This window comes from Chryseobacterium sp. JV274, assembly GCF_903969135.1.
Taxonomy (GTDB): domain Bacteria; phylum Bacteroidota; class Bacteroidia; order Flavobacteriales; family Weeksellaceae; genus Chryseobacterium.
The window spans coordinates 4,815,884-4,873,554 of sequence record NZ_LR824569.1 but is presented as its reverse complement, the minus strand read 5'-3'; the positions used below and the strand labels follow the sequence as shown (position 1 = coordinate 4,873,554).

The 57,671-nt window shown below is 36.5% G+C and carries 47 protein-coding genes (2 of these 47 running past the window's edge); 16 read left to right on the top strand and 31 right to left on the bottom strand.

Features of this window, described 5'->3' with window-relative positions; all coding sequences use genetic code 11:
* On the top strand, window positions 1-834 hold the final stretch of the coding sequence (locus CHRYMOREF3P_RS22455; protein ID WP_077414946.1) for a TonB-dependent receptor domain-containing protein. The gene continues 1,776 nt to the left of window position 1, outside the view; only the last 834 of its 2,610 coding nucleotides appear in the window; its start codon lies beyond the left edge, outside the window; it ends in the stop codon at window positions 832-834.
* Between the two features lie 46 nt (window positions 835-880).
* On the opposite strand, the gene CHRYMOREF3P_RS22450 is transcribed toward CHRYMOREF3P_RS22455, so the two are convergent.
* The 4 genes from CHRYMOREF3P_RS22450 to CHRYMOREF3P_RS22435 form a co-directional block, all read right to left on the bottom strand.
* Window positions 881-1,333, bottom strand: a complete 453-nt coding sequence (locus tag CHRYMOREF3P_RS22450) for an adenylyltransferase/cytidyltransferase family protein (protein WP_077414948.1) — start codon at window positions 1,331-1,333, stop codon at window positions 881-883.
* Window positions 1,334-1,485: 152 nt separating this feature from the next.
* Window positions 1,486-2,508: a UDP-glucose 4-epimerase GalE gene (gene galE, locus CHRYMOREF3P_RS22445; RefSeq protein WP_077414950.1), complete on the bottom strand. Its 1,023-nt coding sequence runs from the start codon at window positions 2,506-2,508 to the stop codon at window positions 1,486-1,488.
* 8 nt (window positions 2,509-2,516) lie between these two features.
* Window positions 2,517-2,750 carry a hypothetical protein gene (locus tag CHRYMOREF3P_RS22440; protein ID WP_139348485.1) on the bottom strand — a complete coding sequence of 78 codons (234 nt, stop codon included), beginning with the start codon at window positions 2,748-2,750 and terminating at the stop codon, window positions 2,517-2,519.
* Between the two features lie 227 nt (window positions 2,751-2,977).
* Window positions 2,978-4,102: a DegT/DnrJ/EryC1/StrS family aminotransferase gene (locus CHRYMOREF3P_RS22435; protein ID WP_077414954.1), complete on the bottom strand. Its 1,125-nt coding sequence runs from the start codon at window positions 4,100-4,102 to the stop codon at window positions 2,978-2,980.
* Between the two features lie 88 nt (window positions 4,103-4,190).
* On the opposite strand from CHRYMOREF3P_RS22435, the gene CHRYMOREF3P_RS22430 reads away from it, so the two are divergent.
* A complete protein-coding gene (locus CHRYMOREF3P_RS22430; protein ID WP_180565556.1) occupies window positions 4,191-5,792 on the top strand; it encodes a S8/S53 family peptidase in 1,602 nt (533 codons plus the stop codon).
* A 201-nt stretch (window positions 5,793-5,993) separates the two neighbouring features.
* Here the strand turns inward: CHRYMOREF3P_RS22430 and CHRYMOREF3P_RS22425 are convergent, their stop codons facing one another.
* Window positions 5,994-8,528 (bottom strand): phosphoenolpyruvate carboxylase, encoded by a 2,535-nt coding sequence (locus tag CHRYMOREF3P_RS22425; RefSeq protein ID WP_077414958.1) that lies wholly within the window; start codon window positions 8,526-8,528, stop codon window positions 5,994-5,996.
* A 130-nt stretch (window positions 8,529-8,658) separates the two neighbouring features.
* Between CHRYMOREF3P_RS22425 and CHRYMOREF3P_RS22420 the strand changes: the two genes are divergently transcribed.
* The 7 genes from CHRYMOREF3P_RS22420 to CHRYMOREF3P_RS22390 all read left to right on the top strand — a co-directional run bounded on the left by CHRYMOREF3P_RS22420 (window position 8,659) and on the right by CHRYMOREF3P_RS22390 (window position 14,333).
* Window positions 8,659-9,378, top strand: coding sequence for a hypothetical protein (locus CHRYMOREF3P_RS22420; protein ID WP_077414960.1), 720 nt, complete (start codon window positions 8,659-8,661; stop codon window positions 9,376-9,378).
* Window positions 9,379-9,450: 72 nt separating this feature from the next.
* Window positions 9,451-9,855, top strand: coding sequence for a hypothetical protein (locus tag CHRYMOREF3P_RS22415; RefSeq protein WP_077414962.1), 405 nt, complete (start codon window positions 9,451-9,453; stop codon window positions 9,853-9,855).
* Window positions 9,856-9,889: 34 nt separating this feature from the next.
* Window positions 9,890-10,495, top strand: a complete 606-nt coding sequence (locus CHRYMOREF3P_RS22410; protein WP_077414964.1) for a hypothetical protein — start codon at window positions 9,890-9,892, stop codon at window positions 10,493-10,495.
* Window positions 10,496-10,701: 206 nt separating this feature from the next.
* Complete coding sequence (locus CHRYMOREF3P_RS22405; RefSeq protein ID WP_180565555.1) at window positions 10,702-11,865, top strand: iron-containing alcohol dehydrogenase; 1,164 nt, start codon at window positions 10,702-10,704, stop codon at window positions 11,863-11,865.
* Window positions 11,866-12,170: 305 nt separating this feature from the next.
* A complete protein-coding gene (locus CHRYMOREF3P_RS22400) occupies window positions 12,171-12,635 on the top strand; it encodes a lipocalin family protein (RefSeq protein WP_047383521.1) in 465 nt (154 codons plus the stop codon).
* 65 nt (window positions 12,636-12,700) lie between these two features.
* Window positions 12,701-13,357: a GDSL-type esterase/lipase family protein gene (locus CHRYMOREF3P_RS22395; RefSeq protein ID WP_077414968.1), complete on the top strand. Its 657-nt coding sequence runs from the start codon at window positions 12,701-12,703 to the stop codon at window positions 13,355-13,357.
* 10 nt (window positions 13,358-13,367) lie between these two features.
* Complete coding sequence (locus CHRYMOREF3P_RS22390) at window positions 13,368-14,333, top strand: tetratricopeptide repeat protein (RefSeq protein ID WP_077414970.1); 966 nt, start codon at window positions 13,368-13,370, stop codon at window positions 14,331-14,333.
* A 39-nt stretch (window positions 14,334-14,372) separates the two neighbouring features.
* Here the strand turns inward: CHRYMOREF3P_RS22390 and CHRYMOREF3P_RS22385 are convergent, their stop codons facing one another.
* The 3 genes from CHRYMOREF3P_RS22385 to CHRYMOREF3P_RS22375 all read right to left on the bottom strand — a co-directional run bounded on the left by CHRYMOREF3P_RS22385 (window position 14,373) and on the right by CHRYMOREF3P_RS22375 (window position 18,146).
* Window positions 14,373-15,725, bottom strand: coding sequence for a DEAD/DEAH box helicase (locus CHRYMOREF3P_RS22385; RefSeq protein WP_077414972.1), 1,353 nt, complete (start codon window positions 15,723-15,725; stop codon window positions 14,373-14,375).
* Between the two features lie 172 nt (window positions 15,726-15,897).
* Window positions 15,898-16,407 (bottom strand): hypothetical protein, encoded by a 510-nt coding sequence (locus CHRYMOREF3P_RS22380; protein WP_228408707.1) that lies wholly within the window; start codon window positions 16,405-16,407, stop codon window positions 15,898-15,900.
* Window positions 16,408-16,499: 92 nt separating this feature from the next.
* The gene (locus CHRYMOREF3P_RS22375; RefSeq protein WP_077414976.1) at window positions 16,500-18,146 is read right to left on the bottom strand and encodes an ABC1 kinase family protein; all 1,647 of its coding nucleotides are present in this window, start codon (window positions 18,144-18,146) and stop codon (window positions 16,500-16,502) included.
* 210 nt (window positions 18,147-18,356) lie between these two features.
* On the opposite strand from CHRYMOREF3P_RS22375, the gene CHRYMOREF3P_RS22370 reads away from it, so the two are divergent.
* On the top strand, window positions 18,357-18,521 hold the full coding sequence (locus tag CHRYMOREF3P_RS22370) for a hypothetical protein (RefSeq protein ID WP_167510741.1): 165 nt from the start codon (window positions 18,357-18,359) through the stop codon (window positions 18,519-18,521).
* 62 nt (window positions 18,522-18,583) lie between these two features.
* Here the strand turns inward: CHRYMOREF3P_RS22370 and CHRYMOREF3P_RS22365 are convergent, their stop codons facing one another.
* Entirely contained in the window at window positions 18,584-20,092 is a 1,509-nt protein-coding gene (locus CHRYMOREF3P_RS22365) for a carbon-nitrogen hydrolase family protein (RefSeq protein WP_077414978.1), read from the bottom strand.
* A gap of 85 nt (window positions 20,093-20,177) precedes the next feature.
* Between CHRYMOREF3P_RS22365 and CHRYMOREF3P_RS22360 the strand changes: the two genes are divergently transcribed.
* Window positions 20,178-20,390, top strand: coding sequence for a hypothetical protein (locus tag CHRYMOREF3P_RS22360; protein ID WP_077414980.1), 213 nt, complete (start codon window positions 20,178-20,180; stop codon window positions 20,388-20,390).
* 56 nt (window positions 20,391-20,446) lie between these two features.
* On the opposite strand, the gene guaA is transcribed toward CHRYMOREF3P_RS22360, so the two are convergent.
* From guaA to purM, 5 genes are all read right to left on the bottom strand, one after another.
* Window positions 20,447-21,976 (bottom strand): glutamine-hydrolyzing GMP synthase, encoded by a 1,530-nt coding sequence (gene guaA / locus CHRYMOREF3P_RS22355; RefSeq protein ID WP_077414982.1) that lies wholly within the window; start codon window positions 21,974-21,976, stop codon window positions 20,447-20,449.
* 340 nt (window positions 21,977-22,316) lie between these two features.
* Window positions 22,317-23,555 (bottom strand): phosphoribosylamine--glycine ligase, encoded by a 1,239-nt coding sequence (purD, locus tag CHRYMOREF3P_RS22350; RefSeq protein WP_047383501.1) that lies wholly within the window; start codon window positions 23,553-23,555, stop codon window positions 22,317-22,319.
* Between the two features lie 88 nt (window positions 23,556-23,643).
* Window positions 23,644-25,161 (bottom strand): bifunctional phosphoribosylaminoimidazolecarboxamide formyltransferase/IMP cyclohydrolase, encoded by a 1,518-nt coding sequence (gene purH, locus CHRYMOREF3P_RS22345; RefSeq protein WP_077414984.1) that lies wholly within the window; start codon window positions 25,159-25,161, stop codon window positions 23,644-23,646.
* A 134-nt stretch (window positions 25,162-25,295) separates the two neighbouring features.
* Window positions 25,296-25,859 carry a phosphoribosylglycinamide formyltransferase gene (gene purN / locus CHRYMOREF3P_RS22340; protein ID WP_077414986.1) on the bottom strand — a complete coding sequence of 188 codons (564 nt, stop codon included), beginning with the start codon at window positions 25,857-25,859 and terminating at the stop codon, window positions 25,296-25,298.
* 153 nt (window positions 25,860-26,012) lie between these two features.
* A complete protein-coding gene (purM, locus tag CHRYMOREF3P_RS22335) occupies window positions 26,013-27,005 on the bottom strand; it encodes a phosphoribosylformylglycinamidine cyclo-ligase (protein ID WP_077414988.1) in 993 nt (330 codons plus the stop codon).
* A 590-nt stretch (window positions 27,006-27,595) separates the two neighbouring features.
* Between purM and CHRYMOREF3P_RS22330 the strand changes: the two genes are divergently transcribed.
* Window positions 27,596-29,461 (top strand): hypothetical protein, encoded by a 1,866-nt coding sequence (locus CHRYMOREF3P_RS22330; RefSeq protein WP_180565554.1) that lies wholly within the window; start codon window positions 27,596-27,598, stop codon window positions 29,459-29,461.
* Window positions 29,462-29,541: 80 nt separating this feature from the next.
* Here CHRYMOREF3P_RS22330 and CHRYMOREF3P_RS22325 read toward each other — a convergent pair whose 3' ends face one another.
* The 5 genes from CHRYMOREF3P_RS22325 to CHRYMOREF3P_RS22305 all read right to left on the bottom strand — a co-directional run bounded on the left by CHRYMOREF3P_RS22325 (window position 29,542) and on the right by CHRYMOREF3P_RS22305 (window position 35,076).
* Entirely contained in the window at window positions 29,542-30,093 is a 552-nt protein-coding gene (locus CHRYMOREF3P_RS22325) for an NADPH-dependent FMN reductase (RefSeq protein WP_149387949.1), read from the bottom strand.
* Between the two features lie 38 nt (window positions 30,094-30,131).
* A complete protein-coding gene (locus tag CHRYMOREF3P_RS22320; protein ID WP_077414992.1) occupies window positions 30,132-30,860 on the bottom strand; it encodes a pirin family protein in 729 nt (242 codons plus the stop codon).
* A gap of 410 nt (window positions 30,861-31,270) precedes the next feature.
* Window positions 31,271-32,689, bottom strand: coding sequence for an MFS transporter (locus CHRYMOREF3P_RS22315; protein ID WP_180565553.1), 1,419 nt, complete (start codon window positions 32,687-32,689; stop codon window positions 31,271-31,273).
* Window positions 32,689-33,207: a nuclear transport factor 2 family protein gene (locus CHRYMOREF3P_RS22310; RefSeq protein WP_077414996.1), complete on the bottom strand. Its 519-nt coding sequence runs from the start codon at window positions 33,205-33,207 to the stop codon at window positions 32,689-32,691. The genes CHRYMOREF3P_RS22315 and CHRYMOREF3P_RS22310 overlap by 1 nt, the downstream gene beginning before the upstream one ends.
* A 9-nt stretch (window positions 33,208-33,216) precedes the next feature.
* On the bottom strand, window positions 33,217-35,076 hold the full coding sequence (locus CHRYMOREF3P_RS22305) for a glycoside hydrolase family 13 protein (RefSeq protein ID WP_180565552.1): 1,860 nt from the start codon (window positions 35,074-35,076) through the stop codon (window positions 33,217-33,219).
* Between the two features lie 202 nt (window positions 35,077-35,278).
* Between CHRYMOREF3P_RS22305 and CHRYMOREF3P_RS22300 the strand changes: the two genes are divergently transcribed.
* The gene (locus tag CHRYMOREF3P_RS22300; protein ID WP_077415000.1) at window positions 35,279-36,262 is read left to right on the top strand and encodes a sterol desaturase family protein; all 984 of its coding nucleotides are present in this window, start codon (window positions 35,279-35,281) and stop codon (window positions 36,260-36,262) included.
* Between the two features lie 60 nt (window positions 36,263-36,322).
* Here CHRYMOREF3P_RS22300 and CHRYMOREF3P_RS22295 read toward each other — a convergent pair whose 3' ends face one another.
* The 4 genes from CHRYMOREF3P_RS22295 to CHRYMOREF3P_RS22280 form a co-directional block, all read right to left on the bottom strand.
* Entirely contained in the window at window positions 36,323-38,479 is a 2,157-nt protein-coding gene (locus CHRYMOREF3P_RS22295; RefSeq protein WP_077415002.1) for a glycoside hydrolase family 97 protein, read from the bottom strand.
* Between the two features lie 74 nt (window positions 38,480-38,553).
* Window positions 38,554-39,672 carry a SusE domain-containing protein gene (locus tag CHRYMOREF3P_RS22290; protein WP_077415004.1) on the bottom strand — a complete coding sequence of 373 codons (1,119 nt, stop codon included), beginning with the start codon at window positions 39,670-39,672 and terminating at the stop codon, window positions 38,554-38,556.
* A gap of 18 nt (window positions 39,673-39,690) precedes the next feature.
* On the bottom strand, window positions 39,691-41,292 hold the full coding sequence (locus CHRYMOREF3P_RS22285; protein WP_077415006.1) for a RagB/SusD family nutrient uptake outer membrane protein: 1,602 nt from the start codon (window positions 41,290-41,292) through the stop codon (window positions 39,691-39,693).
* Window positions 41,293-41,303: 11 nt separating this feature from the next.
* Window positions 41,304-44,063: a SusC/RagA family TonB-linked outer membrane protein gene (locus CHRYMOREF3P_RS22280; protein WP_077415866.1), complete on the bottom strand. Its 2,760-nt coding sequence runs from the start codon at window positions 44,061-44,063 to the stop codon at window positions 41,304-41,306.
* 336 nt (window positions 44,064-44,399) lie between these two features.
* On the opposite strand from CHRYMOREF3P_RS22280, the gene metG reads away from it, so the two are divergent.
* Window positions 44,400-46,436 (top strand): methionine--tRNA ligase, encoded by a 2,037-nt coding sequence (metG, locus tag CHRYMOREF3P_RS22275; RefSeq protein ID WP_180565551.1) that lies wholly within the window; start codon window positions 44,400-44,402, stop codon window positions 46,434-46,436.
* Window positions 46,437-46,668: 232 nt separating this feature from the next.
* A complete protein-coding gene (locus tag CHRYMOREF3P_RS22270) occupies window positions 46,669-47,169 on the top strand; it encodes a hypothetical protein (protein WP_180565550.1) in 501 nt (166 codons plus the stop codon).
* A 194-nt stretch (window positions 47,170-47,363) separates the two neighbouring features.
* Here CHRYMOREF3P_RS22270 and CHRYMOREF3P_RS22265 read toward each other — a convergent pair whose 3' ends face one another.
* The 7 genes from CHRYMOREF3P_RS22265 to CHRYMOREF3P_RS22235 form a co-directional block, all read right to left on the bottom strand.
* Window positions 47,364-48,068, bottom strand: a complete 705-nt coding sequence (locus CHRYMOREF3P_RS22265; protein WP_180565549.1) for a class I SAM-dependent methyltransferase — start codon at window positions 48,066-48,068, stop codon at window positions 47,364-47,366.
* Window positions 48,069-48,240: 172 nt separating this feature from the next.
* Complete coding sequence (locus CHRYMOREF3P_RS22260; RefSeq protein WP_180565548.1) at window positions 48,241-49,071, bottom strand: siderophore-interacting protein; 831 nt, start codon at window positions 49,069-49,071, stop codon at window positions 48,241-48,243.
* A gap of 106 nt (window positions 49,072-49,177) precedes the next feature.
* Window positions 49,178-51,388 (bottom strand): TonB-dependent receptor, encoded by a 2,211-nt coding sequence (locus tag CHRYMOREF3P_RS22255; protein ID WP_180565547.1) that lies wholly within the window; start codon window positions 51,386-51,388, stop codon window positions 49,178-49,180.
* 351 nt (window positions 51,389-51,739) lie between these two features.
* A complete protein-coding gene (locus tag CHRYMOREF3P_RS22250) occupies window positions 51,740-53,332 on the bottom strand; it encodes an MFS transporter (protein WP_180565546.1) in 1,593 nt (530 codons plus the stop codon).
* A gap of 103 nt (window positions 53,333-53,435) precedes the next feature.
* On the bottom strand, window positions 53,436-54,554 hold the full coding sequence (locus CHRYMOREF3P_RS22245) for an HlyD family secretion protein (RefSeq protein WP_077415022.1): 1,119 nt from the start codon (window positions 54,552-54,554) through the stop codon (window positions 53,436-53,438).
* Between the two features lie 24 nt (window positions 54,555-54,578).
* Complete coding sequence (locus CHRYMOREF3P_RS22240; RefSeq protein ID WP_077415024.1) at window positions 54,579-55,889, bottom strand: TolC family protein; 1,311 nt, start codon at window positions 55,887-55,889, stop codon at window positions 54,579-54,581.
* An 89-nt stretch (window positions 55,890-55,978) separates the two neighbouring features.
* Complete coding sequence (locus tag CHRYMOREF3P_RS22235; protein WP_180565545.1) at window positions 55,979-56,824, bottom strand: helix-turn-helix domain-containing protein; 846 nt, start codon at window positions 56,822-56,824, stop codon at window positions 55,979-55,981.
* A 74-nt stretch (window positions 56,825-56,898) separates the two neighbouring features.
* Here CHRYMOREF3P_RS22235 and CHRYMOREF3P_RS22230 point away from each other — a divergent pair, with 74 nt between their 5' ends.
* The gene (locus CHRYMOREF3P_RS22230) at window positions 56,899-57,372 is read left to right on the top strand and encodes a DUF962 domain-containing protein (RefSeq protein WP_077415028.1); all 474 of its coding nucleotides are present in this window, start codon (window positions 56,899-56,901) and stop codon (window positions 57,370-57,372) included.
* Here the strand turns inward: CHRYMOREF3P_RS22230 and CHRYMOREF3P_RS22225 are convergent.
* Window positions 57,369-57,671, bottom strand: partial view of a DUF2891 domain-containing protein gene (locus CHRYMOREF3P_RS22225; RefSeq protein ID WP_180565544.1) — the 3' portion only. It continues 765 nt past the right edge of the window; the window shows 303 of its 1,068 coding nt (coding positions 766-1,068); the start codon falls outside the window, past its right edge; its stop codon occupies window positions 57,369-57,371. The two genes, CHRYMOREF3P_RS22230 and CHRYMOREF3P_RS22225, sit on opposite strands and share 4 nt — an antisense overlap.

The window sequence follows — 57,671 nt, the reverse complement described above, 5'->3', positions numbered from 1 at the left end:
GTTAATTATTCCCGTAGAATAGACAGGCCAAGATCTTTCTTCATGGTTCCTTTCCCGAATTACAGCAACAGTCAGAATATTTTTGAAGGAAACATAGATCTTAACCCATCATATGTAGATTCATTTGAAGTAGGGTATAATATTACAAGAAAAAAGTTTACTATTAATCCTACCCTATACTACAGACACGCCACTGATGATACTAAAATGTTAGTGTACAGACCTGATGAAAGTCTGGGAGTATTCTATACAAAACCTATCAACCTTGGAAATGATGAACGTTATGGTTTGGATCTTAACTTTACCTATGATCCTTTTGCGTGGCTAAAAATAATGGGTAGCTTAGACATGTTCGGCTATAAAACCACCGGAATTGCTTATTATGATGCTCTTGATAAAAATAAGTTGCAGCAAACCCGAAATATGGATTTTACAGGAAATGGTTTTTCTACCAGAGCACGTCTTAATACAACCTTTAAACTTGATAAAACATTAAGTGTACAGTTACAGGGATTCTATAGAGGAGCACAGAAATCTGCCAACCAGAATACTCAGGATATGTACGCGCTGAACCTTGGTGCTTCCAAAACGATCTGGAAAGGAGACGGAACCATTTCCTTCAATATTCAGGATATTTTCAATACGAGAAGCAGAGAAGTACTTAGTTTCAATGAGGATTACACAAGAAGAAACTATATGCAGTGGCAGCCAAGACAGTTTTCTATTTCTCTAACCTACAGATTTAAGCAGGGTGAAAAAGTAGATCAGCCTAAAAAGAAAAAAGATATCAATTCCAATGCAGCCGGAGACGACCAGCAAGGCGGTCCGATGTAATACAACAAAAATCCCGAAAATTACTTTTCGGGATTTTTTATTATTGTTATTTTACAGGTTCAGCTTTGGAATCTTTTTCTTTTTCAGCTTCATAGATCCTTCTTCTCAGATCACTGGTGGAAAACCTATGGTCTCTTTTGTTGTAAAAGATCTCAATTCCTTTTTCTTCACAGTATTTCTTACCTGTAAAGTCTCTGTCCATATAATCATCCCCGATGATTCTTACATCAATCACAAATGACTTTAAAATATCCAGCAGATCTTCTTCTGTATAATAAGGAATGATCTCATCCACAGCATTTACTGCTTTCAGCTGAATATACCTTTCAACGATAGTCTGGCTTGGCTTATTTTTGTTGGGGCGATCGTGGGAAGGGTCGATCTGAAGTCCAACGATTAAATAGTCACATACCGTTTTAGCTTCTTCAAGCATTTTGATATGCCCGGCATGTAATAAGTCAAATGAGGAAAATGTAATCCCTATTCTCTGTGTCTTCATATTAATTTTGAATTAAAACTTCACTGAAATAAATGTTCTTTTTAAAAAGATAAAAACAAAAGATTCAGGGAAGACGTTTTGTAATTTGTTTATATAATTCGTTTTAAATTGTTCTTTTCTATAGTCAGTAAATCTTCATAACCATAGAAATACTATACATTCCTTGTATTCAAATACTTCTGCCATTCCCAAACCGTTCTTAAAGCTTCTTCCAGAGAAGTTTCAGACTTCCAGTTGAGTTCTTTCTCAGCTTTTTCAGCATTGGCATACGCGATCGTAATATCTCCTTCTCTTCTGGCACAGATCTGATACGGCACTTCTACATTATTGGCCTTTTCAAATGCTTTCACCACTTCCAGCACGGATGAACCTTTTCCTGTTCCCAGGTTGTAGGTATCAATCACAGCTTCAGATGAAGAGTCTTCCATCAGTTTTTTTAATGCTGCAACGTGTGCTTTCGCCAGGTCAACAACATAAATATAATCACGAACGGCTGTCCCGTCCTCTGTAGCATAATCATCTCCCCAAATACTCAGTTTCTCACGTACTCCTGAAGCCGTCTGCATCACATAAGGTACCAGGTTATTAGGAATTCCTATCGGCAGTTCTCCAAGTTTTGCAGAAGGATGGGCTCCGATCGGGTTAAAATATCTTAATAACGAAATTTTACGGTGATAGGCATTTGCAAAATCAATCAGGATCTGTTCTCCCATTTGTTTTGTTTTCCCATACACACTCTCAGGTACTTTTAAAGGAGTATTTTCATCAATCGGCATTACATCTGCCTGCCCGTATACTGTACAGGATGAACTGAAAATAAAGTTGGAAACTTCTCTTTCTTTAAATTCCTGAAGAATATTAATCAGTGAGAACAAATTATTCTCATAATAGTCCACAGGTTTTATCTGGCTCTCTCCTACTGCTTTAGAAGCTGCAAAGTTGATACATCCATCAATCTGATAGGCATCAAAAACCTGAGTAAGAAGTTCTCTTCTTTTTAGATCAAAAGGATAAAAAGCCACCTTTTTACCTGTAATTTCTTCTATATTTTTTAAAATAAACCTTTCCGTATTGGATAAATCATCTACGATAACTACTTCAAAGCCGCTATTGATAAGTTCCACTACTGTGTGAGAACCAATATATCCAAGTCCTCCCGTAACAAGTATTGCCATTTTATTTTTTAATCTTCGTGTTTGCCTATATTTTCTATTTCGTTTTTCTTTACCTCTTTATCCATATTGTTCAGATAAAGAAGATAAAAAATAATAAAACCTATAACTATTGTATTAAAAGCAATTACAAAGTTGTAATATGAATTATTGGTATAAGTTTTAATGAGGGTATATTCTGCATAACAAACTAAAATAAAGATCATTACTGCAATAAAATTGAGAATACTCTTTGTATACTTCATTTTAAAATAAATAATCCCCCCTGAAATTAAATTTACAATAATGTAAAAAGAGTATTTCAAAATATTTTCAAAAATACTCTCTTTATAGTATTCTGAGTAAGATGAGGAATTATAGGAATTCAATGTATTTATTACATAGATTGAATATAATCCTACGATAAAAAGATGAAACCCTAAAAAGAATTTATATTTCCTTCCTTTTAAAAAAAATTCCGTCATAGTTATTTTTATCCCATAAACTCAAGAACAGCATCCGTAATATACTTCAGTTGTTCTTCGTCTAATTCTGTATGCATTGGTAAAGAAATTACCTGATCCAGCAGCTTATCTGTATTCACAAAGTCTGCATCATTGCTCTCCTGGAAGTAAGCTTTCTGCTTTCTTAGGGCCACCGGATAATAGATCATTGCAGGGATTTCTTTTTCCGTTAAAAACTTTTGAAGTTCATTACGTTTTCCATTCAGAATTCTTAAAGTATACTGGTGGAATACGTGAGTAGAGTTCTCAGCTCTTTTTGGAGTCAGAATATTCGGGTTTCCTTCAAATGCTTCATCATAAAAATCTGCTGCTCTTTTTCTTGCTTCATTGTAAGAATCAAGGTGAGGAAGTTTTTTTCTTAATACCGCAGCCTGAATACTGTCCAGACGGGAGTTTACTCCTACCTCATCATGATAATATCTTTCGTACATTCCGTGGTTTACAATTCCTCTCAAACGGTGTGCTAATTCATCGTTGTTGGTAAAAATAGCTCCACCATCTCCGTAGCATCCAAGATTTTTTGAAGGGAAGAAAGAAGTTGTTCCTACAGTAGACATTGTTCCTGCCTGCTTTACACTTCCGTCAGAGAATGTATATTCTGAACCGATTGCCTGAGCGTTGTCTTCAATAACATATAGGTTGTGCTCTTCAGCAATTTTCAAAATTTCTTCCATATTCGCACACTGTCCGAAAATGTGTACCGGAATGATCGCTTTTGTTCTTGGCGTAATCGCTTTTTTTATCTGCTCTGTAGAAATAGTGAATGTATCATAATCTACATCTACCAATACAGATTTTAGCTTAAGCAGGTGAATTACTTCTACCGTTGCAGCAAAAGTAAAATCAGCGGTGATGATCTCATCGCCTTCTTTCAGGTCCAGGGCCATTAAGGCAATCTGTAATGCATCTGTACCATTGGCACACGGAATCACATGTTTTACTTCTAAATAAGACTCCAATTCATTCTGGAAAGACTTTACTTCAGGTCCGTTAATAAACGCTGCAGAGTCCATTACATTCAAAACAGCATTGTCTACATCATTCTTTATTTTGTAATACTGACTTTGCAAGTCAACCATCTGAATTTTTTTCATATAATAAATATTTCTGTAAAAATAAGGAATTTAATATCCTATCAAAAATTTTATTGATTTTGTTTTTATCTTTATACAAAATAATCTTATGAAAAAACTTTTACTCTTTTGTTTCCTAACGGGTTACCTTAATGTATCTGCCCAAACAGAACTTGTGTTTGTTTTCTTTACTGATAAGCCCAACAAAGCTGCATTTTATGCAAATCCGCTTTCTGAACTCAGTCAGAAATCACTCAACAGGCGTACAACGCTGGGAATTCCTCTCAACGATCAGGATGCCCCTATTGAACAGTCTTATCTTCAGAATCTTCAAAATTTAGGATTTACCGTTACAGATTATTCAAAATGGCTTAACGGAGCGGCAGTGAATGCTACTCCTGCCCAAAAAACACTGCTGCAGGCTCAATCTTTTGTCTTGTCTGTTGAAAGTTTTGCCAGAAACAGTTCAACCACTGTAAAAACAGCACCTGTAAAATGGCAAGATGATGCAAGTCTCAATAAAATACTTACCACCTTTAATTATGGTTCCGGTGCCGGCCAAATCGATCAGGTCAATATACGGCCACTTCACCTGGCAGGTTATACCGGAACAGGGATTTCTATAGCCGTCATTGATGCCGGATTTCCAACTGTGAATACAGGAACTGCTTTTTCAAGATTATGGAACGGTAATCATATAAAAGCGGCCTATGATTTTGTCACCAAAACCGGAAACATTTATAATACAACGCTCAGTCCTCATGGTTCTGTTGTTTTAGGAGCTATCGGCGGATATCTGGAAAACATATTTGTTGGCGCTGCTCCTGATGCTGATTTCTATCTCTACCGAAGTGAAAATGCTACTGTAGAGGTTCCTGAAGAAGAGCTATACTGGATTGAAGCAGCTGAGGAAGCAGACAGAAAAGGCGTAGAAATCATCACCTCATCACTGGGATACAATATTTTTGATGAGAGCCGTTACAATTATACTTATGCCAATATGAACGGAAGTACTTCTTTCATTGCCCGGGGAGCAGGTATTGCTGCTGAAAAAGGAATTTTTGTTCTGGCTGCTGCCGGAAATTCCGGGCTGCAGCCATGGCATTATCTGATGACACCATCTGACAATGCTAAAGTATTCTCCATCGGTTCTGTAGATTCGGCAGGGAATGCATCCGGATTTTCTTCTTTTGGGCCGAACTCTCTTGGAGTGGTAAAACCTGACGGAAGTACTCAAGGAACTGCTACCACCACAGTGTATGATAATGCGACTACAGTTGTGAATGGAACATCCATTTCTACTCCTATTGCTGCAGGAGGTGTGGCATGTCTTATTCAGGCATTTCCAACGATGGACAGGGAGCAGATGAGAACAAAGCTAAGACAAACAGCTTCGCTTTATCCTGCCCATTCAGATCAGATAGGATTTGGCATTCTCAACTTCGGAAGTCTGTACAATATCGTTCTGAATACTTCCGAAACGGTAAAAAAGGAAAAGTTTTCTATATTCCCGAATCCTGCTAAAAACATTCTGAATATAGCATCAGAGCAGGAAGTCCTGTCTTTGGAAATCTATGATAATCTGGGAAGACTGATCAGAAAAAGCAGCCAGCAGAAATCTATAAAAGTGGAGGATTTTGCCAAAGGAACTTATTATCTGAAAATTCAGATGAAGGATAAGGTTTACTATGAGAAATTCTTAAAAGAATAATTTTTTGTCTCTCGCGGATTAAACAGATTGAGCAGATTTTGATATGGTGTTTAATTTTGTTGAATGTGCGAGAGATATTCTTCTACAACAGCTATATTTCGGCTAAAGCGGATGGATTGATTAATAAAAAAAGAATGGGCTAAGCCCATTCCTGTTGATATATTATTGTACACTATGTACAAAACGTTTGTTTAAAACAACTTAAGCAGAGTTTCTGCTCGCGTTAATATTTCCAAACAGTGATCTTGTCACCAATTTTTCATAGGCTTCTTTATTGCCCTCTCCTTTCTGTATTTTCATCAAGGCATATTGTTGAATGCTCAATAATGGAAGCACAATCTTTTCGCGGATCTTCACCGATTTTCTGGACAGTGGATCTTCTTCCTGAAGCATTTTGAAACCTGTCAGCTCCAGCATTATTTCTCTTGAAAGCTCGTATTCATCAAAAAGAACATTCCAGAATGCACCAAACTTTGGGTTGCTTTTAATATAATAAGTCAGCGGGAAATAAGATTTATTCATACTCATCATCGAGTTCAGCACTAACGTTTTAAAGAAATCCGAACCTTTATACAATTCTCTTACTTCTTCAAATCTTCCCTGTTCTTTCATCTTTTGCATAGCATATCCAAAGCCAAAAAATCCGGGAACGTTCTGTTTCAGTTGTGACCATGAGCCCACAAACGGAATAGCCCTCAGATCTTCAAATTTCAGTTCGCTTCCGTTTCCTCTTTTTGAAGGACGGCTTCCGATATTTGTTTTTCCATAATATTCAAGAGTACTCATCTCCTGAAGGTATGGAACAAACATAGGATGAGCCTTTAAATCTGAATATTTTCCATAGCTGATATCCGCCAATTCAATGATTAAAGCTCTTTCTTTTTCCGTAAGCTCTTTTTTTGCATTTTTGAATACATCATTTTCTACACCAGCTGTCAGAAGCTGTTCAAAATTATATTTTGCCTGTTCCTTATTTCCAAAAATACTGGTAATGGTTTGCCCCTGGATCGTAAGTTCAATTTTATTATTGGCAATAGTTTTTCCCTGAGAAGCATAGAAATCGTGGGTCTTTCCTCCTCCTCTGGCTGGTGGCCCTCCTCTGCCATCAAAGAATACAACTTTGATATTGCTCTGCTCGGAAAGCTTGGTCAATACTTCTTTTGCTTTATAAATTTCCCAATTGGCTTTTAAATATCCACCATCTTTGGTTCCATCAGAAAACCCAAGCATAATGGTCTGCTGATTCCCTCTTTTTTCCAGATGTTTTTTGTAGACCGGATTATGATACAGCTCCTTCATCACATTTTCAGCGTTGGCAAGACCTTCCATCGTTTCAAAAAGCGGAACGATATCCATATTGATATCTTCGTCTTTATACCCGCAAATCTTAAAGAATGCATACACATTCATCACATCTTTTACCGCATCAGAATTGGAAATAATATAGCGGTTCATTCCCCTTAATCCATTCAGATTCTGAATGTCTGTAACCTGTGAAACTGTTAACAATGTATCTTTCACAATATCTTCAAAATCTTCAGCATTTACCGTTTCTGAAACCTGAATCAGCTTATTGAATTTTTGTTCGTAATCAGCCTCTTCATTTCCAGATACTTTTGCAAAAACATCATCAATCACTTTCTGATGGATTCTGCTGTCCTGACGGATATCCAACGTTGCAAAGTGAGTTCCGAAGATCATTACACGATCTCTGAAATTGGCCAGAAGATCTAAAAACAAAGAGTTGTGTTCATTAACTAATATTTTTTCCGCTTCTGCAGCTTTCTTTAAAATATCTTCAGCTGTAATACTTTTTCCATCAAAAATGGCAGCATACAGTTCTTCACTTAATTGGGTTAAAACTTCAGAAACGCCTCTGAAACTTAATCTTCTTCTGATAAATTTCAAATGGCTGTAATAGGACTTCAGAATTGCCGAACGAAGTTCTTCTGCTACCCTTTTTGTTACATCTGCTGTTACAAACGGATTTCCATCCCTGTCTCCTCCAGGCCAGAATCCAAGCTGGATAATATCTTCATGAAGATGAAAATGCCCGTTTCCGAAAGTCTTTTTGATCTTCGTAAACAATTCGCCAATGGTATCGTAATATACGTATCTCAGGTATGAAATGATACTCAAAGCTTCATCTATAGGAGTAGGTTTTTCTTTGTTGACAAAAGGGGTCTTCCCCAGCTGCTGCAGAAGCGTATCAATCTGAGTAACGGAATCACTGGTAATAGCTCCTCTTAAGTCCTGAATGATCCTTTGTACTGAACTTGGGTAAAACTGTGTAGGGTGCGCTGTAAACACGACCTTTACACTAAAATCTTTTAATTTTTCACGTACTTTTTCAATTTTATGATCCTGAAAAGAGCGTTCAAAAAGATTGGTTACGGTACCACTGTCACTTTCGGAGTGAAGATTAGGAAAAGCAGCATCTTCAATACTGTCAAACAAAACTACCTGTCTTTCTATATACTGAATGATCTTGAAAAGCAGTTCGAGTTTCTGTTCCTCAGTCTGAAGATCAGTATGGTTTTTAAAAAATTCTTCGACGATGTTTTCGGGGGTTTTTCCTGCTTCATAGCCGGTTCTGCTTTCCTCATAAAGAAACGGAAGCAGCATTCCGATATTCGTCATTTTATCATAAGGCAGGCTCATAAATAATGAATTGTAGATCTGGAACTTATTTTCCACGATCTGCCTGAATTTTTCTGCGCGTTGGTCGTGTATCATAATAACAAATGTAAGTGATTTTGGAATGAGTTGGGTTGACAAATGACAAAAAAATAAAGGATTAAAAGCAAAAAAACATATTAATTTTTATTCAAGAATTCCTTAGTTTTGAAAGCTATTTAAACGAACCATGATTAAATTCAATTTTAACGCCAATGTGAATATTAAAAACAATGGAACCCAGCTTGACAAAAAGGGACTGAAAACTATTTTAATCATATTTGGAGTGTTTATGCTGGTCTTTGCTTTTTCAGCAATAGCTTTTAGCTCTTTTGCTTTTGGCAGTATGGAATCAATGCAGGAAAGAGTTGATGAGTACAATAAGCAGGTAGATGTCATCCACTCATTACCCGTTCTTAAATGCACCGTTTATACAGACCAAACGATCTCAGCTCCTCTATCAGGAAAAGATGCGGCATTCTATCTGCTGCGTGTGGGTACCGTCAAACAAAACAAACGATATAAAGAAATTTACGAAAAATTCGATTACGCCATGGCAGCAGGCTATCCCAAAGGAGCTCAACTTTTAATCAATGGGCAATTATATCCTATTGATTTTAATAGGTGTATCATAAAAAATCCAGATCAAAGAAATATGCCTTTTGTCTACGAAACTTATACTACAAGCGATAGAACACCCTACTATCTGCAAGATTATAAACCCAGAGGAACTCAAAAAATTTCCTTATTAAAAAATCTGCATCCCTGGATTCAGTCTTTTTTTGAACCTAGCGGGTTAAACAATCTTCTTGTCAATGAATACATTTTCAAGAATGGCGATTCTGTTTATATCAAAGGAAAAATTGAGAATAACAGGATTGTTCCTTTTGTAGAGCATATGGTCAACTAATTCTTTGAGATATATGTAAGAGTCCGTTTAATATAATTTTCATTAATTTTACTCTTACAACATCCATAATCCATGAAAAAAATATTTACTTTTCTACTCATAACAATTCTGTTTATCTCTTGTGAAAAAGATTGTTACAATGCACCTCTACCCATCATTTTTGAGTTCGTAAACTCCAACAATGAGAATCTTATTGCCAATGGAACATTGACCACGTATTCAGTTCAGGATGAAAACAATGTTAATATACAATTAACCAAAACCTCCGACAACAAGGTTATTGTAGAAAATGTAGGCGCCTATAACGGAACAAAAAATTATAAATTTTATTCTAATATTAAAAACCTTGATTTTGCAATACAGTCATCAGAATTTAAAGGAGCTTGTGATGGTTATCAAATCAATAAACTGACTTTTACAGGAATAGATATTGATGTAACTGATGAAAAAGGATATTATAAAATTGTATTGGAATAATTCTCTTTAAATTTGCACTGAAAACACTTTCTCTATGAAACTCATCATCGCTTTTTTCCTGATCCTTTCCAATCTGTTTTTTGGCCAGATCAAGGTTTCCGATGATTACAAGAAAATTCCTGATATCCTTGATACGGTAGATTATCTCTATCCTTTCATTGTTCCTGATAAAGACTATGCCTACTGGCGGGTGCTCAGCAATGATACTGATTATGAAAAAGCAGTGGTCTATGAAAGCCAGGCTCCCGATTTTATGACCATCAATGAGCCTGTTCCGGAAAGAGGTTTTTTCCAGAAATGTATAGGCAACAACTGCTTTTCATACATTCTTGCATGCAAAAATGAAAGATCAGTTTATTTTTCCAATGAACAGCAGTTAAGAGACTTTATCGGAACTGTAGACAATCTTCCTGAAGCTATTTTGCTCGCAAAAACGTATGGTTATTCGGTAGATACAAGCAACCGTTTTACCGGAGCTTATAAAATTGAGGACCGTCATATCTCTATGTATCTTATGCAGTCTAAGGGCTGTCCGGCTGTAAAAGAGTCTTTTTTGGTGAAGATCAACAGAAAAACCGGAAAGTTGGAAGCGAAAAGCAATGGAATCTATGCAAAGGATGAAAACTGCAGTCCATTATAACTTAGTTGGAAAATGCTAAGCCACAAGGATTCTTTATCCTTAATCTGGAAAAACGACTGAATGATATAAAAAGGAATAATATCAATAGTTCAAAAACCATTAACTGCAATAGCTTTCATAAAATATAATAATAGCAATTTTAAAATTTCGTTAACTCAATTTTCTTTTTTCATTCCGTAAATTTGGGTTAAAATAAATTTAGAACAATGCTTAATTTCGAGTTTAAAAATCCAACAAAAATACTTTTCGGGAAAGGTGAAATTGCTAAAATTTCAAAAGAAATCCCTAAAGATGCAAGAATATTAATGATTTACGGAGGTGGAAGCATCAAAAACAATGGTGTTTACGACCAGGTAAAAGAGGCCTTGAAGGATCATGAAGTATATGAATTTGGTGGGGTTCCTGCCAATCCTGAATATGAAGTCTTAATCAATGCCTTAAGCTTTATTAAAGAAAAAAATATCACTTATCTTCTTGCTGTTGGTGGCGGATCTGTGATTGACGGAACGAAATTTATCTCCGCAGCAGCTAATTATGCTGGCGAACCGTGGGACATTCTGAGAAATTCAGTAAGAACTTTTGAAGGAGAAGGAATGCCATTTGGAAGTATTTTAACGCTGCCTGCAACCGGTTCAGAAATGAATTCAGGGTATGTAATCTCAAGAAGAGAAACTAATGAAAAATTGTCTTCCGGAGGACCGGGACTTTTCCCACAGTTTTCTGTATTGGATCCGGAGGTGATCAGATCTATTCCAAAAAACCAAATTGTGAATGGAATTACAGATGCCTACACCCACGTTTTGGAACAATACATGACTGCGCCTTCTTCTGCTGATCTTCAGGAAAGAATTGCAGAAAGCATTCTGATCAGTCTTCAGGAAACGGCTCCAAAAGTATTGGCTGATGATTTCAACTATGATGCTGCCGGAAACTTTATGTGGTGCTGTACAATGGCGCTGAACGGACTGATCCAGAAAGGAGTCATTACAGACTGGGCAGTACACGCAATGGGACACGAGCTGACTGCTTATTTCGGTATTGATCATGCAAGAACGCTGGCAATTATCGCTCCATCCCACTATCGTTACAATTTTGATGATAAAAAAGGAAAGCTGGCACAATATGCCGAGAGAGTCTGGGGAATCAAAGACGGAAGTGTAGAAGAAAAAGCAGAACAGGGAATCAAAAAAATGGAAGAATTCTTCCACAGCCTTCATATCAAAACCAAACTTTCTGAGTATACAGAAGACTTTAAAGGAACAGCTGAAAAGGTTGAAAAAGCCTTTACAGACAGAAAATGGTTAGGCCTTGGAGAGTATAAAAAACTAACTCCGCAGGATGCTTATAAGATTGTAGAGATGAGCTACTAGAAATTCAAAATTTAAGGTTTAAGGTTTAAAATTATACTGAGCCTTTAATTTTTGACTGGAAGAGTGGCAATTAATTCATATTGAAGCGGGATTTAGCCCGCTTCTTTTGATTTTATATGATCTTGACTAATTAGTTGTATATTCTTTAAATCAATTTCTTATGTTTTAGCGGCTTTTAGACGCCTGAAAATACTGATTATCCTCTCAAAATTATTCAATTTACAAACATTCGTTTAAAAAATCATTATTTCATTATAGATATTTCAAATTTATTTATATTTTAGCATATTCTTAAATTTGTGAAAATGAAAAAACAGCTACTTTTATTTGCCTTTTCTGCCCTGGCACTTACTTCTTGTAAAGATGACAATCTTGAAGCTTACGATATGGATATCATGAAGGGAGATTGGAAGGAAGTTAAAAGGGAAGTAATTTCCGGAAAAGATAATAAAACAGTGCTTTATACTGAGACATTAACTGGATGTGCAGCCAAAAACACTCTTTTCTTAAGAACAGACTATTATGTGAGCTATACAGCCTATACAGGAGAAGGTGCTGACTGTACTCCATCTCCAAAAACTGAAGGAAGATATACTTATGATGCAGATTCAAAAGTTATAGGAATTAAGTTTGGTGAGGAAGAATCACCTATCACCTACAGAGTTGATGTTTTGACGGGTAAAGATTTTAAACTTGCTCAGCAATCCGGAATTTTTGATATGGATGGAGATAAAATTCCTGATATCCCCTATGTTACTTACAAAAGATAAATCATAAAACTCCCGCTAATCGGGAGTTTTTTATTATTTTTATATCTAATTTAAAACTGAATATAATGAAGAAGATTCTATCAGCATTCCTATTGCTGTGTTTTGTTATTGCCTTTTCTCAGGAAAAAAAACCAATGTTCTGGCAGGACATTCAGGAATTCAAAAAGCAAGATCAGCAAAACCCGCCACCAAAGGATGCCATTCTATTTCTGGGAAGCTCGTCATTCACAAAATGGACTGATATAGCAGATTATTTCCCTAATCAAAAAATTATCAACAGAGGGTTCGGAGGGTCCAGACTTACAGACCTTAATGATTTTGCGAATGATCTTTTAGCTCCCTATCAGCCAAAGCAGATCATTATTTACTGTGGCGAAAATGATTTTGCAGACAACCATCAGCTAAAAGCAAAAGTAGTGGTTGACAGATATAAAGCTTTTTATAAAAAAATACGTGAAAAATTTCCCAATATTGAAGTTGATTATATCTCTATCAAGTACTCTCCAAGTAGAGAAGTGATCTGGCCGCAGATGAAAATTACCAACAAGAAGATCGCTGCATTTATGAAAAAAGAACCCAATGCTGAGTATATTGATGTTACTAAAGCGATGGAAGATGCTAATGGAAATGTAAGAAAAGATATTTTTGTGGAAGATATGCTTCATTTTAAGCCGGAGGGATATAAAATCTGGACCAAAGTGATCACTCCTTACCTGAAATAAACTATAACCCATGATAAAAAAAACAATAACCATTTTATTTTTCGTTTTATTCTACTCTCTTTCATTTTCTCAGGAGAAACCCAATGAAAAAACAGTTCTTCAGGAGCTCTCAGAAAATGCCTGTAAATGTGCTGATTCTATTCATTTGGCAAACAGGAAGAAGGAAGATATCATAAAAGATGTTCATGAATGTATTGACAAATACACGGGAGCGCTTCAGATCTCAACACTTTTGAAAGGAGCAGAAAAAGAATCTGAAAAAGCACCTAAAGTAAACGGGAAAAAGCAGATTAACCTGACTTTTAATACGAATAAGAATTCACAGCAATACAAGGACAGCTATAATGAGCTTGAACGTTATCTGATGCAAAACTGCGAGAGCGTGCAAAGAGCTACCAAAACTACTGAAACCAGTTATGACAAGTTCTCAAAAAATGATACGGCCGTTGATTTCTATGAAAAAGGCGTTGATGCAGGAAAAGCGGAAAACTGGAAAGAAGCTATTCAAAATTATGAACAAGCAGTAAAAATTGATCCAAAATTTATTTACGCATGGGATAATCTGGGAATTTCCTATAGAAGAATAGGGGAATATGATAAAGCTCTTAACGCTTATAAACAGTCATTGGCTGCTGATCCAAAAGGTAAAATGCCATTACAGAATATAGCAATAACGTATGTTTATAAAAAGGAATATCAGAAAGCTATTGATGCGTATAACGATTTTGATAAAGTATATCCCGGTGATCCGGAAGTTTATTATGGAATGGGACAGGTCTACTTTACTCATCTGAAGAATAATGAAAAAGGTCTTGATAATATTTGTAAAGCATACAGGATTTATTCTGAACAAAAATCGCCTTACCGATCGGATGCTGAAAAAATGATAGGATATATTTATAAGAGTATGAAAGAAGAAGGTAAAACAGATAAGTTTAAAGAAATTTTAAAAAGCAACAATATTCAATTCGATTAAAAATAAAAAACGATTCCTGATATGGGAATCGTTTTTATTTTATTTCTTTCTTTTCGATTTTGATATTGCTTTCTGTTGGGACCTGTTAGCTCCAAACTTCTTAGGTGCTTTTCTTTTGGAAGGACCACCCCAGTTTTCTTTAGTATTTTTAGCTTTCTTATCATGGAATGCTCCTCCTCCATCATTCAGTTTTACCTGTGCAGGATTTTTCATAACAATCTGATCTTCTTCATCAGCGATCTTTTTAGGATTGATCTTAACTCCTTCCGGGAATTCATTAAATTTCAGATCTTTATCCATCAATAGCTCAATATCAAGAATCAAAGGTTCTTCTTTTTTAGTTACAAAAGTAACCGCTTTCCCTTCTTTGTCTGCTCTACCCGTTCTACCGATTCTGTGAATGTACTGTTCAGGAATATCCGGTGTCTCAAAGTTGATAACATGCGTAACATTGGAAATATCAAGACCTCTTGCCATTACATCTGTAGTAATCAAACCTCTCACTTCTTCATTCTCAAAGCTTTTCATAGCCTTAAGTCTGTAGTTCTGAGACTTATTAGAGTGAATCACGTCAAACTGTCCAGGGAAAAGCTCATCAATTTTAGTAAAGAGCATGTCGGCATGTCTTTTATTATTATTAAAAATCAAGACCTTGGACATATCTGTATCGCTCTTCAGTAAATGTTCAAGTAAGTTGATCTTAGTATTAAAGTTTTCTACTTTATAAGCAGTCTGTTCAATTTTCTCAAGCGGCGTTCCTGATTTTGCCAATGAAATTTCAATTGGGCTTGCAAAGTATACATCCAGCATTTCATCTACTGCTTCCGTCATGGTTGCAGAGAAAAGGATGTTCTGTCTCTTTGCTTTCATCATTTCAAAAATATGAGTAAGCTGCGGTCTGAAACCTAAGTTAAGCATCTCATCAAATTCATCAATGACCAATTTCTGAACTTCTTTAAGAGAAATAGCATTGTCTATGGAAAGGTCCATCACTCTTCCGGGTGTTCCTACCAAAATATCACAACCATCGTTGAACAATAGTTTTTGAGTATTGATATTTTTTCCTCCGTATATTCCGATTACTCTTGCAGTAATATTTTCTGTCAGTTTCTCAATAATTTCAGTTACCTGTACCACCAATTCTCTTGTAGGAACAAGCACCAAAACAGTTGGATTTCCTGTTTTGCTGTATTTCCATGTTTTCAGAACGGGCAAAAGGTAAGCTAATGTTTTTCCGGTTCCGGTCTGCGCAATTCCCATCACATCTCTTCCTGAAAGAATAGGCTTTAAGCTCTTCTCCTGAATGGGTGTAGGTTCAAATAATTCCAAATCTGCTAAAACATCAAGAATTTTAACCGGCAGGTCAAAATCTGCAAAAGTGAGTTTTTCCATTTTGCAAAGATAGGTATTTAATTAGAAGTTAAAAATTAGAGGTAAGGAATTGGTCAATAGTGAATTTTGCGTCTCAAGTGAATTGCCAATTTTCTCGAAGAGAAAAAACAAAAAAACTTGAGTTATCCGGAAAAACAACTGATTAACTAGCAACTAGCAACTACTTAACTCTTTAATTTACTTTCACACTTTTACTGATAGTTTTAATATCGTCGTCTTCCCATTTGCTGGAGGTAACGATAACGTATCCTTTCTTTTTCGGATCTTTTTTGATGGGGAATTTATCTTCTTCCCATTGATTACAGTGAGTTGAAATAGAGGGCAATAACGGTTGCCATCCAGTTTTACTTAAAGTATAAACATAAAACGGATGCCAGCAGCTGGTACACCAGTTGGGATAAAAACCAATCTCCTCTTTTCCATCTCCATTAAGGTCTCCCAGATTATACAGGCTTCCTTGATTGGCTGGTGAAATTGTTATAGGCTTTATATTTTTATCACTGAAGTAAATAGTTGTTTCACACTTTCCTTCACATTCGTCACCACAGTCACTGACTTTTGTATAGACATATTCTTTGGTTCCGTTTCCGTCAAAATCTCCCTGAATATTCTCTGCACTGGCTTCCTGAGCCATACAAAATGAACTGAATAAGGTGATTGCTGTTATAATAATTGTTTTCATGGTAGGTTTTGGTTTTTAGTTGCGAGATCCTTGATTCGGGTTTTATGGTGCGGAATAGAAGAATTGTAATTCTTTCATTTTTAGTTTGTGTATCACTTCCTTGTCACTCTCAGTAAAAGTATTAAGACCAGAATAATTGAAAATACAAAACCTAAGACTGCCACTAAAGATAATTCTCCTATTCTCGGACCGGATTCTGAGCTAAAAACGATGGCTGTTGCAATTATATTTGCGCCTAAGACCATAGCCAGAATCAAATTGACAACACTGGATTTAATCAGCTGGTTGGTTTTGTCTATATTCTTGATCTCACTGGATACCGTAAATTTGTTTTCATCCAGTTTTTGAAGAACAGAACGGAGCTCTTTTGGGATTTCATCTACATTATCTGTAAAATTCATCATCCGGTCCATTCCTGTTTTTAAAAGATTCTTAGGATTTATTTTTTTTGTGAAAATCTTTTTTGTGTAAGGATGAAGACTTTTAACGATATCCAGATCTGGGTTTATGCTTCTTCCAACACCTTCTATTAAGCTGATACCTTTGAATAAAAGATAGAAATAATCCGGCATATAGAGCCTGTTATCCTTTAAAATATCCTTCATCTTGTTGATGATCACCTGTACATTGATATCCTGCAGTGATGAGCTGTGAACAAAATTCAAAATATCTTCTACATCATTTTCAAACCTCCTTTCATCCGGTATTTCATAGCTTATGGCCATTTTTTTGAGTGACCGTACTATTTTATGAGAGTTTTTGGCAACAAAACTTACGATAAGATTTTCAAGAATTTCTTTATCATTAGGCTGAATTTTTCCCACTGCCCCAAAATCTATGAAAACTATTTTACCGTCTTTTTTCACCAAAATATTGCCGGCATGAGGATCAGCATGGAAGAATCCATAGTCTAAGATCTGCGATACAAACAGCCTTAATCCTGCTTCGGAAACTTTTACAGGACTAATATCATTAGCCAGAAGTACCGATTTGTCTGTTACCTTTATCCCGTCGATGAATTCCATGCAAAGAATATTGTTGTTGGAAAATTCTTCGTAGACTTTGGGAACATATGTTTCTTTATTGTTCTTAAAATTCAGACGGAACTGCAGTATATTATTCCTTTCATTAGTCAAAGAAACCTCTTCAAGCAATGATCTTTCAAAGGTAGAAATGGCCTGTTTCAGATTAAGTTTTTCTCCTATTTCGGAATAGGCAGAGATCAGCTTTTCAATGTCTTTGATCAAAAGTAGATCATCTTCAATAACTGACTGCACATCAGGCTTTCTCAATTTTAAAATCACCGGACTGCCATCCAGCAAAATTGCTTTATACACCTGTGCTATAGAAGCTGTAGCCAGAGGTTGTTTCTGGATTTCACGGAAACAGTCTTTCACGGAAATATTGAATTCACTTTCCAGCGCTTCTTCTACGTCCATATCTACTGTTTCCACTTTGTCCTGAAGTTTCTGCAGCTCCTGAATCAATTCCGGTGGTAATAAATCTTCTCTGTTACTGAATGTCTGACCCAATTTTACAAAAGTAGGGCCAAGCTCTTCAAGAGCCAGTCTTATTCTTTCGTAAACGGTTCCTTTTGAAATAATCTCGTCTGAACCGGAAGTTTCTTCCGGCTTATTTCCTCCATTCATCCTTGCCAGCATATCTTTGAAACCATATTTACTCAATACGGAAATCAGTCTTGCGGATCTTTTCAGTTTTCTTTGCTGTTTGTCAAACATAGTCTATCAATAGTAGGTGCAATTTACTCCAAAAATTGTTCCTTTATGAAAAGAATTATTACAACAACATCAACATGGAAAGTTAAAAACAACAACACGTAATCAACCTTTTAAAGAATAAAATACATCAATAACAACAAAAACCATCATATATCATAAAAATTAATATATTTACAGCGTACAAATAAAACAAACCAAAAGTATTACAACATGAAAAATTTACGTAACAACAAACTTTCAAGAGAGCAATTAAAAGGGATTGCAGGAAGCGGAATCATTATCGGAAACTGCTCCAACCAATGCTGCCCTACAGACGGAAGACCAAGATGTCCAAAATTGATCTGCCCTGCTGTAGTATGTCCTCAGTACATGTAATCAACCCACTCAAAGAAAATTTTAGGTAAAATAAAAACAGAATGCTAATGCATTCTGTTTTATTATTTAAGATAAGTCTCATACAGGTCTTTCCTACGGTCTTTCATCACCTGAACCGAGCCGTTATGATGAAGATCCTTCAATAAGTTCAGGTCTACATCAACAATCAGGGTCATTTCTGTATTGGGAGTAGCCTCACCTTTTACACCATTAGAAGGGAAAGCAAAATCTGAAGGGGTAAATACAGCAGCCTGTCCGAACTGAATATCCATATTGTTTACTCCCGGTAAGTTACCTACACAACCCGCAATAGCTACATAACATTCATTTTCAATCGCTCTCGCAGCAGCACAGTGACGCACTCTGATATAAGCATTCTGGGTATCTGTAAGGTAAGGAACAAAAAGAATCTTCATCCCCTGATCAGCCAGAATTCTTGGTAACTCCGGAAATTCTACATCATAGCAAATTACAAGTCCTATTTTCCCACAATCGGTATCAAAAACCCGGATTTCGTTTCCTCCTTTCATTCCATAATACTTTTTTTCATTTGGAGTGATATGGATTTTTCGGTATTCATCAATACGTCCATCACGATGCAACAGATAGCTGACATTATATAAATCATTATTATCATGATCAAAAACAGGCATGCTTCCGGAAATAATATTGACATTGTAACTGATCGCCAGTTCAGAGATTTTATTTTTTATTTCCTCACTTAATTTAGCCAGCTCGATCATACTGTCTCTTTCTGAAAGCTTATTGAAGGGTGCTAAAAGCGGAGTATTAAAAAGTTCGGGGAAAAGAACAAAGTCTGACTTATAGTCTCCCATTACATTAACAAAGAATTCTACCTGCTCATAAAAAGCATCGATATTTTTAAAATGCCTCATCTGCCATTGTACTAATCCTAAGCGGATGATACTATCCTGCATTGTATTGGGCTTTTTGCTGTAATAGATATTGTTCCACTGCAGCAAAACAGCGTTTTCCAGTGATGATTCATCTTCAGGAAGATATTTTTTCAGAATCTTTATGGGAAGGAAGTTATTGGAAAGCTGGAAAGACAATACCGGATCATAAATTTCCTTATCTCTTACTCTTCGGATATACTCTCTTGGAGAAATCTCATCACTATATTTATGATAGTTCGGAATTCTTCCACCCAGAATAATTGATTTTAGATTGAGCAGCTCACACAATTCTTTTCTGGCATCATACAATCTTCTTCCCAGGCGCAGTTCCCGAAATTCAGGATCAACAAAAACTTCTATCCCATACAATACATTTCCTGTTGACAAATGGGTATTGAATGTATAATTTCCTGTAATATCAACATAGGTATGGTCGTCCCCAAATTCATCATAATTCACAATAATGGACAGTGCTACGGCAGCCAATTTCCCGTCTACAGTGATACAAATCTGACCTTTAGGAAATATTCTCGTAAGTTTATCTATACTTTTTTTAGACCAGATAGATTCAGACATCTGAGGATACGCCCTTTTCATTGTCACTACCAATTCATCATAATCCTGAACAGTCAGGGGTCTCGTTTCTATTTGCATTTGATATAATTTTACTTAAATTTAGTGAAAATTTGTTTTAATAGGCTATTACTAAGCAAAACATTAACCAAAATATCAATTAGAAATGGCAATAATTTTTCTGAATCAAAGTAAATGCCCTGTTTGCAAAAAAACTTTAGATGAAGGACAGGATATTGTCCTATTTCCACCTTTTACCTCCGATAAGAATCATAAATTTTACTTATTCAATGATGAAGGAGTTCATCGTTCTTGTTTGCAAAAGACAGAATATGGAATAGCCGCATTGAAGTTTTTAGAAACAGAATTTCCATTATAAACAAAAAAATCCCACCCAAAGCGGGCAGGATTTATATTTTAAATTCAAGTCAAAGATTATTCCCACTCAATAGTTGCAGGTGGTTTGCTTGAAATATCGTACGCTACTCTGTTGATTCCTCTTACTTCGTTGATGATTCTGCTTGAAACAGTATCTAAGAACTCATAAGGAAGTCTGCTCCACGTTGCCGTCATAAAGTCGATGGTATTGGCAGAACGAACTACAGCAGTATATTCATACGTTCTTTCATCTCCCATTACTCCTACAGATTTTACCGGAAGAAGAACTACAAATGCCTGAGATACTTTTTCGTAAAGGTCATTTTTGTATAATTCTTCGATGAAGATATCATCAGCTTCCTGAAGGATTCTTACTTTTTCAGCATCTACAGCGCCCAATATTCTGATTCCTAATCCAGGACCTGGGAAAGGGTGTCTGTATACCATGTGGTGAGGAATACCTAATTCTTCTCCTACTCTTCTTACTTCGTCCTTGAAAAGCTCTCTTAGCGGCTCTAACAATTCGAAGTCCATATCTTCAGGAAGTCCACCAACGTTGTGGTGAGACTTGATTACTGCTGATGGTCCGTTGACAGACTGGCTCTCAATAACGTCAGGGTAAATAGTACCCTGTGCAAGGAATTTAGCGCCTTCAATTTTGTGTGATTCTTCATCAAAAACATGGATAAATTCGTTTCCGATGATTTTTCTTTTTGCTTCAGGATCATCAACACCAGCTAATTTTGTAAGGAATCTTTCCTGAGCATCCACCATTTTAATGTTCATATGGAAATGCTCTCCATACTGATCCATTACTTTTTTGCCCTCATCCTTTCTCAATAATCCCGTATCTACAAAGATACAAGTCAACTGATCACCGATTGCTTTGTGGATCAAAACTGCCGCTACAGAAGAGTCAACACCACCTGAAAGACCAAGGATTACTTTGTTGTCTCCTACTTTCTCACGGATTTCCTCAACTGTTTTTTCAATATAGTTAGTCAGTTTCCAGTTTTTCTCTGAGTTACAGATTCCAAAAACGAAATTTTCAAGCATTTTTCCTCCTTCTTCAGTATGAGATACTTCCGGGTGGAACTGAACACAGTAGATTTTACTTTCTTCGTTAGAGATAGAAGCAATTACTCCTGATTTTGCGTTCAATTCAAAACCTGCAGGCAATTCTCCTACTTCGTCAAAATGGCTCATCCAAACTACAGAGTTCTGAGTCACTCCTTTCAATAAAGAGCTTTCTTTTACGATCTCAAGGTTTGCTTTACCATACTCTCCCTTTTCTCCTTTATTTACTTTTCCTCCTAAAAGGTGAGCTGTCATCTGCATTCCGTAGCAGATTCCCAATACAGGAACTCCTTGTTCGTATAATTCTTTTTCAACCAGGTGAGCGTTTTCTGCATTCACAGAGCTTGGTCCACCGGAAAGAATAATTCCTTTTGGCTGTTTTGCTAAAATATCTTGTAATGGTGTATTGTAAGGTAAGATTTCAGAGTATACACCCATCTCACGGATTCTTCTTCCGATAAGCTGGTTGTACTGGGATCCGAAATCTAAAATAATAATACCGTTGTTCATTTTGAATTATGATTTATAAATTATAAATAATGAGGATTCTTTTGATTGTTTAATTGTATTAGAGTTTCACGATACTTTTGAGATTCCTACGGAATGACAAAGCCTGTATCATATCTGTTAATCAAAATATTCACTCAAAAACTGTTTCAGCAATTTATTTAGGTTTGGACTAAAGCCATTTCTATCGCTATTTTTTTATAATCAATCGGGCTAAAGCTCGATTCTATTGATAGAATATAAAACTTAGAAAATCTACGGCTTATTGCTAAAGCCTACTGCTTATTCAACCGTTTTACAAAAAAAGACTTGGAATTGCTCCAAATCTTTTTTCGTGATTTTATTAAAACTTTCCGATGTCGTCTCTGTAGAAGCCGTAATCGAAATGTACATGACTTGCGTCTTCGTAAACCTTTTTGCGGGCATCTTCGAAAGTAGCACCTGTAGCTACAATGTTCAGAACTCTACCCCCGTTGGAAACCACTTTGTCTCCTTTGCTGATAGCTCCTGCATATAAAAGTTTACTATGTTTCAGCTTATCTTCCCCTGTAATTTCGAAACCTGTTTCGATGTTTCTTGGATAACCTCCTGAACACATTACAAGGCAAATTGCTTTTTCGTCTTTAAATTTAAGCTCAATGTCTTTTCCTTCCATACAATCCTGGATCACATCCAAAAGATTGTTTTCCATAAGCGCCATCAATACCTGAGTTTCAGGATCTCCAAATCTCATGTTGTATTCAAGAAGGTAAGCTCCGTTTTTCGTAACCATCAATCCGAAGAAGATGATTCCTTTAAATCCGAAACCTTCAGCTTTAAGACCTTTAATAGTTGGTTCTAAAATATTTTTCTCAAAATCTGCATAATGCTCCTGAGTAAATTCCGGGCTTGGTGCTATTGAACCCATACCTCCTGTATTAGGTCCTGTATCTCCGTTTCCAGCTTTTTTATAGTCTTTTGCTGCTACACATGGGAACAATTTTTCCCCGTTAGAGAAAGCAATGATAGACGCTTCAAAACCTTGTAAATATTCTTCAATAACTAAACGGATTCCTGCATCTCCATAGATTCTTCTGATCATGAAGTCGTGGATAGTAGCTTCAGCTTCTTCAAGATTGTCACAAATAACAACACCTTTTCCACCTGCTAAACCACTAGCTTTGATCACCAAAGGATATTGCTGTGTCTGCACATATTCTTTAGCATCGTTGTATGAATCAAATACTACCGCTTTAGCAGTTTTGATATCATAGGTCTGCATAAATTTCTTAGAGAAAGCTTTACTCCCTTCAAGGCTTGCTACTTTCTGAGTAGGACCGAAAACTTTAAGATCGTGTTTTTTAAATTCGTCCTTGATACCCGCTACAAGAGGAGCTTCGGGACCTACGATCGTAAGATCAATCTTTTCTTTAATTGCGAAATCTCTAAGTTCTTTAATTTCCGATAAATGAACATTTTTCCCTATTACATCGGTAGTAGCATTCCCGTTAGCAAAAAACATTTTAGAAATTCTTGAGTCATTCTGAAGCTTTGCCGCTAAAGCAGATTCTCTACCGCCTTCACCTATGATTAATATTCTCATACTTTTTTATTATCTAGTCTTATTTTACAAATATATAATTTTGAATGCTAAAAATACAATCCCTAATTATTTTTTAATTCTATTTTAATTAGTGGAAAAAGTGTCTAACACCTGTAAACATCATTGGGATACCGTGCTCATTTGCAGCTTCCACACTATCCTGATCTTTTACACTTCCACCTGGCTGAATAATCGCCTTGATACCTTCCTGAGCGCAGAAATCTACCACATCACGGAAAGGGAAAAATGCATCTGAAGCCAATACCAAATCTCCGGAGAATTTTTCTTTTGCTCTTTCGATAGCCTGCTGAGTCGCCCAGATTCTGTTTACCTGTCCGCCGCCGATACCGAATGCCTGAATTCCGTTGGAAACTACAATAGCATTTGACTTCACATATTTTACAACTCTCTGAGAGAAAAGTAAAGCTTTTTTCTGCTCTTCTGTAGGCTGTACTTCTGTAACGACTTTGATATCGTCAGAGAAGTGAGTATCATTATCCTGAACCAGAATACCACCATCTACTTTCACCCAAGTCTGTTTGTCAGAAACAGGGTTTACGATTTTGATAATTCTTAAGTTTTTCTTTTTTCTTAAAACTTCAAGAGCTTCTTCATCAAATTCAGGAGCCATTACAATCTCAAGGAATGTTTTGTTCAGTTCTTCCGCTGTCGCTGCATCAATTTTATAGTTCATTGCAACAATTCCGCCAAAGATAGAAACCGGATCACATTCGAATGTTTTCTGGTAAGTCTCCAATGCTGAAGTTCCGATTGCAACTCCACAAGGGGTAGAGTGTTTTACCGCACAACAAGCCATTTCTTCTTTGAACTCAGTCACTACTTTCCAGCAAAGGTCCATATCACGAAGATTGTTGAAAGAAAGTTCTTTCCCCCCAAGCTGTTCAAAGTCTTTCATTGCTCCATTCTCGAAAGTAGAAACATAGTAAGCTGCTGTCTGGTGAGGATTTTCTCCGTATCTTAAGTCAGCAACTTTTTTATAAGAAGCATTTAAATACGTAGGATATTCTTCGTCTAAAAGCATTCTTGAAATAGCTGCATCATATGCAGAGGTAAGGTTGAATACTTTTCCTGCAAGCTTTTTACGGGTCTCAATGTACGTATCACCGTTTTGTTCCATTTCCAGTTTTACAGTTGTGTAATCTTCCACATCTGTAATTACGGTAACAGAATCAAAGTTTTTCGCTGCAGAACGAAGCATTGAAGGACCTCCGATATCAATAAATTCTACCTTTTCGTGTAAAGAAATGTTTTTGTTCACATTTTCAAAGAAAGGGTAAAGGTTTACGATCACCATGTCAATCAGACCAATTCCGTGTTCCTGAACGGTTTTCATGTGCTCTTCATTATTACGAACAGCCAGCAATCCACCGTGAACTTTCGGGTGTAAAGTTTTCACTCTTCCATCCAACATTTCAGGGAAATTGGTTACCTCATCAATCTGAATAGGATTTAAACCAGCGTCTTTCAAATGTTTGAACGTTCCTCCTGTAGAGATCAACTCATAATTCTGAGCTTCCAAAAACTGCGCGAATTCTATTAATCCACTTTTGTCAGAAACACTGATTAAAACTCTCTTTTTACTCATTTTACTTTCAATTTTTTACTTTTTACAGCTATTTCAAACTGTATCCGGGTCTTTCACCTCCGAATTTACTTTATTTACTTAGATTTCTTTTTTATTAAATGTAACGATTAAATGATCGCCAAATTGTTACATTATCAGTTTCCCAGGACCTTATTGATCGCTATTGGAAATATTTCATATTCAATCTTGTGAACTTTCTGAGCCAATGTTTCCGGAGTATCGTCAGCGGTTACTTCAAAAGATTTCTGAAGAATAGCTTCTCCTTCATCAATGCCCGGCGTTACAAAATGTACAGTGGCCCCACTCTCTACTTCTTTAGCTTCAATGACTGCATTGTGAACGTTCATTCCCCACATTCCTTTTCCTCCGAATTTCGGAAGCAAAGCAGGATGAATATTGATTATTTTACCGTTCCAGTTTTCACAGAATTCAGATTTTAAGATGGATAAAAATCCTGCCAATACAATAAGATCTGTATTTTCAGGGATTACTTTAGCCAGTTCACTGCTGAAATTCTTTCCTCTTGGAATGAGTATGCTTTCTATATTGTGATTCTTTGCTCTTTCCAGTCCGAAACACTCTCTGTCTGCCACTACCAAAGATACTTTTGCATTCTGGATTTCTCCAGCGTCAATGGTATCAATGATTCTCTGCAGATTGGTTCCTGAACCGGATACAAGTACAACGATGTTCTTCATATTTTTTTGGCAGCCTTGTCAAGGTCTAGAACCTTGACAAGGCCTTGAATATTGTTAACTAGCCCCGATTGCAGCGACATCCTTTTTTCGTTGCGGCCGCAGCGAAGCGGAGGCCGTGACGAAAAAGATACAGCGGAAAGCGGGATTAAGCTCCTAAAATTTTAAATCTATCTTTTCGCTTCCTTCTGTGATTTCTCCGATTTCATAAGCATCATCTAAAAGGTGTAAGATTTTTTCAGCATGATCCGCATTCACTACAATGATCATCCCTACCCCCATATTGAATGTTCCGTACATTTCCTCACGGGCTACTTCACCTCTCTTTTCCAATTCAAGCATTACACTAGGAATTCTGATTTTCGATTCGTCAATAGAAGCACAAAGTCCTTCTGGAATGATTCTTGGAACGTTTTCGTAAAGACCACCTCCTGTGATGTGAGCAATTCCTTCTACTTTCACTTCTTCCAATACTTTATGAATATCTTTATAGTATAGTCTTGTAGGAACTAAAAGTGTTTCATATAAAGGTTTTCCTTCAAATTCTTCTTCAAAATTTGGGAATACCTTTCTTACTAAAGAGAATCCGTTTGAGTGGAATCCAGAGCTTGGCAATGCAATAATTTTATTACCTGCCTGAATCTTAGAACCATCAATAATCTGATCTTTTTCTACGATTCCTACGCAGAATCCTGCAACATCATAATCTCCAGGCTGATACATTCCCGGCATTTCAGCAGTCTCTCCACCAATCAATGCACAGTTGTTATCTTTACAAGCTGCTACCATTCCTAAAACAATTTCTGCCGCAATTTCTGAATCAAGCTTTCCGCAAGCCAGATAATCAAGGAAAAATAAAGGTTTTGCTCCGTGGCAAAGAATATCATTGGCACACATTGCGAAACAATCTACACCAATAGAATCATATTTTTTAGTATCTAAAGCTACTTTCAGCTTTGTTCCTACTCCATCTGTTCCTGATACAAGAACAGGATTTTTGTATCCACCGATCTCATAGAAAGCACCAAAACTTCCCAAGTGGTTCAGTACATTGGAATTGTGGGTTTCACCGACCGCTTTTTTGATCTTGTCAACCGTTTTGTATCCTTCTTCTTTGTCTACTCCTGCTGATTTGTAAGTGTTGCTCATGTCTGCTTAGATTTTTAGATATCGGATTCAGATTTCAGATGATTACTTGTCTTGCATCTGATGTCTTATGTCTTTTTATCTTTTAATATTTCAATTACTTTTATACTTGATTTTAGAAAACAAAAAAGCCGACAATCTTTTCAGATTATCGGCCGTTATTTTATCTCAGAATTTCAGAGCCCACAATTTTCCCTTTATGAGAAAAACATTGTTTATAGGAGGTCTGAATTTTCATCTCTTTTCTTTTTGCAAAAATAGTAATTTTAAATGAATATTCAAATTCTATTTTTCAAGGATGGTTTCAATAGCCGCAATCTTGTTTATTTTTTCTTTTAAATCATTGACTTTCTATTCATTAGGAATTTTTTAAGTTCCTTTGTCAAAATTATCATTAAAGAAAATTAAATATATAAGATGAAAAATTAAGATTAAGTTCAACCGTAAAATCATTATTAGAAAAAAATTTTAAATACCTGATAACAATACAACTGCCCTATTCTAGTTAATCTACCAAGAAATAAATATTAAAAATTGCTTATTATATAGGCTAAATCTTATTTTTGAATAACTTAAATTATCAAAATATGTATATGTTAAAAACAGTTGACAATATTTCCGAATTAAGAAATACTAATGGGCAAACTGAAGGTGAATCTATTTTATTACTAGGCTACTATATTCCAGGCGATAAAGGACATTTGATATATAAATGGACATTTAGTACAGCAATTGATGATGGTGGGAGTATTATTAATGGTACGAGCGGAAGTTGGATTGCTATTTTTGAAAATCAACAATTCAATTCAAAAGATTTTTCTTTGTTTCCAATCTCAACAACTCCAAACTATAATAATTTTAATTCACAACAGGCTTTATTTGACAAGGTAAGAAATTATGCTATAGATCATAATTTAGATCTAGTTTTTGACAATGGTAACTATTCAGTTAATATCTTCAGAACCGGATACGCTGTTAATAAAATGAAAATCAACATCATAGGCAGAGGAACAGTTAGTTTTTATCTTAAAAAGAATAGTACTCCTACAATGGTTCAGTTCTGGGATGATGCTTACGTTGAGAATATCAACTTTTATTCTTTAGAAACAGAACTAGATTCTCAACGTGCCACTACAGAATCCAGAAATCGTATTTATCTAAGAAAGTGCGGTTTCTTTAATTTTAAGAATCAAACAAATGGTAATTCATGGGGATTGTATGCAAAAAACACAAATGATCTGACAGTTGACAATTGCTTTTTCGGTAATAATGGTCAATCCGATTTTTCCATAGTAGATAACTGTAATAATATCAAAATTGTTAATCCTGTAAATATAATTGATAATGGCATGTATTTGAATATTGAACCCAATTCGATAGAAATAAATCAAAATATTCAATTACAAGGTGGTGTCTATCGAAGAATTAATTTATTAGTAAATACATTATCTGCAAATCCCGTCCAAAATATGACTATTATTGGCTGCCAAATAGATTGGCTGATGTACGATGGGGCAGACTGTGAAATAATTGGATCACAGATAAAGAAAATATCCAATCAGGAAGTAGTCAATATACCTATGGGAAATTTAGACCTTAATCTGAGATTTGGGCCTAATTTAATTCCTGACCCTTATTTGATAGATTTTGATTACTCCCAGTCGGTAAGATCATGGGTTTTCGGTACTGCAACTTCACTTGTGATAGATAGAGTTAATAAAGATTACACAAGAATAGGTAACAGGAATATTGCTAATCATTCTACTACTATAAAATCTAAATTAATACCTGTAAATGCCACCTCTAAATACCTGTTTATGCTTAACGGCAATGCTAATTACTTTGGTACAATAAGCAACATTGCCAGATGTTTCCGAATAGAACTATATGATTCTAACCAACAATTAATTACGATAACCAAGCCAGTAGCAGGTGTAGACACTCAGTTTCAAAACATAGTAGGCAGTGCATTTCGTTTTCCTTTGTCTATTGAAGGTTCAACAGGTTTCACAAATCAAATTGCAATTTTAGAGTTTGAACAATACGCACCTCAGACAAAATATATAAAAATTGAATTAGGTAAATATAATGTAAATCAAAATGAATTTGACTTTAAATTTATATCATTAAACGAAATATTAAGTTTTGAAAAAGGCGAGAGTATTTCAAGTTATATATCAAGGAATCTTCCTAACGGCAGATATAAAATAACAACCACACCTCCAGAAAACCCTATAGAAAATAGAACAACGGGAGCAATGACAGGTGATATTTTATATTCTGAAACCGGAGAAAGTTGGATTGCCACAGATGGCAGTCTTCGTCCAATTAAAGTAGATAAGATCAATAAAAAAATGAAAAACCAAGCGGATTCAATAGCCCTAGATACAACAACTTTAGTGTCGAATTTTAATGATCTTTTAAAAAAATTAAGAGATGCGGGACTAATGGACAATTAATATATTCGAATTAAATAGCTAATAAATAAAAAACCACTCAAAATATGAGTGGTTTTTTATCTAAAAACTAATTCAAAATTCTATTTTTCAAGGATTGTTTCAATAGCCGCAATCTTTTTGATTTTTTCTTTTAACTCACTGACTTTATCTTCATTAGAAATTTTCTGAGCTCCTTTATCAAAGTTATCGTTAAAGAAAGGAAGTGAAAAAGTTTCCACTACATTTCCTCCGTGGAAAGGAAAACGCTTCGATGCAGCTTCCAAAACTCCTGCTCCCCCTCTACCTCCCGGAGATGTAGACATCAATAGCATTGGTACTTCATTCCAAACCGTTCTGTCTTTGATTCTTGATACCCAGTCGAACACATTTTTGAATGCTGTAGAATAGGTTCCGTTGTGTTCTGCCAAAGCCACCAACAATACATTGGCACCGTCAATTTTGGCAGCAAAGTCATGAGCTTCCTGAGGAACACCAGCAGCCAATTCTCTTTCATGCTTATAGATTGGCATTTCAAAAGGATTCAGATCTACTACTTCTACTTCTGCATTTTCAAATAATGTTGATGCATAGGCAACCAACTGCTTGTTCATTGAAACTTCCGAGTTGCTTCCTGCTATTGCTAAAATTTTCATAGGTGAGATTTATTTTTTAAGATTACAAATTTAGTTTTTTATTTAAGATATGACGGCAGTTCCATTGGTACTTCCATTAATAATACTTCAGTGTCTTCCACCGCTTCGATGTTAAAGCTCTGAGTATCCCAGATTCCCAATCCGTCTCTTTCATTCAGAACACGGTCTCCTATTTTTGCACTTCCTTTCAACACAAACGCATAAACTCCGTTTCCTTTTTTGTTAAGCATATAATTTTTGCCGTTTCCTTTTGTAAAATTGGCTAAATTAAACCACGCATCCTGATGAATCCAAACTCCTTCATCATTTTTATTAGGAGATAAAATCTGTTGGAATCCGTTAATCTTTTCACCTTCCTTGATACTTTTTTGATCATATCTCGGTTCAACATCCAGTTCTTTTGGGAAAACCCAGATCTGTAGAAACTTTACCTCTTCATCTTTATTTTTATTATATTCACTGTGCTTAACACCTGTTCCGGCACTCATCACCTGGATTTCTCCTTTTTTGATCACAGCTGTAGTTCCCATTGAATCTTTATGTTCCAAATCTCCTTCCAGAGGAATGGATATAATTTCCATATCCCTGTGCGGGTGCGTTCCGAATCCCATTCCCTGAGAAACGGTGTCATCGTTTAATACTCTTAAAACACCAAAATTCGTTCTGTCTCTGTTTTGATAGTTGGCAAAACTGAATGTATGGTAAGAATTTAACCATCCGTGATTGGCATGGCCTCTTGAATCTGCTTTATGATATACTGTTTTCATTTCTGTGATTATTTATGGTACAAATGTAAGACATGCAGGCATTTTAAAAGTTGATGTAGGGTAAGAAAGGAAGTTTATGGGGTAAAAGAGTTGAGAAAGTAAAAATGGTGGATGGGTTGGAAACGCTAAGGCGCAAAGATTTTTATATTCCATATGTTTTAGGGCGCAAGGATTTTATCTGCGATAAAATTTCAAACTGTATACTATTTACTTCATAATTGAATGGACTAAATAGATTATATAAGTAAACGCAAACCTCTGTGTCATTTGTGAAATCTGTGGGAGACTATTACATTCTGTTATTTATTATAAATATGTGTTTCGGCTAAAGCCAATTAATAAATACCTTAAAAGAAAAGCGGGCTAAAGCCCGCTCCTATTGATATTTTGAATTTAAATTTATTCAATTTTTAAAAATGTACCTGTTTGATTTCTTCTTCAATTTCCTTAGGGGTTTCATCTTCTGATTTAACAAAAATCATGGTCACTACAGCTCCTATCAGCATGCAAACACCACCTACAACTACATAATCCATCGCTTGTTTTCCGAAAACACCACTTACAACCGGACCTCCAAATAATCCATTGATTATTTGTGGAATCACAATAAAGAAATTGAATATTCCCATATAGACCCCCATTTTTCTTTGTGGAATGACTTCAATAAGCATAGCATAAGGCATTGCCAGAATACTTGCCCAGGCAAATCCTAAACCGATCATAGAGATCCATAGGTTGTTGACATCTTTAATGAAATACATTGAAACAAGTCCAACACCTCCACACAATAAAGCTAAGGCATGAGTCTGCTTTTTACCGATCAGTTTCGCTATAGGTGTCAATAGAAATGCAAACGGAATTGCCCACAGATTGTACATTCCGAAAAGCTTCCCTGTTAAATCCCCTGCATCATTAAATGCTTTGGAGTGGGTATCTTCCGGAGAAAGTCCAAAATGATGGGTTGCCAGTGCACTGGTCGTAAATACCCACATGGTAAATAATGCAAACCATGAAAAGAACTGAACAATTCCCAGTTTTTTCATCTGTATAGGAATTGCTGCAAAGTCTTTGAAGATATCTGAAAACTTAGACTCCTGTTGTTCTACCTCTTTTCCATCTTCAAAATCAGCGAATTCCTGTGGAGAATACTCTCTGGTTGTCATGATGGTGTACAAAATTGAGATGATAAGCAATCCTGCCCCTATATAAAAGGAGTAAATAACGTTATCTGCCACAAATCCCGCCGGGGCTTCGTTGGAGATTCCCATTTTCGTTAACCAGTCCGGCAGATAAGAGCCCAATACAGCTCCGATTCCAATCAGAATGGTCTGCACCGAAAATCCTATTGTCCCCTGATGTTTCGGAAGCATATCTCCTACCAAAGCACGGAAAGGCTCCATTGCAATATTTACGGAAGCATCCATCATGGCGAGGAATATTACAGCTAACAAAAGCGCATTGGCGGCAAACATTTGAGTAACGGAAGCTGCATTAGGAAGTAAAACCAATCCTATTGCACACAAAACAGCTCCAATCAGGAAATAAGGTTTTCTTCTTCCCAACGGACTCCAGGTATTGTCTCCCATATGCCCGATGATAGGCTGAACAATCAAACCTGTAACGGGAGCAACGAGCCAGAACCAGGATAACTCATGAACATCGGCTCCTAAATTACCAAGAATACGGCTTGCATTTCCATTTTGTAATCCGAACGCCATTTGAATTCCAAGGAATCCCATACTCATGTTAATAATCTGGAGCATGGATAAGTTTGGTTTTTTTCTTTTTCCAAATGGCCCCGAATTATATATCCCTACCCTTTCTGCCATTATGACTTAAGTTTTTGAATTAATGCATCTTCGATAGGTGTTTTTTCAACCACCACTTTATCTACCACCTCATTAGGAACAGTCACAGAAAGAACGTATTGTTTTACCTTCCAGCTTCCGTTGATTTTTTCTACCACTCCGGAACCTCTGCATATTTTCATCTGGGTATCCAATAGTTCATCGAACCATGCCAGTTTTCCATCTTTGCTGAAGTAAATATTTCTTTTAAGGGCTTTAAAATTCCAGGTTTTCTTTTTGTCGAAATAAGGTTTTGCCCATACCATGAATTCTTTTTTATTCCATATTTCGGTAGCGTCTGTTCCAATGAAGGTAGATTCATCCGCAAAGAAATTAAAATATGCATTGTAATCTGCTTTTGCCGCAGCTACGTTGAATGCATCCAGCATAGTACTGATTTCTGATTTTTCTTTTTCAAATACGGTCTTCGACTGAGCATTCAATAAAGAAAATCCCAGTACAAAAAGGATTAATGTATAAGCAGTCGTTAGTTTTTTCATATGTATTAATTATTTTTCAAGTTCAATGATGAATGGAGTTTTTGCAGAAACATTTATAGTATTTTGCAACATAAATTCTTTTCCTGAAATAACTTCTTTTCCTTTTGTAAATCCATTAAGCGATTCGGCAAATCTTTTCAAGTCTAACGTCTGATCTTTTTCATTATTGTTGATGACCACCATTACACTTTCTTTTTCATTGTATCTGAAGTATACAAAAACTCCATCCTGAGGAACGAAATTTTTAGTTTTCCCATTATGGATTACGTCTTTGCCTTTTCTCCAGTTTAATAATTTTTGTGTAAACTGGAAAAATTCTTTTTGCTCCTTAGTCTGAGCAGATGGATTGAAGGCATTCTGAGAATCAGATTTCCAGCCTCCCGGAAAATCTCTCCGGATATCCGCATCACCTCCTTTCGTCTTATCTCCTCTCATTCCTATTTCTGATCCGTAATAGATCTGTGGAGTTCCTCTTACTGTTGAGATCAGAGTAAGTCCTATTTTGTAAGCGTCAGGACTTGCATTAAAGATTTCATTCCATCTTTCTGTGTCATGATTTTCAAAGAAAACCAGGAGATTATTGATATCCGGATAAAGGAAATCACTGGTAAAGGAATCGTAAATCCGGATCATGCCTTTATCCCAACCTTCTTTTTCTTTAAGAGCTTTAGGCATATTTTCAAACAGCATAAAATCCATTACCGAGGGCAAATTTGAATTGTATCCTTCTATTTCTCCTATTTTCGAATTTTTCTGCCATGCTGCAATTTGTGCTGCCGTATAAAGCCAGGTTTCTCCAACGATATTGAATTTCGGATATTCATCGGTAATGGCCTTAGCCCATTTTGACATGGCATCTTTATCGTTATAAGGATAGGTATCCACACGGAACCCTCCCAATTCTGCATATTCTATCCACCAGATTGCATTTTGAATGAGATATTTCAGAACCAGTGGATTTTTTTGATTAATATCCGGCATGGTGGTGTCAAACCATCCGTCCAGCGCATATTTTTTATCAATACCTGAAGCATTGGTATCGAATTGCGTTGTCGTTTTATAATTGGAACGTTTAAATCCTTTCTCGCCTTCATCAAACCAATGTATCCAGTCTTTTGAAGGAAGGTCTTTGATCATCCAGTGTGAGCCACCCCAATGATTAGTCACATAATCCATCACCAGCATCATATTTCGTTTATTCAGCTCTTTGGATAAAGTTTTATAATCCTCATTCGTTCCGTATCGGCCATCAATTTTATACAAATCTGTCTGGGCATATCCGTGATAAGAATACACTTTTTCATTGTCTTCATTTACCGGAGTCAGCCAGACTGCTGTAGCTCCCAGATTCTGAATATAGTCAAGATGATTGATGATACCGCTGAGATCTCCGCCATGTCTTCCATTAGGCAGAGTGCGATCTGCTTTTTCTATAAGTTCCGGTCTTGAATCATTTTTTTCATTGCCATTGGCAAAGCGATCCGGCATGATAAGATACATAACATCTTTTGAGGTAAACGATTCGCGGTTGGCAGATCCGGGATTCCTTTGCTTCAGTTCATAGGCATAGGAACTTAGATTTTTGCTGCCATTTTTAATCGTAATAGTAAACTTGGGAACATTTATTTCGTTGGTGTTTACAGTAATAAAAACATAATTCGGATTATCAACTTTCCGGATGTCTTTGATCTGTATTCCATCTGAAAGTGCAATCTCGTTATGGGCAACGTTTTTTCCATACACAAGAATCTGAAGTTCGGGATTTTTCATTCCTTTCCACCAGAAAGCCGGCTCTATTTTTTCCAACACTTTTTGGGAAAAGGCTGCAGAAGCTATTGAAAGGGCTAATGCTGCAAATATTGTCTTCATATTAGTGTTCAATTTAGCATTTAATTTTCATATAAACATTCAAAATATAGTAGAATGTCCCTTTTTTTCATCCTGACAACTGCAATTTTTCAAAATTTGGCATTCATTTTTTAACTTTTAGAGAAAAAACTTAAATTTTTCATAAAAAATTCATCCTAAAAGTTAATTTATCCCCCTTTTTATTTTTAGTTTTACAGAAAAAATGTTTGATTTCAGTAGTATGTTCCAAGCTGAGGGGCCAGATGTTGTTTACACATGGACCATCCCTGTGTTTGCTGTGATTATTTTTGTAGAAATGGCTTACAGCCACTTTAATAAAGAGAAAATTTACGAAACTAAAGATGTAGCAACCAATGTTCTTTTTGCTTTGCTCAACTATGGGTTAGACATCATCATGAAAGGGTTCTCTTTGTTTGTCATGATGTTTTTTTATCATCACCGTATTTTCGACTGGCAAGAGGGAATCTGGTATTGGATTGCTGTATTTCTCGCTCAGGATTTCGCTTATTATGTTCATCATTATGTAGATCATCACTCGCGTGTCTTCTGGGCTGTACATATTACCCATCACAATTCTGATTATTTTAACATCAGTACGGGATTCAGAAGTCCTGTTTTTCAACCTTTGTACAGGTATTTATTTTTCTCTCCATTAGCATTTATGGGCTTTCATCCATGGCATATTCTGGTTGCGTATTCTGCTATACAGATTTATGGCACTTTTGTTCATACACAATCTATTAAAAGCATGGGATTTTTAGAATATATCCTGGTTACTCCTTCTCATCATAGAGTACATCATGCTTGTAATATCAAATATCTGGACCGTAATATGGGAATGGGACTCATTATCTGGGATAAGATTTTTGGAACATTCGAAAAGGAGGATCCTGAGGTTCCTGTGAAATATGGCATTTATCCTAAGATGGAGTCTAAAGATCCGGCAACAACTCTATTCTATGAATGGCGAAGAATAGGAAAAGATATCAGACAGCCGGGACTTTCCTTCAAAGACCGTGTTAAGTATCTTTTTAACTCCCCGGGATGGAGGCATGACGGTACAGGTAAAACAGTAAAGCAGTTTCAAAAGGAATATCTTGAGAAAATAAAAAATAAGACTTCTGCGGTAAAAAAAGAGCCAGTTCCAGAAACAGAATATGAATATACTGAAGCATTGGATAAGTAAAAAAGATAACCCCGGATCCTGAAAATTCAATGATCCGGGGCACCTTAGTGTATCTTCAAATTATTTTACAGGCTTAATAGAAATTGCGAAACCGCCGCTTCTTACCATTTTAAAATTAATTTTTGACTTGGCTGTAATTTCTTTCTTATAGATATTATAGCTTTGAGGATTATCAATATAATCAGCATCTTTTCCATCTTCATAGATCGTTGCTTCATATTTCTTTCCTTTATCCAGGAATGAGAAGTCTACCGTATATTCACGTTTGTTTTCATCGGTAATACCTCCTACAAACCAGTTTTCAGTTCCTTTTGCTTTTCTTGCTGTAATCACATAATCACCAGGTTCAGCGGATAAGATTTTTGTATCATCCCAATCTGCTGCTACATCCTTGATAAACTGGAATGCATCCATATGCTTTTTGTAGTTTTCAGGAAGATCTGCAGCCATCTGAAGCGGCATATACATGGTTACATAAAGAGCCAATTGTTTTACCAGAGTAGTTTTTACGAAACGGTTATCTCCAGGGAAATAATAATCTAACTTCGTCTGGAAAATACCTGGTGTATAATCCATAGAACCTCCCATCCATCTTGTAAACGGAAGAACTGTCTGGTGATCAGGCTTGTTTCCTCCGAAAGCTTCGTACTCTGTTCCACGTGCTGCTTCTGCAGAAATATAATTCGGGTAGGTACGGCTTTCTCCTGTAGGTCTTACAGATTCATGAGAATTGACCATGATTTTATAGTCGTTTGCTTTTTCAGCAATTCTATAGAAGTGGTTAATTGTCCATTGAGAATAATGATGTTCTCCTCTAGGAATAATATCTCCTACATATCCGGTTTTCACAGCATCATAACCGTATTTATTCATCGTTTGGAATGCTTTATCTGCCCATCTTTCGTAGTTTGTTGCAGAACCTGAAGTTTCATGGTGCATGATCAGCTTAATTCCTTTTGAATGCGCATATTCATTCAACATTTTGATATCGAAATCCGGGTAAGGGGTAATGAAATCGAAAACAAATTCTTTTGAGTGTCCGAACCAGTCTTCCCAGCCGATATTCCAGCCTTCAATCAATAATCCCTGGAATCCGTTTTCTGCAGCAAAGTCAATATATTCTTTAACTTTTGTATTGTTTGCAGCGTGTTTTCCGTTTGGAGTCAATTTAGCAAAATCTGTTTTACCTAAATGAACATTTTCAGCAGTAGAATATGCCCACTGAGATTTCCCGATGATCATTTCCCACCAGACCCCCATGTATTTTGTAGGGTGAATATAAGAAGTATCGGTGTATTTTGTAGGCTCATTAAGGTTAAAGATCATTTTAGAATCCATTACCTGCTCTGCTTTCGGAGCTACAATAATTGTTCTCCAAGGGGTTACTGACGGAGTTTGAATATATCCTTTTGCTCCCTGTCTGTCAGCCGTCAAATGCGTTTTGAATTTATAATTCTGAGCATCTACTTCCAGGTGTGAAGCAGGATAATCTAATACCGCAGCTTCAGCAACGTTGATATATAAAGGCTCTTTTCCTTCTTTTTTAAGCATCAGCGGAGACTGAACTGCATTTTTCACCAATGACTGGGAAGCATTCGCATCAAATGCTTTGTCCCATTTTGAAGGAATTTCAGAAACTTTAGTTTCCTGATACTGGTATTCCTGAGAGTCATAATCTGCAACCATCCACCATGCCTTCATATCGGTAGGGAAATCGATTTCAGAATCTTCTTCTCTGATCACAAAGTAATTAAGGTTCTTTTGCTGTGGGAATTCATATCGGAATCCTAATCCATCATTAAACAATCTGAACTTTACCACAATACTTCTGTCTGTAGAAGCCTGATTAAGGGTAACTGCCAGTTCGTTGTAATTATTGATATAATTTTTCTTTTCTCCTAAAACCGGCTGCCAGGTTTCATTTTTGGAGTCTCTTTTTTCATCTGTTTTTGCAAAACCGTTATTCAGATCGTATTTTGCATCTTCTGATTTGGCTATTTCAGAAGCAAATTTTATGGCTGTGTCTTTAAATAATCTCAATCCCAATTTAGAATCTTCAACTACTACTGCACCGTTGTATTTCAGGTTATAGTAAGGTACTCCTTCTTTCAGCTGAAAACTCATTTCAAACTTCCCGTCCGGAGATTTTAAAGATTGGGCTTTCACACCTGTAAACATCATTGAGAGCAAAAGCGCTCCAACTGTAATTTTCTTCATAATGACTATTTATTAACTTTAAAAATAGATAAAGTGCTGCGGTAAAGCAGCACTTTGCTTTATTTTAGTTTGATTTACAATTTAGTAATGGTTAGCTTGTAATATGCTGAATTGTGTAAATCCAGTTCAATTTTATAATTACCTGCCTGAGAAACTTTGTATCCGCCATCTTTTTCTACGGTTCCTTCAGCATTGAAATAGGTTTGTACACCTTTTCCCGAAGTAAGCGCTTCATCATCTTTGTTCGGCTGGAATTTCATCGCCCAATCATCATTGGCTCGGAATTTAAATACTCCGGTATTAGATAATGCAATTGAATTAATCACAAAAGTTTTGGTTGCAGGATTATATACAAAATCTGTATCTGAGTTCCACCCTGTAGGGGTTGCATCACCAATAACACCAAAGTTTGCCAACACAGAAGAATAAGTGTTTGCGGCCCAATTTACCTTAATATAATAGGTTCCCACTGCAGGAGCTTTTATGTTCGGTCCATCTAATTTCAATTTTCCGGTATTGGTTCCATCGTCTCCTTTATTTCCGGGCCAGTCCTCATTGATAGAGAATTTATATTTACCATCATCATCACCAGAAACAGTGTTGATCCAAATAAACCCTCTGTATTCATCATTTTTTCCTGGAGAAAACAAATTCGGGGAATTTCCAGGAGTCCAGTTTGCATAACCTGCTGCTCCCGCATAACTACCAGGAACATTAATCTTAGGATATACCAAATCAGGGTTTGGAGTATAAGGTGTTACTTTAAGTGCAATTACATTTGAGTAAAAAATGGCTGATCCTACAGAAGTTTTCAACCTCGCCTCAATATCATTCACAGCATCCGGCACAGCTCCAATAGAAAACATTGCTGCATTCATTGCTGCATGAGTTACAGAGCCTGAAGTCATATCATTGGAGAAATCAATAACAGCACTTTTTTTGAAACCATCACCTTTGATTCCGAATTCTACTTTCTGATTGGGAACTACGGCAATACTAAACGTTGGCTTTGTCCATGTAAAACTGATTACAGCATCATTCGCATTGAGCTCATTAAGAACAATGGCACTTTTATCAGCAGATATCTTACTGGCAGACGTTTCATTAATAACAGCTTGATCCTCATCTTTTTCACAGGAAAAAACTAAAAGTCCGGTAAAAACCAGAGCTAATATTTTGAATAGATTTTTCATTTTTAACAGGATTTTAAATTAATATCCAGGATTCTGAATCAGATTAGGGTTTGCTACAATATCTTTCGCAGGTATTGGGAAAAGGTTTCTATAACTTTCTACCGCTTTACCATCTTTCACATTTCCTTTCCATGGCCAAACATAATCTCCTGTAGTATATTTGTTGAAACGGATAAGGTCACTTCTTCTGGTCATTTCCCATGATAGTTCTCTCCCTCTCTCATCTAAAATAAAGTTGAGATTGATAGAAGATACATCTCCGCTTGTATTTCCATAAGCACGCTCTCTCAGCTGATTAATATAACCGATTGCTGTAGCCTGATTTCCACCAGCGCCACCTCTTAAAACAGCCTCTGCATACATCAGATAGATATCGGCTAAACGGTATAAAGGGATATCAGCTTCAACCCAGTTGGTATGAGCTCCAACAGATCCGTTACTTTTAACATTTTTGAATTTGATAAATGCATATCCATCTGTGAAGGATCCTAAATCATTAATTTCTAAATTTTGTCCTGAAGTAAAGAATCTTCCTCTTTTATCACTTCCATTAGTAGGGAATAAGCCTACAAACGCTTTTGTCGTTCTTAAACCACTCCATCCTCCATTCACTCCAAAGTCAGCAGCTTTCATATCTCCACCTATTGCAGCATGAACAAGATAAGTTGTTCCACCGTTGGTCTGTGTATTGATTCCATCAAAATTTACACTTAAGATCTGTTCAGGGTTATTGATATTGTTATCTGCAAGGAACAAATCGTCATATTTTGGTTTTAAAGAATACCCTGCTGCAATCACTTTGTTACAATAAGTGATACAGTCCGTATTTCTCTGTGTTCCCGTATATACTTCTGCATTCAAATATAATTTTGCCAACAATGACCATACAGCAGCTTTATCTGCTCTTCCATATTCATTGGTTTTAGGATCTTTTAATTCTCCTGCTACAGCAAGCAATTCGGATTCAATAAAATTAAATAATGCTTTTCTTTCTATTCTCTGTGGTGGATTCACAGAACCCGGCAAATAGGATTCATCTACAAAAGGAACATTCCCGAACATATCTATTGCATGATAATATGACTGTGCTCTAAGAAAACGTGCTTCTGCTCTCATTAGTTTTGCCTGAGCAAGATTATCTCCAGTAATATTATTGGAAGCCAATTTTTCATCCGTTACATTTCTCAGAAACTCATTACAAAAAGCAATTTCCGTATATACTCTATAGTACATAGCAGCAATGAATTCATTGGAAGCATCCCAGGTCATTTTGTGAAGAGTATGAAGATTTCCGTCATTCCATCCAATCACAGCCTCATCGGTTGTGACAACATTCAGGGTATACATCAATCTGGTATATTGAGAGAAACCACCATTGATTCCGTTAATATCACTATCCGGCTGATCACCGTCTCCACTGATCTGCCCTCCCATAGCAAGCCCTCCGTAAAGTTTTGCCAAAACATTTTTATAGTTGGCAAAATCTTTATAAATACTGGCTGAAGTAACATCTGTGATAGGTTCTCTTTCAAGATCTTTCACACAAGAAGCTGCTGTCAATAAAAATACTGCTGAAAGAGGCAATACTATATTTTTAAGTTTAATTCTATTTAGTTTCATTGAATTCTTATTTAAAATTGAAAGTTAAAACCTAAAGAATAAATCTTAGGCATTTGGTAGTAACCGTTATCTATTCCACCAAAAACTTCAGGATCTACTCCTGAGTATTTAGTAATTACAAAGACATTCTGTGCCATCGCATATACTTTCAGATTACTCCCTTTTGTGAAAATTTCTCCGAAATTGTATCCGACATTGATATTATCAAGTCTCAGGAATGAAGCATTCTCAACATAAATATCTGATTTATACTGAGGAACAGAGAATTGATATTGAGGCGCTGTTGCGAACACATTTTGAAGATATTCGTTGGTAGATGCAGATTGTAAAGAACTATTGGAAGCAGCATTATTATATACATAATTTCCTAATACAGCTCTTGCACTTAATGCAAAATCCCAGTTCTTGTGAGATACTTTGGTAGAGAAACCTAAAATTGCATCAGGGGTTGTGGATTTGTAGTAATACATATCTTTTGTACTGATTGTACCATCACCATTTCTGTCTACAAAAGCACCGTCAACAGGCTTTCCATTGGTATCATATACCTGCTGATATACCCAGAATGAATTAGGTGCATATCCCACTGCATGAGCCTGAATTCTGTTTCCTGAACCTCCTTCAATCCCTCCTACTTCCATATTGAAAGACTCATCTGCTCGGTCTTTAAGCTTCGTGATTACCGGTTTATAATGCGTAGCATTAAAGCTTACTTCCCAGGTTGTATTTTGGTTTTTAACCGGGATTACTGTAATACTTCCCTCAATACCCTCATTTTTCATATCTCCGACATTTTGCCAGCTCGCGTTACTTAAGCCTCCTGCCGGTTCATCAGCATATACAAGAAGATCTTTGGTATCTTTTCTGAAGACATCTATTGATCCGGTAATTCTGTTTTTATTAAACCCAAAATCCAATCCTAAGTTCTTGGTAGTAGTAGTTTCCCAGGTAAGATTCGGATTGTAGTTAGCAGGTCTGAACATAAAATAGAATTCATTTCCAAACTGATAGCCCGCTCCCTGATAACTTGGATTATAAGCTGCAAAAGCCGGATAATTATTAGGTTTGTTACCATTAAGTGCTGGCAATTCCTGCTGACCAGTTTTACCCCATCCTGCTCTTAGCTTTAATGTACTGATAGAGGATATATTTTTGATGAAATTTTCTTCGTTAAGCTTCCATGCTAAAGAAACTCCCGGGAAAACTCCCCATACATTATCTCTGGTTCCGTTGAAGAATCTCGAAGAACCATCTTTACGAACCGATCCTGAAATAACATATTTGTTAGCTATGGTAAAAATAGCTCTTCCATAAAATGAAATCAACGTATTCTGAGTTTTGAAGTCTAAATCTTGCGAGTTAATTCCTGTTCCTCTATAAGTGATCGCTCCTGGAAGATAAATATTGAAATCCTGATAAGAATACCCTGCAGTAATATCCACACCAGTATTAATAGCACTGATATTTTTCACATAATTAAAGTAGGTTTCCAAAAGTTTATTTTTCTTTTCCATAGAATAGAAATTTGAACTTCCTTTATCTTCAAAACCTGGTCTCAGACGAGCATCTTTAAACTTGTGTCCATCACTTTTTGTATAATCGTATCCAGCGTTCACATTGAAATGCAAGTCCGGAAGAAAGTGAAACTTATAATCTAACTGAATATTTCCCAATCCCCTTAGAACAGAAGACACATCTCTTACACCATTGATCATTCCAAGTGGATTCGAGTTGGCATTTACATTAAATCCTGTTGCAGATCCGGAATCCAGCCATTCATAATAACCACCATAATTAGAATTTCCTGAATATACTGGTTGTGTAGGATCAAAATAGGTAGCCGCCTTGATCACTCCTCCGTCTACAAATCTATTATCCGTAAATGTTCCTTTTGCATTTACATTCACTGATAAATGATTATCAAAGAATTTAGGGTTTAAGTTTAATCCTACAGAAGTTCTGCGGAAAGAATTTGATTTTACAATCCCGTTCTGCTCATTATATCCTAATGATAAACGGTATGGCAAACCTTTAATACCTCCTGAAAGGGCTACGTTATTATCTGTGCCCCATGCTGCCTGATAAATCTGATCCTGCCAGTCAGTATCAGCATTTCCAAGTTTGGTTTTATAGCCTGCTGGTGCATATGGATTGGTATTAACAAAATCCCTGAATTCCTGAGCGTTCAGCACATCCACTTTTCCCATTTTGGTAGAAACCGAAGTTACCGTTGAGAAATTCACTTTGAACTTTCCTGCTGTTCCTTTCTTAGTTGTAATAAGAATAACCCCATTCGAAGCTCTGTTACCATATATAGCAGTCGCAGAAGCATCTTTAAGAATATCAAATGTTTCAATATCATTAGGGTTAATTAAGGATAAAGGATCAGAAACACCATTCATCCCCACAAAATCTTGGGGAACTCCATCAATTACGATCAATGGGGAGTTTTCTCCACTTAAGGAAGATGTTCCCCTTATCCGGATCTTGGTTCCGGATCCTGGTGCTCCACTGTTATTGGTAATCTGTACTCCTGGTGTTTTACCCTGGATCAGCTGCCCTGCAGAAGTTGCTCCTCCGTTGAAGTCTTTTGCTGTGACTGAAGTTATAGAACCGGTAAGATCAGATTTTTTCTGCTTTCCATACCCGATTAATACAACTTCCTCAATTTTCTTCTCCTGAGGAACAGAGTCTTTAGTCTGCGCATGCATTATTGTGCTGGCCAATAAAAAAGCGGGCGCAATTTTCAATACTGTTGTAAAATTATTCACAATCATATTTTTTTATAGTTTCGTTTTTTCAGTCTTAATTCGGCTTGTAGCCAGACTCGCAATTTAAAAAAAAAATAGAATTATCGTAATTTTAATATAATTTTAGTTAAAATTATGTATATTACGAAACACTTTTTAGTTAGTTTTTTAAATTTCAATAATTTGCACCGTCTTATGCATTGCATAGTATTTGTATTAAATTAATATTTAGTTAAACAACCGTTTAACTTAAATTCATATTCAACCTTATAAAATTGCATTCTGCGTCATAATAACACCACCAATAGCGGTATTCAACAGATATTCCTTATCTTTGCAGTTAAAACTTTACTATAAATGTCAAACAGAAAGATGATTACGGCAGCTTTGCCTTATGCAAACGGGCCGGTTCATATAGGACATTTGGCAGGTGTTTATATTCCTGCGGATGTTTACGCAAGATTTCAGAGAAGATTAGGAAAAGATGTAGCGTTTATCTGTGGTTCAGATGAGCACGGAATTCCTATTACCATAAGAGCCAAAAAAGAAGGAGTTACTCCTCAGGATATTGTTGACAAATATCACGGGATCATTAAAAAATCTTTTGCTGATCTGGGAATTTCATTTGATGAATATTCAAGAACAACGTCTAAAAACCATTATGAAACCAGTCAGGATTTCTTTAAGGTATTATACGAAAAAGGAAAATTCACAGAAGAAATTTCTGAGCAGTATTTTGATGAGCAGGCAGGAGAATTCCTTGCTGACCGCTATATTGTAGGAACGTGTCCTAATTGTGGTAATGAAAATGCTTACGGAGACCAGTGTGAGAAATGTGGTTCTACCCTTTCTCCTTCCGAGCTGATCAATCCGAAATCTATGCTTAGCGGAAATGTTCCTATCCTTAAAGAAACAAAAAACTGGTATCTGCCATTAAACGAATACGAAGACTTTTTAAACGAGTGGATCATTGAAGGCCATAAAGACGATTGGAAGCCTAACGTGTACGGACAGGTTAAATCATGGCTGAATGACGGCCTTAAGCCTCGTGCGATGACCAGAGATCTGAACTGGGGTGTTCCGGTTCCGCTTCCGAATGCAGAAGGGAAAGTATTGTACGTATGGTTTGATGCGCCTATCGGTTATATTTCTTTTACCAAAGAATGGGCTGAGAAGAACGGAAAAGACTGGAAAGATTACTGGCAGAGCGAAAACAGTGACCTGGTACACTTTATCGGAAAGGATAATATTGTATTCCACTGTATTATTTTCCCTGCGATGATGAAGGCTCACGGAGATTATATCATGCCTAAAAATGTTCCTGCTTTTGAATTCCTGAACCTTGAGAACGACAAGATCTCTACTTCAAGAAACTGGGCAGTATGGGCTCATGAATATGTGGAAGACTTCCCTGGCCAACAGGATGTATTAAGATATGCTCTTCTTTCATCTGCTCCGGAAACAAAAGATAATAACTTTACATGGAAGGATTTCCAGACTAAGAATAATTCTGAATTGGTAGGTATCTTCGGAAACTTCATCAACAGAGTCGCTGTTCTTATTCATAAATATTATGACGGTGTTGTTCCGCAAGGAGATGTAAACAGTCCCGAATTGCAGGAAATAAATAAATCAGCAAAAGAAATCTCAGGATTCCTTGAAAATTATGAGTTCAGAAATTCACTAACTGCATTGATGAATCTTGCCCGTTTTGGAAACCAGTACCTTCAAACAGAAGAACCTTGGAAAACCATTAAGGACAACCCGGAAAAAGCAGCTCAGTCTTTATTCGTGGGAGCACAAATAGCTGTTGCTTTAGCTCAGTTATGTGAACCTTTCATACCTTTCAGCTCTGAAAAGCTATTGAACATGTTCAACGTTGAAAAGAAAGACTGGAATACGATTGAAAGTCAAGCAGTTTTAATTGAAACAGGACATAAAATCAACGAATCATCTCTTCTTTTTTCAAAAATTGAAGACGATGTCATTGAAGCTCAAATCCAAAAACTAGAGAACACAAAACAAAACAATAAAAAAACAAACCCTAACGCAAACCCTATGAAAGAAGAGATCACGTTTGATGACTTTACTAAAATAGACCTTAGAACAGCAACCATTACAGAAGCTGAAAAAGTAGAAAAAGCAGATAAATTATTAAAACTTACTGTAGACACAGGAGTAGATGTAAGAACTGTTGTTTCCGGGATTGCAGAAAGCTTCACTCCTGAAGAAGTAATCGGTAAGCAGGTAATGATCCTGCTGAACCTTGCTCCTAGAAAAATCAGAGGAATTGAATCTCAGGGAATGTTATTATTAACAACAAAACCAGACGGAAAATTATCTTTCGTAACACCGGATGACAGCAATGTTGAAAACGGTATTGAGATCGGATAATTAAAATCCTTATAAAGATCACAGGCTGTTTCATTAGAGACAGCCTTTCTTTTAAATAATACTTATTGTCAATAAAAGTGTTTTAAGAAAGCTTTCCAATCAGGAATTAGAGGGATATTTAAAAGAAGGCAACTGTTTTGTTCCGGAAGCCGTTCAGATTGCTTTTGAAATTCTGGAAGAAAGAGGACGTGTTTTCAGTGAGCAGGAAAAAGCCGCTGTTCAGGGATTGATTTTGCAAAAAAAAAAGGAAGCTGAAGAAGCAAAACGTACAGAAGAGGTAGAAGTATGGAAAGACCATATCACAGAAGATACGGAAGCTGTTAAGCTTTATTCTCGAAGGACTATTTTTGTCAGCTCCGTTTTTTTCTCTCCAATTCCGGGGTCTATTTTACTGTTCCTTAATTTAGTCAAACTAAAAAAATACCTTGCAAGCTTCTTAGCACTGGCATTTGGTTTTCTTTTTTTTATGTTTCAAAAATATGTTCTGGTTTCCCATTTTGACTTTGGCACCACTTCCAGATACAGTCCCGAAATTGGAGTCGTTGCAGTAGGTGCTTTGGGCTTACTTGTCATCAGCGTTTTAGCAACTCCAAAAAAACTTCCTTACCGTGCAGAATCTTATATTCTTCCAGTGATTTTATGTGCCGGAAACACTGTTCTGATGTATTTTTATTTTCAGGAATGGTTTTCTTTCTATCCGTTTGCAAGAGCCATCCATCTGTTCAGACAATAATAAGGAGCTGTTTCCCGCTATCCACTTTTACTCCTCGCGCCTGGCCCGGGGCCACAACTACATGCTGTGGGGTAACCGTTCCTATCGGGGCTAGAAGAGGTCCCAAAAACAAAAATTGCCATCCTGCTCAGAGAATGACAATGTATTATTTGTTGAGATTGCTTCGCTTTCAGCTCGCAATGACTTATTATCAATTATTTCTTAGTGAGCTTTGCCAAGTAAGAATCTTCGTCTTTTAAAACTCTTTCTATTTTGAAGCCGTTATTTTCAGCCGCATTTTTCAAAGTATTGAAATCAAGGTACAGCCAGGTAATCGGTTCTTCAGATTCGCCTTTATAATGAACTATGTAATCCAGTTCTCCGTAATATCCACCTGCAGGAATATACACTCCGCCATCTTTATCGCGGTCGAACATATAAAGAATATCCGTACTGTCAATGAGAATCTGCCCTTTATCATTTAATAAAGTATGCAGCTTCTGAAGATAGGTATCTATTTTAGCAAGCTTTTCAAAAACTCCTGTACCGTTCATCAATAATAAAATCGTATCAAAAGTCTCTCCTGAAAACTCAAGCATATTTTTGCAAACTGCTTTCTTAATTCCTCTCAGCTGGCAGACTTCAATAGATTTTGGTGAAATATCCAATGCGATTACCTCAAGATTTCTTTCATTTTGAAGATATAAAGAATGAGAACCTGCACCCGCTCCGATATCCAGAACCTTTCCTTCGGATAAGTCCAGTGCTTTCTGTTCAATATCGTTCATTTCTTCAAAATCTCTGAATAAATAATCCACCGGAAGTTCATCCAGCTCAGAAATTGATGTTTCAGTCTGCAGATCCTCCGGATTTTCATTGTGGTAATAATCCCAGATCGCTCTGCCCATTAAATCTTTCATAGTGCAAAGATAAGGGTTCGGGGTTCAATGTTCAAAGTTTTTAGTTGAATGTTGCTGGTTATGAGTTACTGGTTGCTGGTTGTTTTTGTTACTTGTCATTTCTTGGTCACCCGCAACTTTAAACTTTAAACTTTAAACCTTGAACCTTAAACTCTCTAATCCCTAAAACCTGCTATCTATCACCTATTTTCTGCTCCATCGAATCCTTCTCCCTATGTCTGTCCGCCTGCGATTCATTCTCTGCTACACCTGCTTTCCAGTAAGAATAAGCATATAATTCCTGTGAAGCCCAGTTTTTCTCTTTTCTCAGATAAGTACGGATTTCTTTTACGCTTGAAAATTCACAGGCAACGTAGCCAAATTTTTTAGTTTCGGGAAGATCAATGCTTTTTACGGCATTGGCAATTTCACTGCTGATCTGAGGTTGTGCATTGTGCAGCCATTTAAAATCAATCTGGGCTTTCGTTTCAAGCAGTTGTTCGTCTTCTTTTCCATGAACTTCGATGATACATATTCCTTTTGCTGTTTCAGGAAGAGTTTCCAAAATCGCACTGATCACCGGAATGGCAGTAGCGTCTCCCACCAACAGATACCAATCTGCAGCAGGATACAGTTCTTTTCCTTCCAAACGCATCATGACTCCAAGCTTTGAACCCGCTTCAGCTTCCCTCACCCATTTGGAGGAAGGCCCACCGTCTCCGTGATCTACAAAGTCGATGATCAATTCGTTTTTCTCCAGATCAATTCCTCTGTGGGTATAGGTTCTGATGGCTGGAGCCACTTCTTTAGGCGGGTATATCCACTGATGATTTTCATCCAGTGTCGGGAAATGAATCTCGTTCAAACCAACTGGAGGAACTGCAATCTTATTATTGTCTCCCACCATAGTATTTTTGAACAACTGAACTTCCGGTGAGTACAAATACACTCTGATAAAATGGTCAGTAATGTATTCTTTTCTGGTTACTTCGGCAACAATCTGCCCTGTTGAAATTTTAGCCATAACTGATTTTTTTTAAAATTAAAATCCGATTTCCGATCAATTTCAGAAACCGGATTTGAAATACAATATGTTTTCAGATCAAGGCATTTTTACCTTCATCTTATTTTTAAAATTCAAAAGTGTAAGAAAGGTTGAATGTTCTTCCTCTTCCTTTATAATTAAACAATTCAGGAAGTCCATATGTAGAATACAACACCTGGGAACGCTTGCTCCATATTGTCTGATAATCTGTATTAAATATATTCTGGATTCCTAAATTGAATTTCCCCCAGTTGAATCGGTATCCCATCATCAGGTCTGAAGTATTGTAACCTTCTACAACATTATTAAGCTCGTCTTTCTGCTTGAAATTCTGCAAAGACTGGAATCTGAATGACCAGTTTTTAATATTATATCCGATATAGGTCACCAATTTTGAAGGAGAAGCATTGTAAATTTCCTGTTTCTGCCACTCTCCTTTATTATCTACCTCAGATTTAATCAAAAGTCCGCTTGCTCCGAAATAAACCCCATTGCTTAAGGAATAAGAAACCTCAGCTTCGATTCCCATGTTTCTTAATTTTAAATCATTCACAAGAATCTGGAAGGTCTTTTTATCTACAGCTACCGTTTTATCAGAATTACTCAGGAAGCCAGCAATCTGAGCTCTTAAACCTCCTCTGTTAACGCGGTATCCTACTTCAAACTGATTGGTTTTGATAGCCTGCAGCGGCTGTTCTTTTACATTGATACTGGATACAACATCCCAGTTTGTCCCCACAAGCTTATATTGCCCGATACCATAGAACTTAGCAGGATCTGCTAAACTTGCTCCCTGGGAAAAGGTTCCCCAAACCTGATGCTGTTCATTGAATTTATATAACAATCCGGCATTGGCCAGGGTCACATTATAAGAACTTTCACCTCCCGGAATTGCGGATGCTGAGCTTCCATACCCCATTGCAATCTGTGTCTGCTGTTCTGAGCCCACAAAGTCGTCCATCTTCACATTGATATGCTGATAACGGATTCCTGCATTCAGTTGTAATTTCGGCAGGATATTATATTTTGCCTGAACATATCCGGCGTAACTCTGTGAATGATTGGTTGGATATCTTCCCAGACTGTATTTTGTTTCGTTGACTAAGCCCCCGCTGGACATTGTTTTTGCAATATCATAAACAGATTGGGTGCCCTCAAACTTTTCAAAATCGAAGTCTGCTCCATACGTAACATTCAGTCCTCTCCATGATTTGGATAATAAAGCTTTAATCCCAGAATAATAAGTATCCTGCTGTGAGGAGGACATGTAAGGTATTCTTCCTGTCTGCAAAGTAACATTTCCCGGGAATGGATAGAATCCTAATTTTTCACCTCGGGTAGCCAATTGCACATACAGGTCCTGTCCGCCTAAAATTCCGTTTCCATTATAAGCTACAGTAGCCATATAACGCTCCGTCCCAACATTTTTATCGGATGAGAAACCATCTCTCATTTCGAGTAATGAAGCATTTTTTGTAGTAAATGCGCTTAGATTTTCACCTAAAAATAAACTTCTGTCTCCATTAAATTTAGAATTATAATACTGAACAGAGGCTGTTATTTTATGTTTATTATTAAACTGATATCCTCCAGTAGCAAGGATGTCAATCGACTGGTTATACTGAAGATCCGTCTGTGTAATATCTGTAAAAAGCTGTTTCTGATCAGCTCCATACACCCCACCATTCTGCTGATAGGCTACTCCCAATCTCCCGAAGAATTTGTCTCCTTTAGCTGCAATAGACTGAGCAACACGGAAATCATGGTCCTCTTTTCCCATAAATCCTGAACGTACACCCAATTCAGTCTCACCGCTAATTCCTTTTTTGGAAGGAATCTTTGTAATAATATTGATAATTCCACCGGTAGCGTTACCTCCATAAATTGAACTTGCTCCTGAAAGGACTTCAATTCTTTCGATATTAAAAGGATCTATTGCATCCAACTGACGGCTTATTGCACGGATACTATTCAGAGAAACTCCATCTATCATCACGAGCGCAGAACGTCCTCTCATATTCTGTCCGTAATTGGTTCTTCCCTGTGGACCAATATCCATAGAAGGAATCAGAATCGACAACATCTCTTTGATTGGAACTCCACTTTTGGCCTGTTCCTGGATCTTTTCTTTCTGTACCACCCAAACCGTTCCCGGAACTTCAGAGATTTTTGTAGGCTTTCTGGAGGCTACGATAACCACATCTTCAATACCTTTAGAGGCTATAGAATCTTTTACTGTCTGGGAAATCATCAACCCCGAAACCAAAAGACCTATGAATGCATACTGCTTTTTCATTCTTTCTACTTCAAATTTTTATAATCTCACAAAGATAATCCTTATTTAGAAAGAATAAAAATAACAAATTATGAAATTTCCCCTTATTTATAATTGTAAACATCTTTTTTACAGAAAAGTTTTCTAAATCTGGATATATATAAAAACCATTAAGAAGGATTAAGGAATAAAGTATAGTTAAGATAAATCATTCTGATTTTTAAGCTTAAAGCGAAGCTCATCTTAATACTCTAAACACCTTAATACAATCTTAATGTTTCAAAAAAGTTTAAAATTTGACATCTTCTTAAAAACGTAAAATCCCAGCCCAATGAAGGACCAGGATTTTACTAGTGAAAAACAAGGTATCTTTTATACTGCAGGTCCTGCAGCATCTTTTATTTCTTCTAATAATTTTTTTCTTTCCCGAAGTCTTCTTCTCGCAATTACAGATTTACCACCAAGAACTCTCACAAATCTGAAATATTGAAAACGTTTTGCTCCAAAGTGATGCGTGGCAACATAAATCAATACTCCAAACCCGACTAAGATGATATATCCGAATATCTTTTTGGTGGCTATGATGATGGCATTAAGCTGAATCGGTTTCATATTGGCTGCTACATTCTGAGGAGTAACAGTCATTCCATCCATATAAACGGCGAGATCTCCTATTGCTATAATCTGGAAACGGTATTGAAACCAGGCATAGAGTGTTGAAAAAATCCCTACTGCAAGAAAAGTTCTCCAAACCAGTACAAGCCCGATAGCAGCAAGCATTTCATCCATTTCAAGCTTATCCAGTGTATAAAACCATACGGAAATAAACAGTGAACACATTCCGTAGCCTTTTAAAAACATAGGCAGATACCAGCTGTCATAACTGAATTCCAATACCATAGAAAAGTACATGATGATGGCATATCCAACCATAGCTGAGAAACCGGAAAAAATATACATTTTCAAAGGTTTTTCTTTTTTAAACCAGAAAATTGCAATGACTCCGGCTAAGATAATTCCGGGAATCATTAGTAAACTCAGTCTGGTATTTGTCAATTGGTCATACCCTAATACACCAACCGCAAAAGTATTCTGAATAGAAGCTGTTCCTAAAAACATTCCCAGCCAGAAAAGCATAAACAACCCATGCTGTACATTATTCTTTGTGAAAATTTTGAATGAAAGGTAGGGTCGTTTTAAGGTCAGCTGACGAATAGAAAGCAGTGCAAAGCTTACAAAAGCTGTAATACTTGCGTAAATAATATTCTTCGAATTGAACCAATCCTGCTGTCTTCCAAACGAATAAACATAGGCTGAAAACATAAAAGTTGAAATGAAAAGCAAAATACTCAACCAGTCAATATAATGCAGCGGAACTTTTAACGCAAAATATTTATTATGCATAAAAATCCAGTGTATTAAAGCTAAAATAAAGCATAAAACAGCTGTGAACAGATAAAACTGCTGCCAGTTGTAAAGAAGGGCAAACTCAGCTGCATAATAGGTAGCCACCTGATTCATCACAAGAACGAATGTATAGAAAGCCCCATAAAATACTCCGCGGTTTCCAATCATAACCATAAGTGGCAGGAAGAGTTCTATAGTTACCATCATCTTCATAAAACCAATAAGTAAAGAAGTAAATATGAAGATTACCGGCTGTAAAGTAGTCCCGTTCACATAACTTAGCAGTCCTAAAAGCACCAGAAGCAAAACCATCTTATCCCTTACTTTGAATCTCATTTTAATTCTGAGAACAACAGGCATACAGGCTCCCATTCCAATGGTAGTTGCATAGTTAGCCCACATAAAATATTCTGTCATGGCACCGGTACCGCTTACCAGAGAGCTGATATTCCCGGTATACACCCCACCAATCGGCATTACCACAGCAAGCAGTAATACAATCAGCAGCAGCTGTACGGGTTTCGGTACCCAGTCGCTATATAATCCTTTGTTGTACATGATTCTTTTGGATAATAGATTTCAGATATCAGATGGCAGACTTTCAACATTCAACCTTAGCTTTCCCTACGCATAATGTCTGGAATCTGATATCTTCCATCTTTTAGTCTTTGTTAATATTCACATTCATATTCATTCCGGCACTCAGTTTATCCAGGTCTTCTTTTTTGTTGGAAGCTGTAAACTCTATTCTTACAGGAATTCTCTGCTGCACTTTAATAAAGTTTCCGGTAGAGTTATCTGTAGGTACACTCGAATATCGTGATCCTGTAGCCGCTGAAACAGCAGTGACAACTCCTTCAAATTTTTTCCCTCCCAAAGCATCAGCTGTCATAGAAATTTTTTCTCCTACTTTAATATTTGGCATCTGGCTTTCCAGGAAGTTGGCTGTTACCCATTTCTGACCATTCAGAACGATGGTTGCAACCTGCTGTCCCGGTTGAATCAATTGCCCTTCAGAGATAGTTCTTCTTCCCATTACTCCATCATAAGGCGCCGTAATAACAGTATACGAAAGATTGATTTTCGCCATATCCAAGGCAGATTTTGTTCTTTTGATTTCAGCATCATTAATTCCCAGTCTGCTTTTCACTTCAGTAGTGGAAAGGTTCGCTGACTGTTTTTGATTCACTAAAGTTTCATAAGCAGCTTTTTGTGCATCGTATTCTGTTTTTACCTGATCATATTGCTGTCTTGTAACTGCTTCTGCTGATAAAAGATTTTTATAACGGTTTAAATTCTGCTCAGCATTCCATAATCTCGCTTTTGCACCTGCAATATTGGACTGCATAACGTTGACATTGTTGGAAACAGTATTTACAGAAGAACTTGTGGCTGTCTTTTGAGCCATCGCATTCTGATAAGCGGCTTCTGCCTGTCCCAATTGTGTAAGAATTTCACGTTCGTCAAGGACTACCAGTGTATCTCCTTTTTTTACATGCTGGTGTTCAATGAACTTAATTTCTTTGATATATGCCGAAACCCTTGTGTTAACAGGATTGATAAATTCTTCTACCTGTGCTGCTTCCGTATAGGTTTTGTTTCCGATATGGAAATATTCACGTATTAACCAGAATAATCCGAAACCGATCACCATGAAAACGATGATATTGGAAATGATGGCTCTGATTTTATTGGTTTTATTTTTCTTTTTTTTATTCTCTGCGCTTGGTGCAGCAGGAGTTGGTGTCGTATTTTGAGTAGTTTGTTCCTTGTTTTCCATTGTGTTGATTTTCAGTTTTAAAAATTAAAGTGTCCCTGTAGATTTCAAAAGGTTGTAATACTGATACAAAACATTGATTTCGGCGTTAGCATAATCAAGTTCCGACTGTAGTTTCTGGTTTTGGGCATCTATCATTTCTGCCTGTACTGCCAGCTGATTCAGATATTTGGCTTCCGTAATCTTGTAGTTTTCTTCTGCCAGTCTTTTGGAATCATTCAGAATATCCGCCTGCTGAATGGCTTCCTGATATTTTGTATAGGCTGCATTCACTCCCATATCCACATTCTGCTGTACCAGAGTCATTGCATCATTCGCCTGATTCTTTTGCAGCTCTCCTAATTTTACTTTTTCTTTCGTTTTATACAGTGTATCTATGTTATAACTCAAAGAAACTCCAGTCTGCCATCCTCCTGAATACATATCCAAAACAGGATTTCTGGTTGTAATGGGTCTTTGTAGAGTATATCCGCCAAATCCAGCCAGTGTAGGTGCATTGTCCGTTTTGATGATCTCAATATTTTTATCTGCAACCGCAATATTTTTTTGGGCAGATTTCAACAATGGATTACTTTCATGGGCAAGATCTGTATAATATTCCATGCCTATTCCGGATTCTTTATTTTCCAAACTCTCTGTAGGAACAATTTCTGTGTCAGAAGATAAACCTAAAGCAATATTTAAATTATAATTAAGGATTTTTTTATTGTTGGTAAGGGTTAAAATTCCCTGATCGAGATTTTTGATGGCCAATTCTCCACGAATCACTTCATTTCGTGTTACCATCCCCTGCTGATAGAACTTCTGGATATTTTTAAGACGTTCCTGAGCCAGTTTTTTGTTATTCTCAAATACCTCTTCCTGATTGATGATTTTATAGACATCCAGATAATTGGAAATCACTAAAAACTTTACATCCTGCTTATTTTTCTCTAAATCCAGTTCGGAAAGCTGTTCACGAAGTCCTGCCATTTCAATAGATTTATTCACCAATCCCCCTTTGAAGATCAGTTGTGTCGCCTGAACCGCATATGAGCTTCCATAATGCGGCATCGGAACATTTGTAGAATTTGAAAAATCTTTGTCAATGGCTACTGCATCCCCTAAATAGAATTGACTTGTAGAAGCCGTAATTGTGGGAAGTTTCTGAAGCTTAACAACATTCGTGTTTTGCTTTGCAATACCGATGTTCTGTGCAGACACTTTGAGCTGCTGGTGATTCTGAACAGCAAGTTCCGCTACCTCACCTGCGGTCATCTGCTTAATCTGTTGTGAAAAAAACAGCGCAGGAAAAGCTGCTATCAATACAGATAGTGCTGTTTTTATTTTCTTTGTCATTTTACCTTGTTTTACAGATGCAAAGTTAGGTCAACAACAAAATCAATCAAATGTTTGATTTTTGGAAAAAGATGTTCAAATGTAAGATTTTAGTTTTCAAACTGATGTCTGTACTGTGTAGGGCTTACCTTCAGATGCTTCTTAAAAAAGTGAGAAAATGAGTATTGATCACTGAATCCGAGAATAGAAGAAACTTCTGAAACCGGTTTACTGGAAGAGTTTAAGAGCACTTTAGCCTCATTGATGACAATTAAAGCAATGATCTCGCTCGCAGATTTGCCCGTAATGGTCTTCACTACGGAAGATAGATGTCTGGTTGTAATTGACTGCCGTCCGGCATAAAACTCAACCGTTCTCTCTGTAAGATGATGTTCCGCAATATCAGTAAGAAATACAAATACAATTTCTTCCTGCCTGGACATCTGGCTCATAGAACTGTTATCTTCCTTGGAAATAATCCCAGCCATCTGATAACAGAAAACAGAGAAAAGATGTTCTACCATTTCTTTCTTGTAAAGCATTTCTGTTTCAGAATCAAGGATATATTTCAGGAAATTAACACTTTTCCAAACGACTTCCATTTCGTCTTCGGGAAAAGGAACTCCTTTATTCATTTGCTGTCTGAAATAACGATAGGTAATGAGACGGTTAAATTTCAATGATAGAGCCGAAATAAATCCTCTTTGGTAAGAAACCATTCTGGACTGAAAATCGTCCGTCACAGAAATCACTTCATAAATAGTCTGTGGATCGGTTACCATAAACATGTTGGCAGAAACTTCCAGGTCACTGAAATGCTGGCGAAGTTTTATAGTTCCTGATTTAATAAATATAAAAGCAGGATTATCAGGACGAAACGGTTTGCCCACGGCTATTCGCTCGAAAATATTACGTTCCGTAAAAATATCAACTCCGAATTTTTCTAGGGCAGACATAAGACAAATGTAAGCAATCTTACCAGTGATTACAAAATTTTATTATTTTAGCACCAATCCAATTTTCTATTAGTATGAGAAAGGTTGATCTCTTATTTGCCGAATACAGTAAAAGCCATAGAAACGCGACCAACAAGTTTATTCACTGGATTTGTGTGCCATTAATCTTTTGGGCGGTTTTAGGTTTTGCATCCCTTATTCCCTCTCCTCATTTCTGCGCTTCCTATTTCGGATGTGTCAGCATCATTAGCCTTATTATGATTGTTCTTATAACATTATTCTATATAAGACTTTCTCTTTTGATGGCTATCGTGATGGCTGTTATCATACTTATTCTGGAGCATTTCATTTATCTGACCAATATCAGTTTCGGAAAGCAGTCATGGATCGTTTACGTTTCTGTATTTGTTATTACCTGGATTTTTCAGTTGATAGGGCATAAAATAGAAGGACAAAAGCCGTCTTTCCTCAAAGATCTTCAGTTTCTTTTGATAGGACCTATCTGGCTTTTAGGCTTTATTCTGAAAAAAACCGGAATCAAATATTAATCTTCCAGGGCATATACTACAAAACTTGCCAGCCAGTGGTCTCCGCCATAATTCCCTTGAAACAATAAAGGCAAACCATTAGCAAGAAATACATCTGCCGTTTTTCTGAATTCTTTTTTCAGTGGATGGTTGGCAGGAAGTGCATTTGAAATCCCTTTCATACACCATGCCTTTGAAAAAGATAATCCCACAAGATGAACGGTCTGATAATCACTAAGATCACTTACCACAGGAATTTTTTCAACATTTTCCAGACTTCTTTTTTCATAGAAAGCACTCAGCCATTGCACAAATTCTTT

Coding starts and splice junctions, on each gene's coding strand:
- CHRYMOREF3P_RS22320 (WP_077414992.1), bottom strand. CDS start 30,860: ATGAAAACAGTATATCATAAAGCAGATTCAAGAGGCCATGCCAATCAC.
- CHRYMOREF3P_RS22450 (WP_077414948.1), bottom strand. CDS start 1,333: ATGAAGACACAGAGAATAGGGATTACATTTTCCTCATTTGACTTATTA.
- CHRYMOREF3P_RS22295 (WP_077415002.1), bottom strand. CDS start 38,479: ATGAAGAAAATTACAGTTGGAGCGCTTTTGCTCTCAATGATGTTTACA.
- purN (WP_077414986.1), bottom strand. CDS start 25,859: ATGAAGAACATCGTTGTACTTGTATCCGGTTCAGGAACCAATCTGCAG.
- CHRYMOREF3P_RS22330 (WP_180565554.1), top strand. CDS start 27,596: ATGTTAAAAACAGTTGACAATATTTCCGAATTAAGAAATACTAATGGG.
- CHRYMOREF3P_RS22310 (WP_077414996.1), bottom strand. CDS start 33,207: ATGAAAAAACTAACGACTGCTTATACATTAATCCTTTTTGTACTGGGA.
- CHRYMOREF3P_RS22420 (WP_077414960.1), top strand. CDS start 8,659: ATGATTAAATTCAATTTTAACGCCAATGTGAATATTAAAAACAATGGA.
- CHRYMOREF3P_RS22255 (WP_180565547.1), bottom strand. CDS start 51,388: ATGAAAAAGCAGTATGCATTCATAGGTCTTTTGGTTTCGGGGTTGATG.
- CHRYMOREF3P_RS22315 (WP_180565553.1), bottom strand. CDS start 32,689: ATGGCAGAAAGGGTAGGGATATATAATTCGGGGCCATTTGGAAAAAGA.
- purD (WP_047383501.1), bottom strand. CDS start 23,555: ATGAGAATATTAATCATAGGTGAAGGCGGTAGAGAATCTGCTTTAGCG.
- purH (WP_077414984.1), bottom strand. CDS start 25,161: ATGAGTAAAAAGAGAGTTTTAATCAGTGTTTCTGACAAAAGTGGATTA.
- CHRYMOREF3P_RS22230 (WP_077415028.1), top strand. CDS start 56,899: ATGAGAAAGGTTGATCTCTTATTTGCCGAATACAGTAAAAGCCATAGA.
- CHRYMOREF3P_RS22390 (WP_077414970.1), top strand. CDS start 13,368: ATGATAAAAAAAACAATAACCATTTTATTTTTCGTTTTATTCTACTCT.
- CHRYMOREF3P_RS22415 (WP_077414962.1), top strand. CDS start 9,451: ATGAAAAAAATATTTACTTTTCTACTCATAACAATTCTGTTTATCTCT.
- CHRYMOREF3P_RS22380 (WP_228408707.1), bottom strand. CDS start 16,407: ATGAAAACAATTATTATAACAGCAATCACCTTATTCAGTTCATTTTGT.
- guaA (WP_077414982.1), bottom strand. CDS start 21,976: ATGAACAACGGTATTATTATTTTAGATTTCGGATCCCAGTACAACCAG.
- CHRYMOREF3P_RS22375 (WP_077414976.1), bottom strand. CDS start 18,146: ATGTTTGACAAACAGCAAAGAAAACTGAAAAGATCCGCAAGACTGATT.
- CHRYMOREF3P_RS22300 (WP_077415000.1), top strand. CDS start 35,279: ATGTTTGATTTCAGTAGTATGTTCCAAGCTGAGGGGCCAGATGTTGTT.
- CHRYMOREF3P_RS22290 (WP_077415004.1), bottom strand. CDS start 39,672: ATGAAAAATCTATTCAAAATATTAGCTCTGGTTTTTACCGGACTTTTA.
- CHRYMOREF3P_RS22305 (WP_180565552.1), bottom strand. CDS start 35,076: ATGAAGACAATATTTGCAGCATTAGCCCTTTCAATAGCTTCTGCAGCC.
- CHRYMOREF3P_RS22250 (WP_180565546.1), bottom strand. CDS start 53,332: ATGTACAACAAAGGATTATATAGCGACTGGGTACCGAAACCCGTACAG.
- CHRYMOREF3P_RS22405 (WP_180565555.1), top strand. CDS start 10,702: ATGCTTAATTTCGAGTTTAAAAATCCAACAAAAATACTTTTCGGGAAA.
- CHRYMOREF3P_RS22410 (WP_077414964.1), top strand. CDS start 9,890: ATGAAACTCATCATCGCTTTTTTCCTGATCCTTTCCAATCTGTTTTTT.
- CHRYMOREF3P_RS22260 (WP_180565548.1), bottom strand. CDS start 49,071: ATGGCTAAAATTTCAACAGGGCAGATTGTTGCCGAAGTAACCAGAAAA.
- CHRYMOREF3P_RS22385 (WP_077414972.1), bottom strand. CDS start 15,725: ATGGAAAAACTCACTTTTGCAGATTTTGACCTGCCGGTTAAAATTCTT.
- purM (WP_077414988.1), bottom strand. CDS start 27,005: ATGAGCAACACTTACAAATCAGCAGGAGTAGACAAAGAAGAAGGATAC.
- CHRYMOREF3P_RS22430 (WP_180565556.1), top strand. CDS start 4,191: ATGAAAAAACTTTTACTCTTTTGTTTCCTAACGGGTTACCTTAATGTA.
- CHRYMOREF3P_RS22370 (WP_167510741.1), top strand. CDS start 18,357: ATGAAAAATTTACGTAACAACAAACTTTCAAGAGAGCAATTAAAAGGG.
- metG (WP_180565551.1), top strand. CDS start 44,400: ATGTCAAACAGAAAGATGATTACGGCAGCTTTGCCTTATGCAAACGGG.
- CHRYMOREF3P_RS22245 (WP_077415022.1), bottom strand. CDS start 54,554: ATGGAAAACAAGGAACAAACTACTCAAAATACGACACCAACTCCTGCT.
- galE (WP_077414950.1), bottom strand. CDS start 2,508: ATGGCAATACTTGTTACGGGAGGACTTGGATATATTGGTTCTCACACA.
- CHRYMOREF3P_RS22360 (WP_077414980.1), top strand. CDS start 20,178: ATGGCAATAATTTTTCTGAATCAAAGTAAATGCCCTGTTTGCAAAAAA.
- CHRYMOREF3P_RS22235 (WP_180565545.1), bottom strand. CDS start 56,824: ATGTCTGCCCTAGAAAAATTCGGAGTTGATATTTTTACGGAACGTAAT.
- CHRYMOREF3P_RS22425 (WP_077414958.1), bottom strand. CDS start 8,528: ATGATACACGACCAACGCGCAGAAAAATTCAGGCAGATCGTGGAAAAT.
- CHRYMOREF3P_RS22440 (WP_139348485.1), bottom strand. CDS start 2,750: ATGAAGTATACAAAGAGTATTCTCAATTTTATTGCAGTAATGATCTTT.
- CHRYMOREF3P_RS22435 (WP_077414954.1), bottom strand. CDS start 4,102: ATGAAAAAAATTCAGATGGTTGACTTGCAAAGTCAGTATTACAAAATA.
- CHRYMOREF3P_RS22400 (WP_047383521.1), top strand. CDS start 12,171: ATGAAAAAACAGCTACTTTTATTTGCCTTTTCTGCCCTGGCACTTACT.
- CHRYMOREF3P_RS22365 (WP_077414978.1), bottom strand. CDS start 20,092: ATGCAAATAGAAACGAGACCCCTGACTGTTCAGGATTATGATGAATTG.
- CHRYMOREF3P_RS22240 (WP_077415024.1), bottom strand. CDS start 55,889: ATGACAAAGAAAATAAAAACAGCACTATCTGTATTGATAGCAGCTTTT.
- CHRYMOREF3P_RS22265 (WP_180565549.1), bottom strand. CDS start 48,068: ATGAAAGATTTAATGGGCAGAGCGATCTGGGATTATTACCACAATGAA.
- CHRYMOREF3P_RS22285 (WP_077415006.1), bottom strand. CDS start 41,292: ATGAAACTAAATAGAATTAAACTTAAAAATATAGTATTGCCTCTTTCA.
- CHRYMOREF3P_RS22325 (WP_149387949.1), bottom strand. CDS start 30,093: ATGAAAATTTTAGCAATAGCAGGAAGCAACTCGGAAGTTTCAATGAAC.
- CHRYMOREF3P_RS22395 (WP_077414968.1), top strand. CDS start 12,701: ATGAAGAAGATTCTATCAGCATTCCTATTGCTGTGTTTTGTTATTGCC.